This is a genomic window from Brevibacillus sp. FW301-21C12A, assembly GCF_058788915.1.
Genome location: NZ_JBYTBG010000035.1, coordinates 1 through 50,923, shown reverse-complemented (window position 1 = coordinate 50,923; position 50,923 = coordinate 1). Strand labels below are relative to the sequence as shown.

The following is a 50,923-nucleotide window of genomic DNA, read 5'->3' as shown; positions in this document are numbered from 1 at the left end:
GTTGATAGGTTCGGTGTGGAAGCGCGGCAACGCGTGGAGCTGACGAATACTAATCGGTCGAGGACTTATCCACACATCTCTTAGCAAACATGCGTATTCAGTTTTGAAGGAATGAGAAAAAAGCTGTATTCTCCATTACTCACAAAAGTAATCGGGAATACAGCTTTTTTGCATAGATCAGGCAACAAGACAACGACGCTCTGCTTTTGGCTCTCAAATCTCATTCAAAAGAACGAATGCTCTAATGAAAGTGTCTGTCTACTCGCAAGCATTGTGATTCCGGTCGTTTATGCTATGCTGGATGAAATAACGATTCATGCTGGAAAAGAAGAAGCATATGAACAACAACAGCTAGCTGTTATAGATGAAAGGGGATATACATGCTGATTCTTGCAGTCGAAGATGAACAAGCCCTGCTACAGACTATTGCTGGCGTTTTGAGCGATGAAGGCTATCAAGTGGATACGGCTGATCGGGGAGATGATGGCTTGCTGCTGGTGCAGCGAGGCATTTATGATTTGCTTGTACTCGACATCATGATGCCGGGCATGGATGGCCTGACTCTGGTTAAAACGCTTCGTGCCAAAGGAATGATGACCCCTGTTCTGTTCTTGACGGCAAAGGACAGCGTCAAGGCGAGAGTCGAGGGACTGGATGCGGGAGCCGATGATTATCTGGTCAAGCCTTTTGCCGCAGAAGAGTTGACGGCGAGAGTGCGAGCCTTGCTGCGGCGCAACGGAAAGACCGGCACAGAAGGCGAAATGGCATACGGCCCGATTTCGTTAAAGGTAAATGAATACGACGGCTTTGTGGATGACGAGCCGATGAAGCTGACCACGAAGGAATACGAGCTGCTCAAATATTTTCTGCAAAATCGGGAGCAAATCCTGACGCGCCAGCAAATTTTTGACCGCGTATGGGGCATCGACTCAGAGGCGAATTACGGAGTAGTCGATCTGTACGTCCATTATTTGCGCAAAAAGCTGGGAGCTTACGAAAGCTACATTCGCACGATCCGCAACGTGGGCTACATTTTGAAAAAGGAAGAACGGTAATGTTTCGAAAAACGCGGATTCGCCTGGTGACACTGAATGTCGTCGTGGTATTTCTGCTGCTCAATGCGTTGGGGAGTGCCGTTTACTATACGATGAAGTATCGGCTGTACTCGCAAGTAGACCGAGAGCTGGAGAAGGTGAGTCAGCGGCTTACGGTAGACCCTCTGCCTCGCTTGCAGCGGATTAACGATGATCCTTTTCCTTACAATCGCCTGGAGCGAAAAAAGTACATGGATCTCGATCGCAGGTACGCCCTGCTGGTCTGGGATAGCTTTGGCCGGGTGATCGGAACGGCTTTTGGCGAGCGTCTGGAGCCGGAGGAGTTGCCGAACTTTTTCCATATCGGCAAGCCGGACGGCATCGAAACCGTGACGATCAAAGGACAGGTATATCGGGTACAGACGGTCACCGTGCCGAAAAAAGTCGTCGTGGGCGATCACTTGCAAGTAGCCTACCAGTTTCAGTTGATTTACAATCTGGCGCCCGAGCAGAACATGCTGAGCAGCCTGTTGTACGTCGTGGTCATTGGCGATATAGTGAGCATTGTCATTGCGATCATCGTCGGCTGGTTTTTGGCGAGACGCGCCCTCATCCCGATCCAGGTATCGTGGGAAAAGCAGCAGCAGTTTATTGCAGATGCCTCGCACGAGTTGCGCACGCCGTTGACAGCGATCATGGTCAATCTGGAGCGGCTGTTCCGCCATCCCGATCATACCATCGAGCAGGAAAGCGAAAAAATCATGATCGGCATGCAGGAGGCGAAGCGGTTGAGCAAGCTGGTAGCCGACCTGTTGACGCTCGCCCGCAGCGACTCCAATGAACTGCAGATTATGAGCAGAAAATTTCGGCTGGATGAGATGGTGCAGAAATGCACGCAAGTATTTTCCCAGCTCGCCATCGTGAAGGAAATCAGCCTGGAGACAGCGATTGAGGAGCCGCTGGAGATCGTCGGGGACGAGGAGCGCCTGCACCAGCTCATGGTCATTTTGCTGGACAACGCTCTCAAGTACACGAACAAAGGCGGCACCATTTTTGTTTCGTGCAAAAAAGAAGGAAACCGCGTCGCCATTCTGGTGAAGGACAGCGGGATCGGCATTTCCAAGGAGAACATTCCATTCCTGTTTGATCGTTTTTTCCGGGTGGACAAAATGCGTTCGCGTGCGACGGAAGGAACTGGGCTCGGCCTGTCCATCGCCAAGTGGATCGTGGACGCCCATCACGGCAAAATTACGGTAAGCAGCGAAGAAGGCATAGGAACGAGTTTTTTGGTTACACTTCCATTGAAGTAACAGAAGAAGACCGCTTTTCCGAAAAGGAAAGCGGTCTTTCTTTTCCGTTCCGCCGCATGGGGCGAGTGCGAATAATATACTTTTTTGCTTTACATATTTAGAAAGTCAGGTAAACTACAAGGGAAGAGAGGAGTGACGAGCGATGAAACTGACAGTAACGGCCCCGGCGGTAGCGTGGTTCAAGGAAGAGTGGGGATGCAAGGAAGGCGACAGCGTCCGCTTTTTTGTCCGCTATGGAGGCGTGAGCACGGTGCAGGATTCGTTTTCCATGGGGATTGCCAAAGAGCAGCCGAACGAAGTCGGGCTTTCTGCGGTAGTAGACGGCATTACCTTTTACATGGAGCAGGATGAGCTGTGGTATATGAATGGAAATGGACTGATCGTCGACTACCGACCGGCGACGGATGAAGTGGATTTCAAACTGGATGAAGCGTGAGCAAGCAGCGAATCGCTCAATCTGATACAAACGATACCGAAATGACTCCCGAGGCAGGAGTCATTTTATTTTTATACTTAACAAACAAAAATATTTATTATATTATGAATCTATACCTGATTGGAAAAAGGAGGATGGAGCATGCGGTTACTCGATTCGTATTTGGAGCTTGGCGTAGTGGGAATGGCGCGGGCCGCGCAGGCAGGCTGGTTTGGAGGGCATTACGGTGCGGCTTTGTTGGCGGGCTACTACATGGATCGCGAGCATGAGCTGCCTGAGCATGTAAAAGCAGGAATTGAGCGAACCTGTGAGGCGTTTCGGCGCTTGCAGCCGGAATGGTTTGCGCCGCTGGGTCAAGAGGAACAGGCTGATCCGGCTTTGCTGCAGCAGGTCGTTGACGGACTGACGCAAAATGTGAAGCAACTGCGGACATCCGGGCATGGACTGGCATTGGGCGTGCTGGCATTGAAGGCGTTGCGGGATCGGCCCGATCTGGTTCGTCCGAGCGTGGTCGCCGGATTGGTCGAAATGCTGAAAAAGACGACAGAAGACAGACCGACGCGCTATTGGGGCATCGACAGCTATTTTGCCGTCACAACTGCGGATGTGGCGGAGGAAGTGGCTCCGTACGACACAACCGAGGAGATGGCGCGAAGGACGTTTGCCGAGCTGCATACCGTCGTGCCGGGGCGAGTGATCGACGGGCAGCGCTACCACTTTGCAGGCGAGGTCGTCCACAGCGTGACGCACGCGCAAGCTTTGACGGACCTGGAGCGCTTCGGATACGGGGAGTTGGTACAGGCAGGCATCGTGAACCACCGGATTCAGACTTACCTCAATCGGCAGATGCCGGAGTTTGTTTTGGCGGATGAGGTGAAGGAGCCTGCGTTTGCGTACATTTTTTCGCCTGCATACTGGGAAAAAACGTACAGCGACCCGCATGCGCTGAAGCTTCCTTATGCGGCGCTTGATCTGCTCGGAAGACTGCCTGCCGGGGAGCGGCCGGATGCCGAACGCAATCTGTGCAAGCTGTTGACGACGATGGAGTAGACAGACGAGCAGACGGGCGTTAAAAAAACAGGGAGGCTGCTGTAGCGCTCCCTGTTTTGCCTGTGGCTATGTGGCCTACCAGTTCGGAATGACGGTAGTGGTAGATTCTTGATTCGCAAAGTAGCTCTTGTGCTGAACGAGTGCGCGGAGAATGGCGGCTTCATTGATTGTATAACCAATGCCGGCTCCGGTTGGAACGGCCAGTACGCCCGGCGAAACGAAATCGATCATCGGCGTCACTACATCCTCTGTAAAATAGCGGTGCGAAGGGGACGTGTCGCCCGGGATGGTGAAATTGGCCAGCGAAGCGATGGCGATGTTGTGCGCGCGGCCGATGCCGACTTCCTGCATGCCGCCGCACCAGACGGGAACGCCTTTTGCCGCGCACAGGTCATGGAGTTTCCTGGCATCGGTCAGGCCGCCGACACGCCCGATCTTGATGTTGATGATGCGGCAGCTTCCCAGTTCAATCGCTTTGCGCGCATCCTCCACCGTATGGATCGACTCGTCGAGGCAGATTGGCGTTTTCAGTTCTCTTTGCAATGTCGCATGGTCGATGATGTCGTCGTGCCCCAACGGCTGCTCGATCATAATCAGCCCGAAGTCGTCCAGTTGCTTCAGCATGTCGATGTCTGCCAGCGTATAGGCGGAGTTGGCATCGGCCATCAGCGGAACGTCGGGACCAAAGGTGTGACGGATCGCCCGGATCGGCTCTACGTCAAAGCCCGGTTTGATCTTGACCTTGATTTTTTTGTAGCCGTCGCGGATAAAGCTGTCTACGCGTGCAAGCAGCTTCTCGATCGTCGGCTCGATGCCGATGCTGACCCCTACGTCAATCGTCGTCCGGGTTCCGCCAAGTGCCCGGGAGAGGGACATGCCGTTCATTTTCGCATACAGGTCCCAAACCGCGCCTTCCAACGCTGACTTTGCCATCTGGTTGCGGCGCATCCAGGAAAAGATTTGCGATACTTCATCAGGGTGCTCGATTTCACGGGAAAAAAGTTGTGGAATCAAATACTTTTCCAGCATATACCAGACTGTATCGACATCCTCCTCGTTGTAGACCGGAACGTCCATCGCGACGCTCTCGCCGAAGCCGACATGTGTTCCGCTGTAGGCGCGGACGAGAATACATTCCTTGTGCGTCTCCAAGCCCATGCTGGTGACAAAAGGGGCTGTCAACGGGATTTTGATTCTTTGCAGATCGACGCGTTCGATTTTCATGACCATCTCTCCTCAGACTTGGGATTCGTATGAGCGATGGCGGCGCACAGGCGGATTTACTTGCCAGCGTGCCGCTCAAACGTGGTGAGTACTGTACGGGCCAAAATCTCGATCCCATCCAGCAGCGCTTCTTTGTCAAATGTCATCTGCGGATGGTGCAGGCCGGGTGCGAGGCCGCAGCCCAGTCCCAGCATCGTCGCGCGCAGGTGAGGGCGCTCCTTGGTGTAATAGTGAAAATCTTCCGCGCCTGGCGTCTGAATCGGCGCTTCCAGACGGTCTGCGCCGAGCGTCTGCACAATCGCCTCGGCCATGATTTGCCGCGCCTCTTCGTGGACTTCGGCGGCGTACACCCGCTCGGTGATGTCATAGGACAAGTCTACCTCATAAAGCTGGGCGACGTGCTGCAAAATGTGCTCGACTCTGGAAAACAGCGCGTCGATGACAAGGTTCGTCTGGGCGCGCAAGTCCAGGTGGAACTGGGCCGAGCCGGGAATGATGTTGCTGCTCTTGCTGCCCGCAGAAAGCTGCGTCATTTTCACGGAATAAGGGACGAGCGGATCGAGGTGAATCCCTTTGAGTTGCTCGACGATCGCCGCTGCCACCTCGATGGCATTGACGCCAAGGTGCGGGCGCGCCCCGTGGGCATCGTCTCCCTTGATTTGCCCGAAAATGGTGCCTGCCGCGCCGTGCATGATGGCAGAGGCAGCCGTGCCGCGCGGAATCTCCTGAACCGGGCGCAGATGGACGCCGTACAAATAGTCGATGTCGTCGACCACTTGTTTTTTTACCATAGCCAAAGCGCCGTTTCCGCTTTCTTCCGCCGGCTGGAAAATCAGCTTGAGGCGGCCGGGGAGCTGGATGTTTTGCGCCTGCAACACCATGAGGACGCCCAGCACCATCGTCATATGGGCATCGTGCCCGCAAGAGTGGTTCGCCTGGAAGACGCCGTTTACCTCCTGCCAGAGCGCATCCATATCTGCCCGCACGCCGACCGTCAATCCTCCCGGGGTCAAGTCTCCCCATTCCGCCACCACTCCGGTTACGTCGTCAAACGTCGTGACCCGGCAATGACGCTCCTGCAAAAAACGGGCGATATAAGCGGTCGTTTCTACTTCCTGCCAGCTAACCTCCGGATGTCGATGCAAATGCTCGTACAGAGAAAAAATGGCGGGCTGCAATTGTTTGATTGTTGTGCGCATGGTTCCTCCACAGGTTTGCGGCTGGGGCTGCGCCACAGCGGGGCGCATGCGACGCAAGCCAGCTTGTTTTGAAAAAGGTGTGCGTCGTCTTTAGCTCTAGGAAACGCCGATGGTTACAGCGACGATCAGGGCGATGGCGGCGATGACGGCCCAGCCGAGAAGCAGCTTCCAAATGAACTTGACCCATTTTTCATACGGAATGCCAGCGACAGCCAGATAGCCCATCAAGGCAGAAGAAGTCGGAATGATCGAGTTCGTCACCGCATCCCCGTACTGGAAGGCAAGGACGGCGACCTGACGGGAAATGCCCAGCAGGTCGGCGATTGGCACCATGATCGGCATCGTTGTCGCCGCTTGGCCGCTGCCGGACGAAATGAACAGGTTCAACACCGCTTGAATCAGGAACATGGCCAGCACGTTGATGGCATCCGGCAAATGGCCGATGGCGGAAGTCAGCGCGTAAATCATCGTGTCGATAATTTTTCCTTCTTCCAGCACGACGGTGATCGCCCGGGCGAAGCCGACGATCAGGGCGCCGAAGGTAACGGCTTTGGCGCCAGCGACAAAGGAGTCAAACAGCTTGTTTACATTCAGCCCGCCGACAAGCCCGGCAACCAGTCCCATGATTAAAAAGGAAGCGGTAAGCTCGGTCAGGAACCATTCGTACTCGAACACGCCGTAGACGTTGAAGGAGAGTCCACAGACCATGACCAGAAAGACCAGCTTGTGGCGTCCGTTGAGATCGGGAATTTCGACGGCGACTTGTTCGTCGCTTTCCTTTTGCTCGATCGCGTAAATGACGCTCTTGGTCGGGTCTGCCTTCACCCGGTAGGCGTAGCGCATGACGTACCAGATGGCAAAGCCGAGGACAAAGACGTACACGATAGCGCGGAAGGTCAGACCGGAGAAGAGCGGCAACTGCGCCAAAGACTGGGCGACCCCTACCGTGAACGGATTGAGCATGCCGCCCATGAAGCCGGCCGCTGCCCCCATCGTAATCATGGCGGTACCTGTTACGGCGTCAAAGCCCATTGCGCGGGCGAGAGCGATGCCGATTGGCACGAAAATAATGCTTTCTTCCGCCATCCCCATCGTGAAGCCGCCGATGGAGAAGAGGAACATGGATGCGGGGATCAGGAGCTTTTCCCTGCCTTCCAGATAGCGGACGCCTTTGTTGATGCCCGCCTCAATGGCCCCCGTCTGGCGGATGATTCCGAAAACGCCGCTGACGATGAAGATGTAAAAGATGATTTGCGAGCCTTTTTGCATCCCTTCAGGAATTGCTTTGAACATGTCGAAAAAGCCGACAGGGCTGCTCTCGACAGCGTGATAGCTGCCGTTTACCACGATGGTTCTGCCCGAGGCGTCGTCCTTGATGCGTTCGAACTCGCCTGTCGGAAGCACGTAGGAAGCAAGCGCTGCCAAAATGATGATGATAAAGAGAATGGCATAAGTGTGCGGGACGGAAAAACGTTTTTTGGCTGGCGCTGCTGGAGAAGAATGTTTTGTAGCCATGAGGTCACCTCGCTTTTTTGCCTTTTCTATAAGCAAGTGGCGTGCCAACTGTCGAAATTTCGCGAAAAAAGGCGTTTTCATTGGACGGAGGGTGGCAGCGTCCAAACGAAAACGCACTCTTTAGGAATGTTTATTAGGATTTATTCGTCCTAATACAACCTAATATTCATTTGCCTTGCACTATATTTTTCCATATTTCCTCAACATTTCGATGCCGTCACGGGTGATCGAGGTTCCTTGACGGGTTGTGCCTGAGCGCACCAGTCCAAGCTGCTCAAGCTGTTTCAAGCGGTTGCGTAGCGCGCTTTCCGTCCAGCCGTTCGCCTGCAGGACGGGGGTGTGCGCCAGTTGGTAGCGCCCCACTGGTTTGTTGGCGAGGTAATATTGATACAGTCCGAGCAAAATATCCAGATTCCGCTCATCCTCGAGAGGCACGGCCGCCGCTGCGGATTGCTTTTGAAATATCCGCTCGGTCAAACGCTTGGGCAGGTCGGCAATGCCGATGACAGGATGCTCGCTTACCGTAATGGCGTAGTCCACGACGTTTTTCAGCTCGCGAATGTTGCCTCGCCAGTCGTGGGCGAGCAACAGCTCCATGACTTCCGGCGACCAGCTTTTGCGAATCCCTTGCTGCTTCAAGTGATCGTCAATCAGCAGCGGAATGTCGCTCGTTCGCTCGCGCAGCGCCGGGATTTCGATGGGCAGGACGGCCAGCCGGTAAAACAAGTCTTCGCGAAAAGCGCCATCCCGGACGGCATCCTCCAGATTGCGGTTGGTGGCAGCGATCACCCGGCAGTCTACGGACAAAATCCCTGTGCCGCCGACGCGGATCACTTGCTTTTCCTGCAGGACGCGCAGCAGCTTGACCTGGATCGCGGGGGAGATATCGCCAATCTCGTCGAGAAAAATCGTGCCGCCATCCGCCTGCTCGAACAGTCCGGGCTTGCCTCCTTTGCGCGCGCCTGTGAAGGCTCCGTCCTCGTAGCCGAACAGCTCGCTCTCCAGCAAGTTTTCCGGCAGGGAGGCGCAGTTGATCGCGACAAACGGGCCGTTTTTGCGCAGTGAATGCTGGTGGATCGCGTGGGCGAACAGCTCTTTGCCCGTCCCGTTTTCACCCGTGAGCAGGATCGTCTGGTTGTTTTTCGCCATCTTTTTGCTAAGCTCGATGGCGTGCAGGAGCGGCTGGCTGCTGCCTTTTATATCAGCAAACGAGTAGGTAGCGGTGTGGCCGCGCAGGGCGAGCTGGGTGCGCAGGCGCTGGATTTCCGTCACGTCTTTCAGCGTACAGACGAAGCCGAGATGCTCATGGCTGCGGCGAATGCTGTGGCTGCTGACGATGAATTGCCGCTGGTCGATGGCGATGAGCGCATCCTCCTGCCCCTCCTGTTCAAAAAAGGGGGCGAGCAGGCCGTGTTCCTTGAGGATCGTATAAGGCTTGCCGATAACGACCGATTCGTGCGGACAGAACAGCTCGACGGCGACATCGTTAATGAACGTGATTAGACCGTCCTCATTACAGGCGATGACCGGATCCTTCACCGCCTGAAAGGTGGATTGAAGCTGGCTGTTGAGCTTTTGCACTTCGGCGTAGGAAGTGCCGAGCATTTTGGCCAGCTCGGACATTTCCACGATGAAGGCGGAGAGGTATTGCCGCTCCCATTCAATCGGGACGCCCACCTTGCGCCCGGTATCAATCAGATCGTGAATGCTGATTTTGCGAAAGCCGAGGTCGATGACTTCCACGTGAGGGGGCAGCGGCACATCGGGAATGCTCATGATGATCGCATACCGAAAGCGCTCCTCGAACGTACTGCCTGGGTGAAAAGGGACGTAATTCAGGTGGTCAATCTTGACTTCCAGCAAGTTTTGGATGACCTCCTGGGCTGTGACCGGCGAGTTGTTCATGACAGGCACGGTCGTTCCGGGCGGGATTTGCATCAGCGCCTTTATTTTGCGCAGTTCAAAAAAACGGTTCAGCACGGTAATCGGGACCGTTTCGGGGACGGCCTGACGGGCGATCGTGTACAACTCAGGCGCCCTGGTCGTAATGAAGACGTGGGACACCCCGGAGAGGTCAGGGATTTGTTCGTGGCTGGCAAAGCCGATGACCTTGCAATAAGGCTCAAAATACGCCCGCAGCTCCTTGAGCAGAAAAGCGAGCGTGTCGGTTCCTTTTGCAATCAAGACAATGGTGTGGTCCATGGTGCACCGCCTTTTTTTGTACAGACTAAAGCTTTCGCCAATGGCTTGGCGCTGCCAAGTTTTCGCAAAAAACTGTTGATACCATGATAGCACAACGGCTGTCCCGCAACGGATGGATTCCCTTGTCTGAGCAGGAAAGACAAGGATTGATCTGCCGGGAGGGAAGTGTGGTTTAATAGAAGAAAGAGAAAAAAGAAAAAGAGTGAAGAGGAGCAGGAGGATTCAGCATGGAGAACAAGATTGTTCCAGAAATGCTGCAGATGATTGGCCAAGCTGTGCCGGAAGAAGTGTCGATTGCGATCTCGGACGGCACCCAATACTTGTATTATCAGCCAAGCTCAAACATTGATCTGAAAATCTCCCCGGGCGACCAGGTCCCGATTGGCTCTGCCACGCACAAGGCGCTGATGGAGAGAGGAAAAGTCGGACATCAGGTGGAGAGCCGCATTTTTGGCGTGCCGTACTACGGTTTGTCGCTGCCGCTGTTCCGCGGTGGAGAGGTCATGGGCTGTATTACCGCCATCTATCCTTTGCAAAGCGTTCCGTTGGCTAATCCGCAGCCAAGGCTGTCGTTTTTGATTGGAAAAGGGGAAGATGGCTGGCTGCCGATTCCGCTGCACGAGATTGTTTACATCAGCTCGCACGAGGGCAAGACGCTGCTGCATTCGGCAAGCGGGTCGTACCCGAACAAATACAGCATGTCCGAGCTGGAATACATGCTTCCGCCTGAGCGGTTCGCGCGTTGCCATCGCTCTTATTTTGTCAATCTGGAGTCCATCGGCTTTATCCATCCGCATTTCCATTCGACTTTCATGCTGGAGATGAAGGACAAGCAGAAGACGAGAGTTCCCGTGAGCCAGACGTATGCCAGCACGTTCCGGCAACTGCTCGGCTTCTAGCTTTTGCAGGCCCCTTGCCAGTGAGAATGGTTCGCTGTCTTTTTTGCTAACTCGCTGCTCAAATATTCTGCTTTGTTGAAAATCGAGTGCCCGCTCAGAATTCTTGTGCTAGTGTATGAACAAGAAAAGATGGCATAGGGGGTCACAATGATGTGGGAGCGCTTACGCGATAAAAGATTGGCAGATAAAATCGTGACGGCTGAGGAAGCAGCGAGTTGGATCGAGGATGGCATGACAATCGGGTTAAGTGGTTTCACTCGTGCAGGGGATGCCAAGGTTGTACCGCTCGCATTGGCAGAGCGAGTCAAACAAGACAACAAGCCTTTTGGCGTGAATGTATATACAGGAGCTTCGCTCGGATCAGACGTGGACGCTGTCATGGCGGAGGCGGGCATTGTCAACAAGCGGCTGCCTTTTCAAGCCGATCCGGTCATGCGCAAAAAAATTAACGACGGCAGCATGATGTTCGTGGACCAGCATTTGTCCCACACCGCCGAGCTGATTCGCCAAGGAGCGATGAGTGCGATTGATTACGCGATTGTGGAAGCGGTTGCAATCACAGAGGACGGCATGATTATTCCCGCCACTTCTGTCGGCAACTCGAACATTTTCGTCGATTACGCGAAGCATGTCATCATTGAATTGAATCTCGCCCAGTCCGCTGAGTTGGAGGGCATTCACGATATTTACACGCCAGCGAGCCAGGGAGCGCGCGAGCCGATTCCGCTCACGGCGGTAGACCAACGGATAGGAACAGCGGGCATTGTGGTCGATCCCGAAAAAATCAAAGGCATTGTGTTGACGAACCAGTTGGATTCGCCGTCGACAATCGTCGAGCCGGACGCGGAGACGGCTGAAATCGCCGCTCATCTGATCGCGTTTTTGCGCGAGGAAGTCAAGGCGGGACGGCTGCCGGAAAATCTCGCGCCGCTGCAATCGGGTATCGGGTCTGTCGCCAATGCCGTGTTCAACGGTTTTCTCGACTCCGAGTTCACCGATCTGACCGTTTACTCGGAAGTACTGCAGGACGCGGTCTTTGACCTGATCGACGCGGGGAAAATCTCGTTTGCTTCCGGTTGTTCGATCACGCTGACGGCTGACAAAATGCAGTACGTCACCGAACATTTTGCCAAATACCGCGACAAGCTGCTGCTGCGTCCGCAGGAGATCACCAACCATCCGGAAATCATTCGCCGCCTGGGGCTGATCGCCATCAATACGGCGATTGAGGTGGACATCTACGGCAACGTCAACTCGACGAACGTTTCGGGCAGCAAGATGATGAACGGGATCGGCGGATCTGGCGACTTTGCCCGCAATGCGCGTCTGGGCATTTTCGTAACCAAGTCGATCGCCAAAGGCGGAAAAATCTCCAGCATCGTGCCGTTTGCCTCCCATGTCGATCATACGGAGCACGACGTCGACATCATCGTCACCGAGCAAGGGCTGGCTGATTTGCGCGGGCTGGCACCACGCGAGCGCGCCTTGAAAATCATCGAAAACTGCGCGCATCCAATGTACCGTGAGCAGCTTAAAGCGTACTACGAAGAAGCGCTCACTCGCGGCGGGCACACTCCGCACGTACTGGAAAAAGCATTTTCCTGGCACGTGCGCTACGCCGAGGAAGGAACCATGCTGGAGCAAAAGCCGGCGCTGGTGTAAGTTGTATCGAACCGTATCATAGAAACAAACCCGCTCGGGCGCTGCTGCCTGGGCGGGTTTTGCTTTGAAAAAAGCGGGCGCGCCCGCCAGAACGCGAGCAGTTGCTGCTCTAGCGGGTGTTGTGAGTAACGCAAGTGATTTCTGTTTTTTCGCGTCTGCGGTTGCCAGACCTTGCTTACGCGCTTTTCGCCTTTCGCGCCTCTTTTGGCTGGGCAAACGAAGCCAGGGCAAAGCCGAAGCCCGCGAGCACGAACAGACCGCCGACCCAGCTTATGTGCCAGATTGCCGCATGGTTGACGATGACGCCGCCAAGTCCCGCGCCCAGCGCCAGCCCGAGCTGAAAAACGGATGTATTGATGCTGAGCGCCACTTGCGAAGAGTGCGGGGTCAACGAGATCAAGTAATACTGCTGGGCAGGGACGGTCGTTTGCACGGCAGCTACCCAGAGCATGACGGCGACGATTGAGCCTGCCAACAGCTTTGTCGACATCGGCAAAAAAAGCAGGACGACCGCATGGAGCAGCAGGCTATTCCTATACGCTGATCGTGCTGACGGCGCCGTTTGAGCAAAAAATGATGATGGAGGAAGAGAAGATTTTTTGAAGGCGGCAGAAAAGGCGAAAAGGACCGTCACGACAAGGTGAAGGTCCAAGGTTTATCCATGCATAAGGGCGGTTTTTCAGACAAGGTTACTTGCGGTAGAGCGGGTAGTCTACTTCCAGCGGAACTTGAATGAGCACGATCCGCAACGGCGCATCTGCTTGCGCCTGGTAAGTGACGCTTGCTGTTTCTGCTTCCGCAGAGATTACGACAAAATCTCCTTTGTGTGCGACGGTCGGCGGCTCGCCCGCTTCACTGTGCCCGCCAACGCTTCCGCTTCCTTCCACGACGACGACAGCGTGGGCGTAGCCGGCCGGAAGTTGCAGCGAGTAAGCTTTGCCTGCGGGAATCGCAATATCTTTCATGAGCGAATCGGTCACGAGCGAGATGGGGGCAGCGGGACCGATGATGTTTTTCACCCGTACGCCATCCGCCGTCTCGGTCGGAAACTGCTCGTGGTCGTACTGGTTGTACGTCGGCGGGTTTTTGGTCGTTTTGGCGAGGTGCGGCTCAAACCAGATCTGGAACATCTCGGTATCCTTGCCCAGCTCTTCGGCATGGTAAGCGCCTGAGCCTGTTTGCATGATCTGCGCACCGCCCGTAGTGACCTGCTGCAAATTGCCCAGCGTGTCCCGGTGGCCGACTGTACCTTGCAGGACGTAAGACAAAATTTCAAAGCCGGAATGCGGGTGCAGGGGAATCTCGAACGTTTTGAGAGATTTTGCCCACGCCCAGTAAAAAAGCGGTCCAACCCGTTTTACAACGGAGCCTTCATGAGGGAAGCCAATCGGTTTGTTTTCTACGATTTCACCGTCGCCAAAATGTCCTTTTGCTTGTTCGTTTTGTGTGTAGACGCGGATTTTCATCTGTTGTGTCCTCCCTTGGTGGAATGCTGGCTTACGGGTACGGATTTACGAGCGGTTGCTTAAAACAAAACGTATGCGCCTGGACCGATCAAAGCGACACCGATAGCGACCGCGATCAAGGTCAGATTGTACTCATAGCCGTTTTGCGTTACCCAATATCCATTTTGACCGTGAACCTTCACAATCGCAACAAGCATTGTGAAGACGATGAGCAGAGCGCCAACCCATGTGCCGACACCTGCCGCGAACAGCAAGCCGCCGACGAGTTCAGCCAATCCGGCAAGCAGCGCCATGGTCACACCAGGCTTCACCCCGATAGACTCCAGCCAGCCGCCTGTGCCTTTCAGACCGTAACCGCCAAACCAGCCAAACAGCTTTTGCGCACCGTGACCTGCGAACGACAACCCAACAACCAAACGAATAATCAGCAAACCAAGATCCATCATTTTTTCATCTCTCCTTAATTGTTTTAAATTATAGTATTTTAAATTTGAGATATTTGGACAAGAAAGGCTGGCGGGCCTTAGAAGGTTTCCGCCAGTTTTGCTGCTTTTTCTATGCCTGCTGCTACGATTTCTTCTGCTTTGTCAGGGAATTGGTTGTGACCTTCTACGATCACTTCGGTAATATTGCTGATTCCCCAGAAGCCAAGCACCGTGCGAACGTAGCGGTTAGCCAGCTCGATTTCTGCCATTGGGCCTTCGGAGTAAACGCCGCCGCGTGCGCTCAACAGCGCCACTTTTTTGTCGCCCATCAGTCCTACAGGGCCTTCCGCGGTGTATTTGAATGTTTTGCCTGCTTGAGACAGGTAGTCCACATAGGTGTGCAGCACAGCCGGAACGGTGAAGTTCCACATTGGGAACGCGATCATCACTTTGTCAGCGTCAGCGAATTGGTTCAAATATTTGTTGACCAGCTCTGCGCCTTTTTGCTCTTCGGCAGTCAGCTCCATGCCGCGGCCTGCCTTGAACATAGCCGTGAGCAGATCGTTTCCGTAGTAAGGAAGGTTTTCTGCGAACAGGTCCAGCTCGGCGATTTCGTCGTTTGGATGGTTTTCTTTATACGATTGGACGAAAGCCTCGTACAGCTTTACACTCACAGCCTGTTCAACAGGGCGATCATTTGCTTTAATGAAAAGTACTTTACTCATGAGAAATTTATTCTCCTTTCTTTTCGTAAGCATCTAACTTCAAATGCGTAAATCTTGATTTCAAGATTATTATGTGCTAAACGTTTTGTCAACACTTTTTTTGCACCTGTTGGGTGCTGCTCAGTCTAATACGTATCCTGAGCAGCACGTCCCAACTTTTTTAACAAACCGATGGCTTGCTGCTGTTCTTCGGGAGTGAGTCCTGCGACCGCTTTTTCAATCGCCTGCTGGTGGGGAGGGAAAATCTCTGCCAAAAAGGCGTGTCCTTTCTCGGTCAGCTCGGCGTAAATGACGCGGCGGTCGGCCGAACAGGGCTTGCGAATCAGCAGTTGCTTCTTTTCTAGCTTGTCCACAACGTACGTGATATTTCCGCTGGAGATCAGGATCTTTTCGCCAATTTGCTGCAAAGGCTGCGGGCCTTTATGGTAGAGTACTTCCAGGACGCCGAACTCTGTCGGGTTCAAACCGTGCTGGCGGATGTGACGATTGGAATGGGCGGTCACCCAGTTATACGATCGCGACAAGACGACAAACAGGTCGAGGGCATTGTTTCGCTCCATGAAAAAGCCCTCCTTTCCATCGAAATTTCAATATCTTGAATTTAAGACAATCCTACATGATCTCGTTTGCCTTTGTCAAATGGCGAAAATGATTCCTTTGCAAAACAAAAGTTTCTGTGATAGACTTTTGTTTGTGAACGAAGCTGTGAATGCTAATCAGAAGAAAGGAGGATGACCGTGGAAAAAGACATGTTGATCCTTCACCACATCCGGCAAAATCCGTTCATCTCCCAGCAGGAGCTGGCTGACTTGATCGGGATTTCGCGTTCGGCTGTTGCCGGGTACATTGCCCAGTTGACCAAGCGTGGCGAGATCAAAGGCAGAGCGTATATATTGCGCGACGAAGGCATGATTGCCTGCATCGGCGGAGCGAACCTCGACCGGAAAGCGCGCGGCAAGCAAGCGGTGCGGCTGCACTCTTCCAATCCGGTCACGATCATGGAGTCGTGCGGCGGGGTGGCGCGCAACATTGCGGAGAATCTCGGCAGGCTCGGATGCAATACGTCACTTTTCACCAGTGTCGGTGAGGACAAGGAAGGCGAGTGGATTTTGCAGGAGACGAAAAAGCACGGCGTAGACATCAGCCAGGTGTGGCGTCTGCCGATGCAGCGCACAGGGACGTACACCGCGCTGCTCGATATAGATGGAGAAATGGTCGTATCGTTGGCCAACATGGATATTTACGACGCGCTCACGCCGGAAATGTTCGCGGAGAAATGGTCCCACCTTGCCGCAGCCCACGCGATTTTTATTGATACGAACATACCGGGGAATTGCCTGGCCTACATTATCGGCCGGTGCCGGGAGGAGAACATTCGACTTTTCGTTGACCCGGTCTCTTCTGCAAAAGCGAAAAAGCTCCCACAGCAATTGGACGGAGTAGAAGCGATCCTGCCCAATCGGGAAGAAGCGGAGCTGCTGGCTGGCATGGCGATCCGCTCGATTGAGGATTGCGCAGAGGCGTGCCGCAAAATCAGGGAGCGAGGCGTCAAGCACGTCATCGTGACCATGGGCGAAGCGGGCATTTACTATCAGTCGGAGGACGTATCGGAGCACATGGCGCCGTATCCGACTGAAGTGGTAGATGTGACAGGGGCGGGAGATGCGTTTGCATCCGGCCTGCTGTATGGAATCGTAAACGGAGAGTCGTTCCAGACAGCTTGCCGTCTCGGACTGGCTGCCTCGGCCTTGACCCTGCAAACAGAGCAATCCGTTTCTCCCTTATTAAAACCGGAACAACTGCAACTGACCGTTGAACAATACGAAAAGGAGCGATAAATGATGAAACAATACTTGACCTTTACAGAGGAAGTACGCCACGCCCTGGAGAACAATTTGCCGGTCGTTGCCCTGGAGACGACGATTATCTCCCACGGCATGCCATATCCGCAAAACATCGAGATGGCAAAAGAAGTCGAGCAAATTATCCGCGACAACGGTGCGGTACCTGCGACCATCGGGATCATGAACGGCAAAATCAAGATCGGCTTGACCGAGAGCGAGCTGGAAGAGTTCGCGACCAACAAGTCGGTAGAAAAAGTGAGCCGCCGCGACTTCCCTTACATTTTGGCTAGCGGCAAAATCGGCGCGACGACTGTAGCGGCTACGATGATCGCAGCAGACCTGGCGGGCATCCGCATGTTCGCGACTGGCGGCATCGGCGGGGTACACCGTGAAGGCGAAATCACCTGGGACGTATCCGCAGACCTGACAGAGCTGGCGCAAACGAATGTCGCGGTTGTGTGCGCGGGGGCGAAGTCCATCCTCGACATCGGCCGCACACTGGAATACCTGGAGACACAAGGGGTTCCGGTAGTCGGCTACCGCACTTCCGAGTTCCCGTCCTTCTTCGCCCGCGAAAGCGGATTTGGCGTAGACTTCCGCCTGGATACGCCGGAAGAAGTAGGGACCCTGATGAACACCAAATGGAACCTCGGTCTGAACGGCGGCCTGATTATCGCCAACCCGGTGCCGGAAGCGGATGCGCTTGACCACAAGCAAATCGAGGGCGTGATCTTGCAAGCGCTCAACGAAGCGAAGGAAAACAACATTGCGGGCAAAAAAGTAACGCCATTCTTGCTCGACAAAGTGAAGCAGTTGACCGCAGGCAAAAGCTTGCAGACCAACATCGCGCTGGTGCGCCACAATGCGGAGGTAGCGGCGAAAGTGGCAGTAGCGTACCAGCAAGCAGTGAACGAAGGAAAATAAGCGAAGAACAGACAAGCCCCCGGTGGTATCCATCGGGGGTTTTTGCGTTGGTTTCGGGGCACAATCGAGGGGCGGGAAAAATTTGTACCAAACTACTTGATATACCCTATGGGGGTATTGTATAGTGAAGGTGTGATAAAAAATAAGCCTCAGGGAAACAATACGATAAATTATACCCCGTGTGGGTATGTGGAGGAATTGGTATGAGTGTCAAAACGGCAGAAGCTACAGTTCCGATTTCCGGGATGACGTGTGCGGCCTGCGCGCTTCGTATTGAAAAAGGCTTGCAGAAGCTGGATGGCGTCGAGACAGCCAATGTGAATCTGGCGTTGGAAAAATCGACGGTCGTCTTCGATCCGGCGAAAACGAGCCTCGACGATATTCGCTCGAAAATTGAAGCACTTGGCTACGGCGTGGCCGCAGACAAGGTAGAGCTGAACATCACAGGCATGACGTGTGCAGCCTGCTCGACCCGCATCGAGAAAGGCTTGAATAAAATGCCCGGCGTCCTGAAGGCGAACGTGAATCTCGCCATGGAAACGGCCACGATTGAATACGATTCGGCGCAGGTGGGCGTGGGCGATCTGGTTCGCCAGGTGGAAAAGCTCGGGTATCAGGCGGCCCGCAAGGAAGAAGGCAAAGAAGAGGAACAGGTCGATCGCCGGATGGCAGAGATCAGGCGGCAGACGCAAAAGTTCTGGATTTCACTGATCTTTTCGCTGCCGCTGCTCTGGTCGATGGTCAGTCACTTTTCCTTCACCTCGTTCATCTGGCTGCCGGACTTTTTGATGAATCCGTGGGTGCAGCTCGCTTTGGCGACGCCTGTGCAGTTCATCATCGGGGCGCAGTTTTACGTCGGGGCGTACAAAGCGCTGCGCAACAAAAGCGCCAACATGGATGTGCTTGTCGCGCTGGGCACTTCGGCTGCCTACTTTTACAGCCTGTACGTGGCGATTTCTTCCATCGGTTCCCACGCGCACATGCTGGAGCTGTATTTTGAAACAAGCGCGGTGCTGATTACGTTGATCCTGTTGGGCAAACTGTTTGAGGCGAAGGCAAAGGGACGTTCCTCGGAAGCGATCCGCAAGCTGATGGGCCTGCAAGCCAAAACGGCGGTAGTCATTCGCGATGGCGTAGAAATGACGATCTCCGTCGAGGATGTGCGGCCGGGTGACGTCGTGTATGTGAAGCCTGGCGACAAAGTGCCTGTCGACGGCATCGTGCTGGAAGGCCAGTCTGCGGTGGATGAATCCATGCTGACGGGAGAGAGCATCCCGGTAGACAAAGCGGCTGGCGATACGGTCATCGGGGCCACCTTGAACAAAAACGGCTTCCTGAAGGTCACCGCGACCAAAGTCGGCAAAGAAACGGCTCTTGCGCAAATCATCAAGGTCGTGGAAGAGGCGCAAGGAACAAAGGCGCCGATTCAGCGGCTGGCTGACAGCATTTCCGGGATTTTCGTTCCCATCGTCGTCGGGATTGCTGTTGTTACTTTTCTCATCTGGTATTTCGCCGTGATTCCCGGCAACTTCGCCGAGGCGCTGGAAAAGGCGATTGCCGTACTGGTGATCGCTTGCCCGTGCGCACTTGGTCTGGCTACCCCGACCTCGATCATGGCTGGCTCCGGACGCGCCGCCGAGCTAGGCATTCTGTTCAAAGGCGGAGAGCATTTGGAAACTGCGCACCATCTGGACACGATCGTCCTCGACAAGACGGGGACCGTCACCAAAGGAGAGCCTGAGCTGACAGATGTAATCCCCGTTGATTTTGCCGAACAGGAATTGCTGGCACTGGTGGGGGCGGCGGAGAAAAACTCCGAGCATCCGCTGGCCCAGGCGATCGTTCGCGGCATCGCGGAAAAAGGCGTGGCGCTCTCCGAAACCAGCTCGTTTGAAGCGATCCCCGGCTTTGGCATTCGGGCCACAGTTGAGGGCAAGGACGTGCTGGTCGGCACCCGCCGTCTGCTCGAGCAGCATCACGTGTCGTACCAGTCGGTGGCAGATGCCATGCTCTCGCTGGAGCAGGCGGGAAAAACGGCGATGCTGGCTGTCGTGGACGGCAAGCTGGCCGGGTTGATCGCCGTGGCCGATACGATCAAGCCGACCTCGAAGCAAGCGATCGCGCGGCTGAAAGCAATGGGCTTGACGGTCATCATGATGACCGGCGACAACCGCCAAACTGCGGAGGCGATCGCCCGCGAGGCAGGAATCGAGCGCGTCATCGCCGAAGTCCTGCCCGAAGGCAAGGCCGCCGAAGTGAAAAAGCTGCAAGCCCAAGGCAAAAAGGTCGCCATGGTCGGCGACGGAATCAACGACGCCCCGGCGCTTGCCACCGCTGACATCGGCATGGCAATCGGAACCGGGACGGACGTGGCGATGGAAGCGGCCGATATCACGCTCATGCGCGGCGAGCTGACCAGTGTCGCCGACGCCATCGAAATGAGCAAGCGCACCATTCGCAACATCAAGCAAAACTTGTTCTGGGCTTTCGCCTACAACACATTGGGCATTCCGTTTGCCGCCCTGGGCTTCCTCGCCCCGTGGCTCGCCGGAGCGGCAATGGCCTTCAGTTCCGTCTCCGTCGTGCTCAACGCCCTGCGACTGCAGCGAGTGAAGCTGTAAGCCAAAAAACAGCAACAAGCGGCATTGTCCGCATCCCTATACACATAAAACCAAAGGAGAGATTGAGAATGAAAAACGTCACATTGAACGTAGAAGGCATGTCTTGCAACCATTGCGTGAACGCTGTGGAAAAAACGTTGAAGGAGCTTGGCGCAGAGGGAAAAGTCAACCTCGCAGCCAAAACAGTCGAGGTTTCTTATAACGAAAGCACTCTGACGCTGGAAGCGATCAAGGAAGCTATCGAAGAGCAAGGATACGACGTCGTTTAATAGCTGTCAGCACGCTAAGCCTCTGCCTGGACTACGAGTTCGGGCGGGGGCTTTTTCTTTTTGTAAAGACTTCGTAAATCGTTAACACAACCTCAATATTCCGCCAACCGAACAACTGAAAACCCGCATAGACACGCGCCTCTCCTTTATCAAACCTTGTCGCCCGCTTTATACGACCTTCAAAAACGGCAGTTACAATGAAATCAAACGAAAGCAAACAAGTCGGACAAGAACAGGAGGAATGGTCAGATGATGGACTTGCACATGCACACCACCGCTTCTGACGGGAAGCTCGCTCCCGCAGACCTGCTCGTCTGGGCCAAGCAGCGGGGCGTGACTCATCTAGCCATTACAGACCATGATACCGTCGATGGATATCTGCTGGCTCGCGAAGACGCCGCACGGCTCGGCCTGGCGCTCCTGCCGGGAATCGAGTGGAATACGGACGGCCCGGAAGACGAGCTGCACATTTTGGGCTACGGCTTCGACATGGCCGACCCGCGGCTTTTGCACGTCATGGACAGGCGGCAGCGGGAGCGGATCGAGTGGATCGCCGAGATGATCGAGCGCTGTAACCGCTTGGGCGTGGCGATCACCATGGAAGAATGTGCAGCGCGGGCAAAAGGCGGCGTGATGGTGCGCACGCACGTGGCAGAAGCAATCGCCGAGCGCGGCTACAGTCCCACGCCGCAGGCTGCGTTCGAGACGTATTTGCGCAAAGGGTGCGCGGCGTACGTGCCCCGGCCTTCTTTTTCCGCACGCGAAGCGATCGAACTTACGCACGAGGTAGGCGGGATTGCGGTCTTGGCTCATCCGGGTATCTACTCCTTTGAAGTGAAGCTGGAGGCGCTGCTCGCCTATGGCCTCGACGGCATCGAGGTGTATTATCCGAAACATTCGGCGGCGCAGACGGCATTTTGGGAGCGGCAGGCCAAAGCGAATCACCTGATCTGCTCGGGAGGCAGCGACTTTCACGGGCACCAGTCGCGCAACCCGTATCCGGTCGGCAGCGTGCCCATCCCGGCTGAAGTAAAGGAGTGGTGGAAATGCTGTATGTTTCATCAACATTGATGTGGGCGTACCCGGTAGAGGCAGCGATCCTCATCGCCCGGCAATACGGCTTTGCCGGGATGGAAGTCTGGGCCGAGCACGTCTGGTTCCACCAAAGCCACCCGCGAGAAATCCAGCAGGCAGCCAGGCGTGTGGGCATGAAGCTGACCTTGCATGCGGCGAGCTGGGATTTGAACCTGTGCTCGCTGAACAGCGGCATTCGCAAGCAGTCTGTCGAGGAAATCAAGCGTTCTTTGGCGCTTGCGGGCGAGATCGGGGCGAAAAGCGTCACGATCCATCCGGGCCGTGTGACCTTGACGCACAAAAACCGGGAATGGCACGAGGCCGTTCTCGTCGAGGGCCTGAACGAGCTGGCGCAAGAGGCGATGAGACAGGGCCGCGTGCTCTCGATCGAGCATATCGAGCCGATGCCCAAGGAACTGATCGTGACGCCGCAAGACTTGAACAGGCTGCGCGCCGCGCTCGATTACCCGACGGCAGCCACCTTTGACATTGCGCACGTACCTCTGACCTGTTCCCTGCCGCAGTTTTTCCGGGAACTGGAGGGAGTCGATAAAATTCACGTGAGCGACGCGACGGCGACGAAGCTGCACGTGCCGCTCGGAACAGGGGAAATTGATCTGGAAACGATCTGGCCGTTGCTGCTTGCCGCAGACAAGCCTCTGGTCGTCGAAGGCTTCGACGATGCGCGGAATTTGTCCCAGCTCAAGCAAAACCTGCTGTATTTGCAGCAAGGAAACTGTGTCTCATTTGGATAGGAGGTCTGTATTGTTTTGAATATTCTTGTAACGAATGACGATGGCATTTTTGCAAGCGGCGTGCTGTGCCTGGCGCAAGCCTTGCAGCCGTTCGGCAACGTCTCCATCGTCTGCCCGGACCAGGAGCGCAGCGCGATCAGCCATGCGATCACGTTGAAATCCCCTGTAAAAGCGAACAAAGTGAACTTTTTCGATACGTCGCTCGAAGCCTGGGCGGTCAACGGCACTCCGGCTGACTGCGTGAAAATGGCAGTCGAGGTGATTCTCAAGGACAAGCCGGACGTGATCGTATCCGGAATCAACCGCGGCCCGAACCTGGGACGGGATGTGTTTTACTCCGGCACGATCTCGGCGGCGATTGAAGGAGCGATGTATCAGATTCCTTCCATTGCCGTGTCGCTCGCCACGCTCAAGCCAAGCCCGAACTTTTCCATCGTCGAGCCGCTTGCCTACGACGTGTTTGAGACGCTGCTGCGGCACAAGCTCAGCCCGGAAGCGGTGCTGAACATCAATTTGCCGTATTTGTCCAAGGAGATGGTAAAAGGCGTGGCCGTCACGCCGCTCGCGATGGACGTGCTGCGCTACCAGTACGTCGGGTTGAACGACCCGCAAGGCTACTTGTGCTACTGGCTGTCCGACCATTTGAGCGAGTTGCACTTCGAGGACGAGGAATCGGATTACTACAAGCTGCGTGACGGATTTATCACGATTACACCGCTGCAATTGAACATGACGAACACCGCCATGAAGGCCAAGATCGGAAAATGGTTTCAAACCGCGAAGCAAAGCTCTTAACGAAGCACGCCTACTTGAATCAGGAGGAATGAAAAATGAAACGTGTTCTGTTGCAAAAATGGACTCTTTCCTTGTTCGCAGCCGCATCGGTCTTCGGACTTGCCGCTTGCGGTTCCCAGCCTTCTTCGTCGACACCGTCGCAGCCAGCGCCGCAATCGGCTCCAACGGCCGCGCCAGCGGAGCCTGCTTCGGCCAAAGTAGCGGGGACGCTGAGCTTTTACACGTCCCAGCCGGATGCCGACGCGGCTGCTTTGATCGACGGTTTTTCCAAAAAGTATCCTGACGTAAAAGTAGAGCTGTTCCGCTCGGGGACAGAGGAGGTCATCAGCCGCTTGCAGGCGGAGGCACAGGCGGGACAAGTCAAGGCGGACGTGCTATTGGTCGCGGATGCGCCGACCTTTGCCAGCCTGAAAAAACAAGATTTGCTCCTGCCATACGCATCGCCTGAGGCGGCGGACATTCCGGCAGAGTGGAAGGACGCGGACGGCGCGTACACCGGAACAAAAGTGATGGCGACTGTGCTCGCGGTCAACAGCAGCAAAGTCAAGACGCTCCCGGATAGCTGGAAGGTGCTGACCAGCCCGGAGGCGGCAGGCAAAGCGATCATGCCAAGCCCGCTCTACTCGGGAGCGGCGGCGTACAACGTAGGCGTACTGACGCGGCAAAACGATTTTGGCTGGGACTACATTGCCGGGCTGAAGACAAACCAGATGACCGTCACAAAAGGGAACGGCGCCGTGCTCAAAAGCGTAGCGGGCGGCGAAAAAGACTACGGCATGGTCGTCGATTACCTTGTGGCTCGCGCGAAAAAAGAAGGCTCGCCAGTCGAACTGGTGTACCCGAACGAGGGCGTGCCTGTCATCACCGAGCCGATTGGCATCATGAAGGCGACGAAAAACGAGGCTGCGGCAAAAGCGTTCGTCGATTACGTCCTCTCGGAAGAAGGACAAAAGCTCGCCAGCAGCCTTGGCTACACGCCGATCCGCAAAGGCGTCGAGGCACCGGAAGGCTTGCGCGCGCAAGACCAGATCAAGGCGCTTTCTGCGAATATTGACGAGCTGGAAGCAGCGAGAGAAGCGGACAAAAAGAAATTTGGAGAGATGATGGGTGGCAACTAACTGGCAGACGGCGGTGAGCGAGAGGCAGATGGGGGAGCGGCGCAAATTCGCCGCCTCCCTGTCGTTGGACAAGGCGGCTACGTGGATCGTGCTGGTGCCGGTCGCCTTCTTTTTTGTCTATCCGTTGTGGAAGCTGATTGCGCTGAGTGTACAAACAGAAGCAGGGCTGGGGCTGCGGTATTTTGCAGAAGTGCTCGCCAATGCCCGGACGTGGGAGGCGGTCGGACATACGATTACGGCGGCTGGCCTCTCCACGCTCATCTCCATTGGGCTGGGCGTGTCGCTGGCCTGGCTGTGCGCCTATACGGACATACGCGGGAAGGCCGCTATTCACGCCCTCGCTCTGTTGCCGCTGCTCATTCCCTCCTACGTGATGACGTTGGCCTGGACGCAGTTGGCAGGGCCGCAGGGCGTGCTGAACCGGGCAGCGAGCTGGCTTGCGGGAGGGCCAGTCGAGTTGTGGAACGTCTACGGGCTTGACGGCATCGTCGTCGTGATGGGGCTGACTCACTATCCGCTGGTGTACATGCTGACGCTGTCCGTGCTGTACCGGATTCCAAAGGAGCTGGAATGGGCGGCGCATTCCTCTGGCGCGAGTGCGCGAACGGTATTTGCCCGGGTGACGCTGCCGCTCGCCTTGCCGGGCATCGCCGGGGGAGGGCTTTTGGCCTTTATCTCCGGGCTGGACAACTTCGGCATTCCGGCATTTTTGGGCATCCCGGAAAACATCGCGGTGCTCAGCACGCTCATTTACGAAGAAGTCATCGGATTTGGGCCGAGCGCTTTTGCGCGGGCGGCTGTCCTGTCTGTCCTGCTCGGCGTAATCGCGCTTGCGGGGACAGGGCTACAGTGGGGGTTGCTGCGAAAAAGCCGCGTCGACCAGACCAGTGCCGAGGACAAGTCGATCCGGCGTTCGCTGGGCAAACATCGGTTGGCAGTGGAGATTGCCGTCGGCGGCTTTTTGCTCGTGACGAGCGTGCTGCCGCTGTTGTCCATGGCGGCAAACGCCTTCGTCAAAGCGTACGGCTTGCCGTTTGTCCCGGAAAATTTGACCTGGAAGCATTTTGCCTTCGTGCTGTTCGACCACGCGGGCACGCGGGGGGCGATCGGCAACAGCCTGATGCTCGCCAGCATGGCAGGTGTCTTGTGCGTTGTGACCGGTACGCTGTTCGCCTATTGGCGCATCCATAAACCGTCTGCGGCGGGCAAAGCGATGGAAGGCGTCGTGGCGCTGCCGTATGCGTTGCCGGGCATGGTGCTGGGGCTGGCGATGATTTTGACCTGGATCGAGCCGATTCCCGGTTGGCAGCCAGGGGTGTACGGAACCGTCTGGCTCATACTGATCGCTTATGTGACGCGCTTTCTCATTCTGCAGGTGAAAAGCAGCACCGTCTCGATCATGCAGGTAGGCAAGGAAGTGGAGGAAGCGGCGCGCATCAACGGCGGGCGTTTCTGGACGAGGTGGCGGCGAATTTTGCTGCCGCTCTATGCGCCGGGGATGGCGACTGGTTTGTTTTTGGTCTTTCTCACCGCCTTTACGGAACTGACGATATCGTCGCTCTTGTGGACGTCCGGTTCGGAAACGATCGGCGTCGTCATTTTCAGCTTTGAGCAGGCGGGCTCCACTACCTACAGCACGGCCCTCTCTACCGTGATTGTAGTGGCTATTCTGCTGGCGCTGGCAGGGGGCAGCCTGTGGAAACGATACTGGCAACGGAGGATCGAACGATGAACAGTGCGCGTGTAGTAGGGGTATCGAAAAAATTCGGCGGTGTGACGGCGCTGCACCAGCTCGATTTACAGATCGGCCAAGGCGAATTTGTCGCCCTGCTCGGGCCGAGCGGCTGCGGCAAAACGACGCTCTTGCGGCTGTTGGCCGGGTTTGAATCGCCGACGAGCGGTGAAATCTGGATCAACAACGAGTGTGTAGCCGATGCCAGCAAGCGTAAGCCGCCAGAGGAGCGGCGGATCGGCATGGTGTTTCAGTCGTTCGCGCTCTGGCCGCATTTGACGGTGTACGAAAACGTGGCGTTTCCTTTGCAGCATCAACAGCAGGTGCCGGAGGCGTTCAGGCAAAACCCGAAGGCGCGCGTAGCGCAGATGCTGGAGATGGTCGGGCTGGGGGGAATGGGGGAGCGCTTTCCGAGCCAGCTTTCCGGCGGGCAAAAGCAGCGTGTCGCCCTGGCGCGGGCCATCGTGTTTAACCCGACGCTTTTGCTGATGGACGAGCCGCTGAGTAGCCTCGACGCAGAGCTGCGCATGCAGATGCGCAAAGAAATCCAGTTCATCCACCGCGAGCTGGGAACGTCGATTGTTTACGTGACGCACGATCAGTCAGAGGCGCTGGCAATGGCGGATCAGATCGTCGTGATGAAGAGCGGCAGAGTCGAACAGGCGGGCACGCCGCACGATATTTACTACGCGCCCGAGTCGCCGTTTGTCGCCAAGTTTGTCGGCAGGGCCAACTTTTTAAAAGGAAGCTGGGCCGCTCCGGGCACGTTTTTGCTGGAAAAGCACGGGGCGCCAGCGCTGCCGATCACCGTTTCCCGCGACTTCTCCGCTTTTTATGCCCAGCAAGTATTGCCTGTGCGCCCAGACCAGCTCAAGCTCTCCGCCTGGCAGCCAGGCGCGGACGGGATTGTCGGGAAGGTCGTTCACGTTCAGTTTCAGGGGCGCGAGCTGATTTATTCGATCCGCGTCGGGGAGGAAGAATGGGAGGTCGTCACCGATATCAGCGAGCGTTTTGCGTATGACGAGCCGGTGCAGGTTGAGGTGTGCTTGTAAAAAAGCGAGGCTTCGCACTGCACGCGCAGGCGAAGCCTTCTGCTTGTTTATCCGGTTACGAGCCAAGCTGTTTTTCCAAATCTTTATCCAGGACGTAAACCTCGATCCGCTCGCCCATCTTCGTGCTGATGTCGCTGTGGCTGGACAGCACTTTGCACCCGGTCAGCTTCTCGACGATTTGTTCCGATTCCTCGCTGTACATTTCGCGCAAAATCTCGCGCATTTCCTTGACGATCCGCCTGCCTTTTTCGTGGCTGGACAGATGCTTTTCCTCGACGGTGAGGACGCCTTTGAAGCGAGCGATCACCATGTCAGAGACGATATATGTCTTGGCCTCCTGCGGCCCCCGTCCGATCAGGTCGCGTTGAAATTTGATAAAGGCTTCGCTGATTTCGGCCTCCAGCTTCTTTTTGATCGAGATGGCCAAACGAGATTCCTCCCAAGATTGCTTCGTTGAGCTTAATCTTACTGAGACGGACGGAAGCCTGTCAACAAAGCAAAACTTTGGATCGACAAGGCGGAGAGCGAGCCGGATGATTTTTCGCGAAAATAGGAGAGAACGGATGAAATATAGCGCGCGGCTGAGGCTTGATGCAGCTAAAGCGCTTACATCGATAAAGAATGCGCAAAGCGTGCCAAAAAGCGAAAAACAAGACATTAACAACCGATTATGCCAGACGTATAATGAGACTCGTAACCAACAATTGCAAATCTGGCCTAATCCCGAGGCACTCGGGAACGGAGGACCCAATCTTCTGGGGTTAATTCCACGGTTTCGTGGAAGGGATGAGAGACTCTTTCGCCATCCTACCCGTCAGCTAACTTCGTCGGCTAAAGCGAGGGAGGTCAAAAGACCGCCTGTTTGAGGAGGCCTTTTTTGTTGTCCGTCGGGACGGCGAGAAGGACTTGCTCGAAACGTAATCCGCAGGTCTTTTCGTTTTGCCCAAAAAAAGCATACGCTGTTTTTTTGAAAAAGGAAACGGGAGACAAAACGCAAAGAAGGCAAATCAAGTCGGCTGGGCGTTAGGTAGACCAATGAGTACTTTTTCTCCGAAGTAGCGATCGTTTTTCATTTTCATGCCGCTGGATGCGGGCGGGGTTTGCCCGTCTGTCCATCTCTGCCGGCCTGTCGTGACGATCTGCGTGTCGGGGAATGGGTAAGCATTGGTCTATTTTTTTACCCGATTGGCAGGTTTTTTCAGGCGAGAAAGCTTGTTCCAAAAGGGGGAGCGAAAGAGGCGATCCGGTTCGATTTTGTTCGTGGGCAGGCGGAGGCAGGGGCCAGAAAAAGAGGATGGCGCGAAAGAAACGACAGGCAGCAGATGAAAAAAGGAGGGGCTTCGAATGGACTTGGTTTCGATATTGCTCTTGGGGCTTGCATTCAGTGCGTTTTTTGCACTCATCCAGTTTTGTGACGCCGTGGTGAGAGAGCAGGGAGGGAAGGGGAAATGATCGTGTTGCTGCTGATTGTGGCTGGACTCTCCCTCTATTTGGGTCACGCATTGCTCTACCCGGAAAAGTATTAGGCGAAAAGGTCGAACGATTCATTTCATAGAGGAAGTAGGAGGAATTGTCCGTGGACTTTATACAAATCTCGCTCGTTTTGGCGGTGCTGCTCGTACTGGCTGTTCCGACGGGGCGCTATCTGGCGCGAGCCTTTTCGCTGGAAGAGACTCGATTGGACCGTCTGTTTGGCGGGGTGGAAAAAGGGATTTACAGGCTGTCGGGGATTCGCGCCGCAGACATGACCTGGAAACAGTACGCGGGAGCGGTTTTGGTCAGCAATCTCGCGATGGGTGCCATTGCCTATGTGCTTTTGCGGCTGCAAGGGGTGCTGCCGGGCAATCCGGGCGGGGTAGCGGCTATGGACCCGTTGCTTTCGTTCAATACGGCTGTGAGCTTTTTGACCAATACCAATCTGCAGCACTACAGCGGGGAAAGCGGTCTGTCCTACCTGTCACAGATGACGGTGATTATGTACCTGATGTTTACGACTCCTGCCACGGGGATTGCCGTCGTCATGGCGTTCATGCGCGGGCTGACCGGGCAGCGCAGCATCGGCAACTTTTACGTGGACCTGGTGCGGGCGCATACGCGGCTGTTGCTTCCGCTGGCGGTGGTGGTGACGCTGCTCCTGGTGGCGCAAGGCGTGCCGCAGACGCTGGAACCGACGGCGACAGCGACGACACTGAGCGGCGCCGAGCAGCAAATTGCGCGCGGCCCGGTCGCTTCGTTGGTAGCGATCAAGCATCTGGGCACGAACGGCGGCGGGTTCTTCGGGGTCAACTCCGCGCATCCGTTTGAAAATCCGACGCCGTTGACAAACGTGATGGAAATTCTCGCGATGTTCCTGATTCCGGCGGCCTTGCCGTTTACGTTTGGCTTCCTGGCGAAAAACCGCAAGCAGGGCTGGATGATCTTCGGCGCAATGGGCCTGATGTTTCTGGCATTTTTGACGCTCGCCTACACAAGCGAGGCCAACGGCAACCCGGCGCTGGAGCGGGCTGGCTTGTCGCAGGCGATGGGCAGCATGGAAGGAAAAGAAGTGCGCTTCGGCATCGCGCAAAGCGCCCTGTATACAGCGGTGACGACGGCAGCTACGACAGGGGCGGTCAACAACATGCACGATACATTGACCCCGCTGGGCGGCCTCGTGCCGCTTGGGGAAATGATGCTGAACTGCGTGTTCGGCGGAGATGGCGTCGGGACGGTCAACATCTTGATGTACGCGATTTTGGCTGTGTTTATCGCAGGCTTGATGGTTGGCCGCACACCGGAATTTCTCGGGCGAAAAATCGAAGGCCAAGAGATGAAGCTGATCGCGATTGCGATTCTCGTTCATCCGTTGATTGTTTTGGCGCCGACGGCAGTTGCGCTCGCGACAGACATGGGCACAGCAGGCATCTCCAATCCCGGCTTCCACGGCGTGTCCCAGGTGCTTTACGAGTTTGCTTCTTCGGCAGCCAACAACGGCTCCGGCTTTGAGGGGCTTAGCGACAATACCCCGTTCTGGAATGTTTCTACGGGCCTGGTCATGCTGTTTGGCCGCTACGTCTCCATAATCGTGATGCTGGCGGTAACGGGTTCCTTGCTCGCGAAAACGCCTGTGCCGGAGACGATGGGCACTTTGCGCACGGACAACAGCGTATTTCTGGTGATGTTGCTGGCAACGGTTGTGATCGTGGGGGCGTTGACGTTTTTGCCCGTGCTCGCTCTCGGTCCGGTTGCCGAGTGGCTGACCATCCGCTAATACAGAGAAGACGAAGGAGATATTCCCATGAGCAAAACGCGCACGACTGCGCTTCCCAAAGATTTGTACCAGCGGGCCTTTGTCGAGTCCGTGAAAAAGCTGGACCCGCGGGTCATGCTGAAAAATCCGGTCATGTTTGTCGTCGAAGTCGGATTTTTCCTGACGCTGCTGTTGACGATTTTTCCCGACCTGTTCGGCGGGGCATCGGATCGGCTCTACAACGGCGTCGTCAGCCTGATTTTGTTCGTGACCATCCTGTTTGCCAACTTCGCGGAAGCATTGGCGGAAGGGCGCGGCAAAGCACAGGCCGAGAGTCTGAAAAAAACGAAGCAGGACACGAAAGCGAGAAGGCTCGCCAAAGACGGCACGATTCAGATTGTCAGCGCCACAGAGCTGCGGAAGGGAGATCTGGTGTTGGTGGAGGCAGGCGAGTTGATTCCTGCTGACGGCGAAATCGTGGCGGGCATCGCTTCCGTCGATGAATCAGCGATTACGGGTGAATCGGCTCCCGTGATGAAGGAGGCGGGCGGCGACTTCAACTCGGTTACAGGCGGGACGCGTGTTGTGAGTGATAGCATTCGCGTTCGGGTGACGGCTGATCCCGGCGAGTCGTTCCTCGATCGGATGATTTCGCTGGTCGAAGGGGCAAAACGGCAGAAGACACCCAACGAAATGGCGCTGCATACGTTGCTGGTCAGCCTGACGCTGATTTTCCTGATCGTCTGCACGACGTTGCAGCCGATTGCCAGCTACGTGAATGCGGCGCTTCCCGTCGCTACCCTGGTCGCTTTGCTGGTGTGCCTGATTCCGACCACAATAGGCGGCCTGCTGTCGGCCATCGGGATTGCCGGCATGGACCGGGTCACGCAGTTCAACGTCATTGCGATGTCCGGAAAAGCGGTCGAGGCGTCAGGCGACATCAATACGATCATCTTGGACAAAACCGGGACGATTACGTACGGAAACCGCATGGCAGCAGAGTTTGTCCCGGTAGGTGCAGGTACGGCCGCGGAGCTGAACCGGGCGGCAGCGCAAAGCTCGGTACACGATGAAACACCGGAAGGCCGCTCGATCGTGGAGCTGGCGAAAAAGCAGGGGCTGTCAGCAAGCGAGCTGGAGCTGCCGGGGTCTCTGGGGGTGGAATTCCGGGCGGAGACGCGCATGAGCGGCACCAATCTGGCAAACGGCGTGCTCATCCGCAAAGGCGCTGTCGATGCGATCAAAGCATACGTGAGGGAGCAGGGCGGGGAGATCCCTGCCGATCTGGACGAAAAGACAAGCCGGATCGCAACCGCAGGCGGAACGCCGCTGGCAGTGGCGGAGGGCAACGTGATTCTCGGGTTGATTTACTTGAAGGATACGGTGAAGCCGGGTATGCGCGAACGTTTTGAAGAGTTGAGACGGATGGGGATTCGCACCGTGATGTGCACGGGCGATAACCCGCTGACGGCAGCGACGATTGCCCGCGAAGCAGGCGTCGACGACTTTGTGGCGGAAGCGAAGCCGGAGGACAAGATCGCACTGATCCGCAAAGAACAGGCAGAAGGTAAACTGGTCGCCATGACAGGCGACGGAACGAATGACGCGCCTGCGCTCGCCCAGGCGGATGTCGGACTGGCGATGAACAGCGGAACCGCCGCGGCGAAGGAAGCGGCGAACATGGTCGATCTCGACTCCGACCCGACGAAAATTATCGAAGTCGTGGCGATCGGCAAGCAGCTTTTGATGACGCGCGGCGCCTTGACGACGTTCAGTATCGCAAACGACGTGGCGAAATACTTTGCGATCATTCCGGCGATGTTCATGCTGGCGATCCCGCAGATGAACGCCCTCAACATCATGGGGCTGGCTACGCCGCAAAGCGCCATTTTGTCCGCGCTGATTTTCAACGCGCTCATCATCCCGCTTCTGATTCCGCTGGCGATCAAAGGCGTGAAGTACACGCCGATGAGCGCGTCGAAGCTGCTCAGCCGCAATCTCGTCATCTATGGGGGAGGCGGCATCCTCGTCCCGTTTGGGGGCATCAAGCTGATCGACCTGCTGCTCGTCGGACTGAACCTTGTGTAAACCCATTGAAAAAAGAAAGCAAAGGTGAATCTGTATGGTCTGGAAAAATCTCCGCTTGTCTCTCGTGTTGCTGCTCATTTGCGGCCTGGCCTACCCGCTGGCGATGACGGCAATCGCGCAGGTCGTCATGCCAGCCAAGGCGAACGGCAGCCTGATTGCCGATGCGAACGGCACCGTGATCGGCTCCGAGCTGATCGGGCAAACCTTCACCGATCCGAAGTATTTCTGGGGCCGCATTTCTTCCATCGACAACAATGCGGCAGGCTCCGGCTCGAACAACTATGCGCCGTCCCATCCAGCCTTGATCGAGCGCGTGCAAAAAGACATCGCCGCTTTTCTGGCAGCCAACCCCGGCGTCAGGCAGGAAGACATTCCAGCCGACCTGCTGACTAACTCCGGTTCCGGTCTGGATCCGCATATCTCGCCGCAGGCGGCTGCCATTCAGGTGCAGCGCGTCGCGAAAGCGCGCCAACTCGACCCGGCGAAGGTGCAGGTGTTGGTTGCGGAGCATACGGAGGGAAGAAGCATGGGCGTGTTCGGAGAGCCGCGGGTGAACGTGCTGAAGCTGAATGTGGCTCTGGACCAATGGAAGTAGACAGGAGGGCTGCAAGATGGTCGAGCAGTTTCGCCGAAAGTCCCCGGAGGAAATTTTGCAGTCCATCTCCAACATGCACCGGGGCAGGCTCAAAATCATTTTGGGGGCCGTGAGCGGTTCGGGCAAGACGTACCATTTGCTGATGGAAGGGCAGAGCCTGCGGAAAAAAGGGATTGATGTCGTGATCGCCGCTACCGGAGGGGACGCCTCGCCAAAGCTCGCCCAGATGCGGGAAGGGCTGGAGCAAATTCCCCCTCTCGTCTGGTTTTCGCAGGGCGAGACGCGGCACGATCTCGATGTGCCGCGTATTTTGGAGCGCGATCCCGAGGTCGTGCTGGTCGACGGGCTGGCCCATCGCAATCGTCCCGATGCGCCGCGTCCGACGCGCCTCGATGACGTCCGCTATTTGCTCGACCATCAGATCAGCGTGATGGCGACCGTCAATATTTACGAGCTGGCGGGCATGAAGGAGCTGGCGGAGCGGTTGACCCGGACGCAGGTGCAGATCGACCAATGTGTACCGGAAGACACGCTGTCGCTCGCAGATGAGGTGAAGCTGTTGGATGTGACCCCGGAAGCGATTCTGAAACGGCTTCAGGAGGACGGAGCGGCCACCCGTAGCAACCATCCGCTGTTTCGCAGGGACAATCTGCACGTGCTGCGGGAGCTGGCTCTGCGCTTCGTCGCCACAGGCGTGAATGAAGATTTGGAGGACTACCGCGAGAAGCACGGCATGGTCGGCGCTTCTGGGGCGACGGAGCGAATCCTCGTCTCGGCCCAGTATCATTGGAACGGCTCGATTCTGGTCCGGCGCGGACAACAGGTTGCCAAACGACTCGGCGGAGAACTTTTGGTCGTCTGTTTTCGCCCGTTGCATAAAAAGCTGACCAAGGAGGAAGCGACTTTTCGCAGAGCGATCGTCAAGCTCGTCGATAAAGTGGGCGGGACGTTTGCGGAAGCGCCGTTGCAGCGGGAAACGGAAGTGGCGAGCGAGCTGGTCGCCTACGCGATGGCCCGCAATGTGACCCGCATCGTCATGGGGCAGTCCAAACGAACGCGCTGGGAAGAAATCTGGCGCGGCTCGATTGTCCATAAAATTCTCAGGCAGACCAAAAACATTGATATTTTGATCGTGGCCGACCGCTCGGAGCGCAACGGGGAGCGGGTTTTGCCAGCCAGGCGAAAAGCTGCGGAAGCCGCCAACCCGTACCGCCGTCTGTCGCAGGCAGAGCTGGAGCAACAGATCGGGAAAATCAGGCGCGGCACATTGAAGATGTACGTCGGAGCAGCTCCTGGCGTCGGCAAGACGTACACGATGCTGCGCGAAGGAAACGAGTTGGCCAAAAGCGGCATTGATGTGGTGATCGGGCTGTTGGAAACCCACGGGCGAAAAGAAACCAGCGAGCAGATCGGCGCCCTTCCCCTGATTCCGCGCAAACGCATCCCCTACAAAAACGTGACGCTGGAAGAGATGGACACGGACGAGATTATCCGGCGCAATCCGGAGGTCGTGCTGGTGGATGAGCTGGCTCATACCAACGCACCAGGCAGCGAGCGCGAAAAAAGGTACCAGGATGTGGAAACGCTTCTTGCGGCAGGCATCTCGGTGATTGCCACGATGAACATTCAACACCTGGAGAGCTTGAATGACAGCGTGGAGCAAATCACGGGCATCCGCGTGCGGGAGACAGTTCCCGATCATATTTTGCACCAGGTGGACGAAGTGGAGCTGATCGACATTTCTCCCAAGGCGCTGCGGCAGCGGATGCGTGAGGGCAACATTTACGCGCGGGAAAAGGTGGAGCAGGCGCTGGCGAATTTTTTTCGGACGGGAAACCTGATTGCCTTGCGGGAGCTGGCCTTGCGCGAGGTGGCGGACGATGTCGACGAACGGCTCGAAGCGTGGGAGCGGCGAACGCTGCGCGGTCCTTGGCGGCAGCGGGAGGTCATTTTTGTCTGCGTCAATCTGCGGGCGGACAGCGAGCGATTGATTCGCAGAGGCTTCCGTATCGCCTATCGGCTAAAAGCTGTCTGGCACGTGGCGTATGTTCAGGATCACGAGCCGCTGACGGAAGAGGAAGCGGGGCAACTGGCCAAGCTGCGCGGCCTGACCGAGCGGCTGGGGGGTCGCTTCGAGCAATACAAGGCAGCGGGGCGGCGCAAAGTTTTTACCCAGCTCATCTTCCACATGAACGAAAATGGCACGACACAGGTCATCATCGGGCAATCGGCGCGGACGAGGTGGAAGGAAATCTGCGAAGGCTCGGTCGTTCAGCGGTTGCTGCGGGAGGCGCGGCACATGGATGTGTTGGTCGTAGCCGATCAGGCATCTGACAAGAGCTAGAGGAGGGGTAGCATGGGCACAGAAAAAGCAGGACGCTGGGCGAAAAGGCTCCGGGACGCCTACAGCCGTTTGGAGTGCCTGACCGAAGCGTGCGCCCGGCAGGGGCAGGAGGACGAGCGCCAGAGGAGGGCAGAAGCCTTGCTGTTTTTGACGCTTGTGCGGATTTATGTGGAGGAAGAGGAAATTCGTGTTCGGCAAAAGCTCAAGCGCAAGTCGTCCCAACGCATCTCGCGGGTCATGCATGAGCGGGTCGGGGAGTTTTTGGCGGGGCGACTTGCCGGATTGTCTTTTCAGGTGATGGACGGTCTGCTGTTTCTTTGGAGCGAGGACCAGTTGGTCGCGGCGCTCAAGTGCATTCCCGATCTGGGCAGCTACGACACTCCTTCCTGGAACGCTACCCTGGCCCGTTTTGCCAAGCAGTATCAGAAGCGTTACAAGCTTTCGCCCGACAAGCTGCTGTTTGTGGTCTGCTCGCTCGCCAAAAGCCTGGATGCCGCGCACGCCAAGGAATTGACCGGAATCGAAGTCCGCTGCGGGACGGCGCTGACCGCTCCGCGCTATCAGGAGGCGCTGCAAACGTATGTCAGCAAATGCGTGGCAGCGATGGACGCGATTCCGGCTCCGTTTCAGCAAGTGTATTTTTTGAGTCCGGGCGTCCATCCGAATGCGTTTGCCTGCCACCTGCTGCGAGGCGAGCGCGCCCTCATGCCGGACGGCTGGCTTGCGCCTTCCGTCAGCGAGCTTGTGCAATATATTCAGTCCAGGCTGTGCTATACTGGTGATGATTCCTAGTTCACAAGCAATGGAGGGACTGTCTATTAACGTAAAAGTGGCTGGTATTCCGCATTTCACGGGAGCGTACGTCTCCGGCACGGAGCTTTCCCCGGATGCGCTACGCAAAGCAGGACTCATCGGGCAATTGCAGCAAGCAGGTCTTGGCGTCGAGGACATCGGGAATGTGCGGCTCCCTGATTACTTGCCCCGTCACAATATTCCGCCAGTTCGCAACTGGCCAGCTCCGCGCATGCTGTGGGACTTGCTGGGCAAAGAGGCGCAGAACTGGTTTGCGTCTGACGAGTTTGTGCTGATGCTGGGCGGAGACTGCGGCCTGATTGTGGGCACGGCTTTGGCTCACCAGGCGCGACATAAAGAAAAGGCGTTTTTGCTGGTCATCGACGGCCATCTCGACGCCGTAGTTCCCTCGGCTTCGCGGTGCATTGGCGCGGCAGGGATGGGCTTGTGGTTTTTGCTCCAGGATCAGGGACAGTGGATCGAGCGCAGCGGCTGGGAGGCAGAGCGAATCCGGCTCGTGGGCTGTCAGCAGCAGCCTGCCGAAGCATACGGGATCGACGTGACGACGTTGGAGCAACTGCAAAAGGACGGCGTGGTTGGTTCCATCGCCCGCATCTTGCAGGCGATTCCGTCCGATGCCCGGATTCTCGTTCATTTTGATGTGGATGTCATGCACAAGGAAGCGATGGCAGCCGCCTATGCGCCAAGCGAGACGGGGCTGTCTTTGCAGGAAGCGGAAGCCTTGCTCGCCGCAGCGCTCGGTGACGAGCGTGTCGTCGCCATGGAAGTGACGGAGTTTTCCGCGCTGCGGGATACGACCGGGGAGCAGGCCGCCAGACTGGTGCAATTGCTCGCTCGCGCATTAGCCACTCGCGTTAAAGGCTCTTTTTCTGCTACACTATAAATATAAGTAATTGCTTATATATGGAGGAGAAGCCGATGTTCAAAAAGCTGATGGCAAAATTCGGTGTAGGAGCGGCAACGGTTGATCTCAAGCTGGACGCCCCTGGCTACCGACTGGGAGAGACGATGACCGGTGTCGTGCGAATCGAGGGCGGCAACGTGGAGCAGCGCATTTCCGAGCTGAGCGCAGTCCTGCTGATGAGAGTGAATTTGCGCGGGCAGGAAGTGACCAAGCAGGTGCAGGTGTACCCGATCAGCCGCAACTTTACGGTACAGCCAAAGCCGTTCGTGCAGGAGATTCCGTTTTCGTTTGAGATGCCGCATGGACTGGCTGTGTCGACGCCAGCGATCCAGTACGCGCTGCAAACCAAGCTCGATGTGGAAATGGCCCTCGACCCGACCGATTTTGACCGCGTCGAGATTTTGCCGCCCGAGCCAGTGGAGCGCGTACTCTGTGCGTTTGACCGCCTGAACTTGCGCCAAAAGCCAGACTCCGGCAAGCTGACGCCGTACGGGCAAGAGTTCTCCTTTTTCCCGGCTGCCAACCTGGGCATTCCGCTCAATGAGCTGGAAGTGGTCTTTTTCACCGCGCCAGACGAGCTGCGCATGCTGGTAGAGCTGGACCTGGCTACAGGCTTTTTGCGCCGCGAGAAGGAGTACAAGGCCGAAATCGTGGTTCCGCAGCAATTGCTCGCAGACGGACAAGAGGAAGAGCTGTCCCGTTATCTGATCGAAAAAATTCGCGAATACGCGAACAATCCGCAAGCGATTCCGTACGTGTCGCTCGCTTCCTACCAACAGGGGCATTACGGACACGGCCACCACGGACATCGCGGCAGCGGCATGGGCGGCATGATCGGGGGCATGGCAGCCGGGTTCTTGGGCGGCATGCTGCTTAGCGAGCTGATGTCGCCGGATGAGGAAATGGCCTCAGAGGATGGCGGCGAGGGCGAAGAGATGGATTTTGACTTTGGCGGATTTGACGAGGAACTGTAAAAGGCATTTCGCATACACATACAGGAAAGAAAGCCATTGCTTGCTGGATGACGGCAGGCGATGGCTTTTGTTTGTGTAGGAATGCAGCGAAAACGGGCGTGATCTCATCGGCACGCCCACTCACGGACTTTTCGTGGAGCGCCGAGCGCTTCGGTGATGAGCCGATCCCTTGTTTGTTTGCACATGAAAAGCCCTTCTCGCGTATATCTAATAGGCAATGGGAAAGAGGTGACCACATATGAGCGGATGGCTCGCACTCCTGCTCGTTTCCCTGGCCATCAGCATGGACAGTGTCAGCGTAGGATTGACGTATGGTTTGCGCAACATGAAAATGCCGTTTTTGTCGCTGGTCGTCGTATCGGGATGTTCTTTTGCCGTTGTGTATGGTGTCATGCTCGTAGGTGCTTCGCTGACGGATTGGCTGACGCCTGAGATTGGCAAGCATATCGGCGCAGCCGTCTTGATTTTGATGGGCTTGTTTACTCTCTGGCGGCTTTTTTCTTCGCGTCAGGGCAGGGGAACGGAGCCGGATTTGCTGCCCGCACAGTCCGGGATGCCGGCGGGTCAAGCAGGCGCGCTGACTGCCGCGAATGGCGAGGCGGCAGTGTCAGCCAGAGAAACGCAGGTAGAGCTGGATCGCACAGTATTAACGCAATTTCGCATTTTCGGTGTCATGATTCAAATTTTGAAAGACCCCTCCAAAGCCGATGCGGACCGTTCGGGTCATATCATGGGCTGGGAGGCGGTTATGCTGGGGCTGGCGCTCTCTTTGGACGCTTTTGGCGCGGGAATCAGCCTCACATTTTTGGGCTACTCGCCACTCGTCGTCGCGTTGTGCATCGCGATAATGAGCGCGCTGCTGCTTGCGGTCGGGCTGGCGATCGGACGGCGTGCGGGAAAAACGAGGTGGCTTGCCCGCCTGACCTGGCTGCCGCCGATTCTGCTCATTTGCATCGGGTTGGCCAAAAGTTTGAAATAACTTCCATTCAAAAATTCGGACCCGTCCTGGAAAAAGGACGGGTTGTTTTATTCGTTCTCTAACGAAAACCCCCAGTGTGAGAAGTGGATGGAGGAGATGTAGGTGGATACACAGCCAATTCGAAAATGGTACACGCTGGCAGCGGCCGACGTGACCGAAGCCCTTCATAGCGATGCGGCTTTTGACCGCCAATCGGCTGGAGGTAGAAGAGTCGGCGCTGACGGGGGAGTCTGTTCCTCGGCAAAAACGTCAAAAAATTGGACACGGCCCAAGCCTCGACGGTTCCGTTGGGCGATCAGAAAAACCTCGCCTTCATGGGCACGATGGCATTTTTTGCGGGCAAATGCAAAGCGGTAGACAGGAGAGCGATCGTACTTGGGGAAATATAACAATACGGTATTATTCTGCTTAATGGGGTGGGGGTTTTTGTGAAAGCGAGTCAAAAGCTGAAGCAAAGGTCATTGCGAAAGGTGCAGCAAGCCGCAAAAGAAATCGAAGCGCTCTTGCAGGAAGGAACGGTCCAGGACGATAGCGCGAAAATCAGACAAAGGCTGGATGACATGCTGGAAGGAGACGAATATTTTGTTCTCGTCACGCGGGAGGGACTCGGGATCATTCACACTAACCGGTTGCGGGAAGGCACGTTGTTCAACGATGAAGTCGGTTTACGTGCCGCACGAACCAATGAACCGTTGGCACAAATGTACCCCCGCAACACCGGTGAGCTTTTGCTGGACACATCAGTACCTGTTCAGGTAAGAGGAGAAAACGCTTACAGTCTGCGCTTAGGCGTGGTCGTACCCGCTTTGTCCTACGGCTGGAAGCTGGTGGCGGCCTTCGTCATGCCCGTTTGTTTCGCAACAGTTGGTCTGTGGCTGGCTCAGTCGCCCTGGACAAAAGGAGCGGTTGCAGCGATAGCTCTCATGCTCGCCGCTTGTATCGGGCTGTTGACCCATCGCAATTTCCGTCACAACTGGCGCGATTGGATGAGGGTCACGAAAGCCATTTCTTCAGGAAAGCTGAAAGCGAGAGTGCAGACTGCACGGCGCGACGAATGGGGGCAAATGTCGTTTGAAATCAACAAAATGTTAATTGGCATTCATGGCATATTGACTGAGCTGCGGCAGACGTCGCATGCGACCAAAGAGATCAGTACAAAGCAGGAAGCGATGGTTCAGGAGCTGCTAAGCGCTTCCGAGCAGCTTTCTGCCGGTCTGCAGCAGGTGCACGGCGGAGCGGTGGAGCAGGCGAGTCTGGTTGAAGATACAGAGGCGGTATTAAAAAAGATTACGGCACTGATTCGCAAAGCCGGGAGCGAATTGAAAGAGACCAGTACGCTGACCCAGGAAGCGGAGCTGGCCGCCCGGGAGGGGATTGCGAAAACCAGCCACTTGCACATGCAAATGCAGCGCATCGAGCAGGCGAGCCATACGACAGAGACCTCCATGTATGAGCTTAAGCGCCAGGCTGCCGGGATTGAGCAAATGATTCGCGACATCCGGGAAATCGCCGAACAGACAAACATGCTGGCGCTGAATGCAGCGATCGAAGCTGCGCGAGCGGGTGCGGAAGGACGGGGATTTGCAGTCGTCGCGGATGAGGTGCGCAAGCTGGCGAACCGGGCAGACGAAGCTGCTTCCCACATTATGGACGTCGCCGGTGCGATTATTAAGAAGTCCCATCAGACCGTGCAAGTCGTCCAGGAAGAACGCCAGGAGGTGCAAAGCGGACTCGCGCTCGTGCAGGAGCTGCAAACAATCGTGCACGTCCTGTCCGAAAAATCAGCCCTCTCTGCGACTCATACGGCGCGCAATGCGGAAGTCATGGGCGAAGTGCTGCGCGATGTCGACGCGGCCGAACAAAATATCGACAAGGTCATGTACATCTCGCAAAGCTTTTCTGTATCAGCGAAGGAAGCGGCAGCAGCCGGCGAGGCCCAGCTAAACGCAACCGAGCAGGTATCCGACCAAGCCAGACGACTCCACGAGACATCTGTGAAGATTCACCAGATTGCCGAGCGGTTCGAGCTGTAAGCGGGCCGTACAACACAAGTATCATACGGGATTACAAAGGAAGCCGCGATCAACCATGGTGGAGCATGTTGGTCGTGGTTTTTTTGCTGACATATTTGAATCAAACGGCTGTTTGGCGGAGGCGTGAACACTTTCCGTCAGCATTACTGATTGATTATGACCATTTGTGATTGTTTTTGATTGAATGTGCATGTATAATCAAAATCAATCAGATGGCACTGCCAGAAGGGAGGGTACGATGCTAACTCCGGAACGTCATCAGTTGATTATTGCGCTCGTAAAAGAAAAAGACTTCGTGCGAATCCATGAACTTGTCGAGGCTACAGGAGCGTCCGAGTCGACGATTCGGCGGGATTTGAGCGAATTGGAAGAACAGCGCTTGCTCAAGCGCGTCCACGGTGGAGCATCTGTGTTGCAAAGCAAAATCGAGGAGCCGACGATCCTGGAAAAGTCGGTCAAACGCGAGCGGGAAAAGACGGCGATCGCCAAATACGCTGCCAGCCTGGTACAAGACCGCGATTCGATTTTTATCGATGCGGGCACCACGACTTATCAGATGCTCCCGTACTTGCCCGAGAACATCATGGTCGTGACGAATGGGGTGGATATAGCCCTCCATCTGATTAACCGCCACATCCGAACGATTCTTCTGGGAGGTGAATTGAAAGCGGCTACATTGTCGCTCGTCGGGCGAGACGCGATCAAGTCGCTCAGCCAATATCGCTTTGATAAATGTTTTCTCGGCATGAATGGGATCGACCAAAGCCACGGTCTGACTACACCGGATCCCGATGAAGCGTACGTCAAGCAGTTGGCGCTGCAGTTTTCGGATGAACGCTTTGTCTTGTGCGACTCCGACAAGTTTTCGCGCGTCACGTTTGCCAAGGTGAGCGACCTGCACGGAATTACGCTCATCACGGATAACGGTATTAGCCAAGAGGAACAACAAGTGTACAGCAGAATAACAACTCTTAAAGTGGTGAAAGCATGATTTACACAGTAACCCTGAACCCATCGATTGACTATCACATCTGGCTGTCTGCCCTGTCGCAAGGAGCGATTCACGAGGCGAAAAAAGAGTGGAAGGTTGCAGGCGGAAAAGGGATCAATGTCTCCAAAGTTCTCCGCGCCCTCGGTGAAGACAGTACGGCTCTGGGGTTTGTCGGAGGGTTTACGGGAGTATTTATACAGCAGCAGATCGAGCAAGCCGGCATTGCTCATCAGTTTATCCAGATTAATCACGATTCGCGGATCAACGTAAAAATAAAGGCTGAGAACGAGACGGATATTAGCGGGGTTTCTCCTCCTGTTCCGGAAGAAGCGCTTGAGCGCCTTTTTGCCCAGATCGACCGTTTGCAAAGCGGCGATTACCTCGTCCTCGCCGGAAGCGTCCCCAAGAGCTTGCCCTCCGATATGTACCAGATGATTATGCAGCGGCTGCGCGGCAAGGGAGTCCGCATTTTCCTTGACGCCAAAGGGCAGGCCTTGAAAAACGGTTTGCCGGAAGAACCGTTCCTCATCAAACCGAATCACCATGAACTGGGCGAATTGTACGGCGTGACGATTGCGACTCCTGCCGAAGCGATCGAGTGGGGACGAAAAGCGCTCCAGATGGGCGCGCAAAACGTCATCGTCTCGATGGCCGGACAAGGAGCGGTCTTTGTCAACCGGAATGAGGCCTATCTCGCCCAGATTCCACAGCGCAAACCGGTCAATTCGATCGGCGCCGGAGATTCGATGGTAGCAGGATTTCTCTACGGTCTGACACGCGGGATGGATACCGAAGCGGCGTTTCGTTTTGCCGTAGCGGCCGGGAGTACGACCGCCCTGTCGGAAGGTTTTTGCACGCGTGAAAAAATAGAAGCATTCATTCAGGACGTTACGATTACCTTCATTTCGTGATGGGGGGTTACCCATGAACAATAAGATTCGCATTGGTGATTTGCTGAATTCAGACACGATTGTCGTTCATTTGTCGGCGACCACAAAAGAAGCTGTGCTGGATGAGTTGATCGAGCAACTCGACAAAGCGGGACGACTGAACGACAAGGATGGCATGAAGCAGGCCATTCTCGCCCGCGAGGCTCAAGGCTCTACGGGAATTGGCGAGGGAATAGCCATCCCGCATGCCAAGACAGCCGCGGTCAAGACACCTGCCATCGCCTACGGTTTTTCCAAAGAGGGCGTGGAATTTGATTCCCTGGATCAACAAAAAGCGCATCTCTTCTTTATGATCGCCGCAACCGAAGACGCCAACCAGGCTCATCTGGCGACGCTTGCCCTGCTCTCCCAGATGCTCATGGACGAGTCGTTTCGCCAGGAGCTGATGAAAGCAGAGACGAAGGAACGGGTGCTTGAGATTATCACGAACAAGGAAAAGGAACTTCAGAGCGAAGATGAAAGCGTTACAGAAGACGTGGCAGCCGACCAGCAGCACGTGTCCGCCAAAGTGGTCGCAGTAACGGCTTGCCCGACCGGCATCGCCCACACCTACATGGCTGCCGATGCCCTGAAGAAAAAGGCGGCGGAGCTAGGGATCTCGCTCAAGGTGGAGACGAACGGTTCCGGAGGAGTGAAAAACAAACTAACGTCGAGCGATATTGAAGAAGCCGCTGCTGTCATCGTGGCCGCTGATCGTCAGGTGGAGATGGAGCGTTTCGTCGGAAAGGTTCTCATCGAAGTACCGGTAGCCGAAGGAATCCGCAATGCCGAAGACCTGCTGCAGCGCGCCGTCAATCAGAGGGGCAGCGTCTACCGCGGGAGCGCGACCAATTATCAGGAAAAGATTCAGGAAGGCAAGGACGCGAAAAAGTCCAAGCAGCCAGCCTTTTATCGTCACTTGATGAATGGCGTGTCCAATATGCTTCCGTTTGTCGTGGGCGGCGGGATTATCATCGCGATCAGCTTTTTGTTCGGGATCAACGCGTCTGACCCGAACGATCCGTCCTTCCATCCGCTGGCCAAAGTATTGATGGACATCGGCGGAAAAACGGCATTTCAACTGATGATTCCGGTACTGGCCGGGTTTATCGCTTCCAGCATCGCCGATCGGCCAGGCTTTGCGCCCGGTATGGTGGGCGGATTGCTGGCAACTACATCGGGCTCCGGCTTTCTCGGAGGAATCATTGCCGGCTTTTTGGCCGGGTATATTGTGCTTGGGCTCAAAAAGCTGTTTGTCGGACTGCCGCAATCGCTGGAAGGGATCAAGCCGATGCTATTGTACCCGCTGCTGGGTACTTTGATTACCGGCTTTATCATGGTCTACATCGTCTCCGATCCCGTCGCGGCAGCCAACACGGAGCTTGGCAACTTGCTGAAAAACATGGGTACGGGAAATGCTGTTATCCTTGGTGTCATTTTGGGCGCGATGATGGCCTTTGACATGGGGGGCCCCGTCAACAAAGCGGCTTTTACGTTCGGGATTGCGATGATTGCCGAGGGGAATTACGCCCCGCATGCAGCGATTATGGCTGCCGGCATGACTCCACCGCTCGGCATTGCCTTGGCCACTACCCTGTTCAAAAAGAAATTTACGGCCGAAGAGCGGCACGCGGGAAAAACCGCTTACGTTCTGGGGGCTTCCTTCATCACGGAAGGAGCGATTCCGTTTGCGGCGGCTGACCCTACGCGCATCATTCCTTCCATTATGGCCGGTTCTGCCGTTGCCGGCGGATTGTCCATGCTGTTCGGGTGCACATTGCCGGCTCCGCATGGCGGTTTGTTCGTACTGCCGGTTGTCGGTAACTGGCCGCTGTACCTCGTTTCGATTGTTGCGGGGGTCATTGTTACGGCCCTGATGATAAAAGTACTGAAAAAAGACATGGCAGAGTAAAAAGGAGTTGGGCATCATGTTGACCAAAACATTCACCATTCAAAATCCAAGCGGCATCCACGCCCGTCCGGCCAGATTGTTTGTGGAGAAAGCGACCTCCTTTCCGTGCGAAGTGAACGTCGTCAAAGGCAGCAAGAAAATCAACGGCAAGAGCATCATGGGCTTGATGACGCTGGGAGCAGCCAAGGGAGATCAAATCACGCTGGAAATCTCCGGAGAACAAGTAGAGGAAGCGATGGAGGAACTGGGCAAGCTGCTTGAGTCGGTTCACGAGTAACAGACAGGAAGCCGCCTTCGGGGAACGACAGGGAAAAGCTCGCGTTACCATTCAATAAAAACGGGGCGTCCAGCAGTCAGTTTACACTGACTTTCTGGACAGCCCCTGTTTTATTTTCTGGCTCGTCTGCATACACATGACAATGAGTGAGAAGTGGATGGAGGAGATGTAGGTGGATACACAGCCAATTCGAAAATGGTACACGCTGGCAGCGGCCGACGTGACCGAAGCCCTTCATAGCGATGCGGCGCAGGGATTGACCCAGCAGGAGGCGGAGCGGAGACTGGTTAAGCAAGGTGCCAACCAGTTGGCTGAGAACAAACGCAAGCCTCTCTACTCGGTCTTTCTTGACCAGTTCAAGGATTTTATGGTGCTCATCCTGTTTATCGCCACGCTGATTTCCTACTTCCTGGGAGAGTATCTGGATGCGATTACGATTATTGCGATCATCATCATTAACGGCATACTCGGGTTCATTCAGGAGGCCAAAGCTGAACAATCCCTGCAAGCGCTAAAAGAGCTGGCATCCCCGATGGCCCGGGTCATTCGCGAGGGGCACATCTCCATGATTCCCGCTTCGCGCCTGGTGCCGGGCGATCTGGTGGTGCTCGAAGCGGGGGACCGGGTTCCGGCAGACATGCGGCTTTTGACCGCCAATCGGCTGGAGGTAGAAGAGTCGGCGCTGACGGGGGAGTCTGTCCCTGTCGGAAAAAACGTCAAAAAACTGGACACGGCCCAGGCCTCGACGGTTCCGCTGGGAGATCAGAAAAACCTCGCCTTCATGGGCACGATGGTGACGGGCGGAACAGGTAGCGGCATCGTCGTGGCGACCGGGATGGAGACGGAAATCGGGAAGATCGCCCACCTGATGAATACAGCGGAAGAAGCGGAGACGCCGCTGCAAGTGCGCCTGGAGCAAATGGGCAAAATTCTCGTGGTCGTCGCTTTGCTGTTGACGATTGTCGTGATCGTCGCCGGGGTTTGGCACGGACATGAGCTGTTCACGATGTTTTTGGCAGGAGTCAGCCTCGCGGTAGCGGCGATCCCGGAAGGCTTGCCAGCGATTGTGACCGTCGCGCTGGCGTTAGGCGTACAGCGGATGATCCGGCGTAATGCGATCGTGCGCAAGCTGCCGTCGGTAGAGACGCTCGGCTGCGCATCGGTCATCTGCTCCGACAAGACAGGCACGCTCACCCAGAACAAAATGACGGTGACCCATGTCTGGCACAGCGATTCCACCTATGAAGTCACCGGAAGCGGCTACGCGCCGGAGGGAGCTTTTCACTACCAAGGAAAAATGGTGTCGCCTGCCCGCGACGGAGCGCTGACGCAAATCATTCGCATCGCGGACCGCTGCAACAATGCGCGCCTGATCTGCGAGGAACAAGGCACGCGCAACTTGCTTGGCATGGGCAAAACCACGCGGCATTGGCAGATCGTCGGCGATCCGACAGAGGGAGCGCTGAAGGTGTTGGCCGCAAAAGCAACGGGCAATGCCGGAGAGCGGGGCAACCCGAAACAGCAGTCGGTGCGCGTCGAAGAGCTGCCTTTTGATTCAGACCGCAAAATGATGTCCGTCGTCGAGAAAGGCGCAGACGACGTTCACTCCCTGTTGACCAAGGGCGCGGCAGAGGCGGTGCTGGCGCGATCCACGCACATTCTCTGGGGCGGCGAACTGCAGCCGTTGACCGCTTCATTGCGCCATCGGGTACTGGAGCAGACAGAGCTGATGGCGGGCAAAGCGCTGCGGGTTCTCGGCTTCGCCTACAAAACGCTGCAAGGCTATCGCCCTGGGCAGCCGATCGGCACGATGGAAAACAATCTCGTTTTCGTCGGGCTGGCCGGGATGATTGACCCGCCGCGCGAGGAAGTTCGTTCCGCGATCAACCTGTGCCATCAGGCGGGCATCAAGACCATCATGATTACAGGCGACCACAAGGTGACGGCCGAAGCGATCGCCCGCCAGATCGGGCTGATGCGCGGCTACGGCGAAGTGCTGGAGGGTCGGGACCTGGACGGGATGTCGGATGAGACTCTCGCCGACCACGCCGAGCGGGTAACCGTGTACGCCCGCGTATCCCCCGAGCATAAGCTGCGGATTGTACGCGCCCTGCAAAGCAAAGGGCACGTAGTCGCCATGACAGGCGACGGCGTCAATGACGCCCCGGCAATCAAAACGTCGGACATCGGCATCGCCATGGGGATCACCGGGACAGACGTGACGAAGGAAGCGGCCGATCTGGTTTTGCGCGACGACAACTTCGCCACGATTGTCGCCGCCGTCGAGGAAGGGCGCAACATATACGACAACATCCGCAAATTTATCCGCTATTTGCTCGCGTCCAACGTAGGCGAGATTCTCGTCATGTTTTTTGCGATGCTGCTCGGCTTGCCGTTGCCGCTCGTTCCCATTCAGATTTTGTGGGTCAACCTGGTGACAGACGGCTTGCCCGCCATGGCTCTCGGGGTCGATCAGGCTGAGGCCGACACGATGTACCAGCGCCCGCGCAACAAGGCGGAAAACATTTTCGGCAGGGGCTTGGGCTGGAAGATCATCAGCCGCGGCTTCTTGATCGGAGCCATGACGCTGCTCGCTTTCTGGCTGACGCTGCGCGAGAATCCGAACGATCTGGTCCACGCCCAGACCGTCGCCTTCGTGACGTTGGTCATGGCCCAGTTGATTCACGTGTTCGATTGCCGCAGCCAGTACAGCGTGTTTCACCGCAACGTGTTTGAAAACAAATACCTCGTCTGGGCCGTCATTTCGTCCCTGGTGCTGGTGCTCGGAGTCGTGTACATCGACGCTCTCCAGCCGATTTTCAAAACGACCGATTTGTCCATTCGCGACTGGGCGCTGATTCTCGTCACATCCGGTGTCCCGACGTTCGTGGCAGGGATCGGCGGCGTGCTCGCCAGCGGCCGACCACGAGCAGGCAAGCAAAAGCGTTCTTCCATGCGCACAGTACGTCCTGATTGAGAACTGAGTTGGTTTCGTACGGCGAAACGAGGGAGAGGAAGAAATTGTGCGTTTTCGAAAAGGAGGCTGGAAAAGGCGCGGCAGACGCATCTTCGCAACGTTTTTGTTTATTGTCGTATCCCTGGTGATCCTGTTCATCATCGTGGAAAGAAGGATCGAGCCGACCTTGCTGCTGATCGCCCAAGCCAAAGCCGATCAGGTGGCAAAGCTCGCCATTACGGATGCGGTCACGAAGCGTCTGACGCAGCAAGGCGTGGATTTCAACGAGATTGTGATGATGGAAAAAGACGAGGAAGGGAGCATCAAAGCGGTCAATTTCAACTTCCGCGAATACTCGCGGATCGTGGGGGAGACGACCGCCCGCATTCAAAATCGGCTGAAGGAGTTGGAGCAGGAGAACGTCCAGACGACGATCCCGCTCGGCCTGGCTACCAAAAACGTGTTTCTGGAGCACCTCGGCCCGGAAATTCCCGTCTCGTTCGTGCCGATCGGCGCCGTGAAGACCCGCCTGGAGACGGAGATGAAGCAGGCTGGCATCAACATGGTGCTCGTCACCGTCTACATTTACGTCGAGGTCGATTTGCGCGTAGTCATTCCGTTTGCGACCAAGCAGCAGACCGTCACGACGCAGATCCCGATCAGCGAGGCATTGATCGTGGGCAAGGTGCCGAGCTACCTGTACAACAACCCGTCCGGAAAGCCGGATGTACCGATGCCGAGGAATGAGCAGATGATTCACCAGCCGTAATGGAAGAGGGGGGGCAATTTGGCCGCCCTTTTCTATTGGTCAAATGCATAAGCAACAGTAAGCCCCAAGACAAGCTTTTGATAATATTTGCTGTAGCAGGTTTTTAACACGGTATTTGCATTTTTATAGCTTTCGTCGTTTCTTGGAAGAGGAAGAAATAACAACAAAAGGGGCGCATGTAAGTGCTAAATCATCGGAACGGAAGTTTCAAAAAATGAGGACTGTCCGAAAAGTGTTTTTTCAGCCCAATGACTTGAAAAGCAAAACCCAAGAATGCCATGAAATCAACATTCTTGGGTTTTAGGTTTTGGTCTTTTTAGTCAGGGATGGACTTTCTGCACAGCCCCTGTTTTCGGTAGAGGGTTTCCCAATGTTTACTCTAAAGGATGCACTTCACACATTAACCAGCGTTTTAATAAACCGCTGGTACATCCACTAATTATGAAGCATTATACAGTTTTAGCGGTACCATACATGTTTCCATCAACCGTAGAACCAACTAGTGTTTCGCAACTGCCTGAATTAAATGTGATTTGTGCCCATCTGATCCCGAATCCAGCTTCAAAATACAGACGAGAATAAACTTCTGCATATGTGTAACCTTCAACGCGTGTAGTTCTCTTCTCTCCTAGCTTACGGGGGGTAAGTTCCAGTGTAGATCCCCAGAAATGGCGACTATAATCACCATCAGCAGTATCTACCTCAACCGACTTCCCATTATACTTAAAAGACCCCTCTGCCCACAATGTAAACATCTTATTCCCCTGTGCATTGTAACCAATTCCAGTAGTACGCTTTGTATCAGTGTACTCCCACGTAAGAGCGCGAGGTTGGACAAGACTAGTTCTTTGATTCTCGGCATTGGATGAAACTGTTCTTACTTCAAGAACAAAAATTTCTCCTAATTGAGACACGTAAACGTTAATTTCACTCATATCATTTTTAATAGTAATAACTTTATCATCCGAGCGTTCTATGCTATTTTTCTTCTCGTCCATAAACGCATTAATATTATTAAGTGGTTTATTCTTTCCATATTTTTGATTAATTTTCTTTACTTCTGCTGGAAAGACATCCTCTAAAGATAACGTCGGGTCATTAAAAGCTTCAGGCGCTGGATGTTCAGAAAAAAATGTATCGATCGTTTTTTCAACCTTTCCAAGAGTAACATCATCTTTATGTTTCAAATCTTCAAGCTCTTGAATCAAAGCAGGGACACTAGTATTAATATAAGATCTAATTTCTGAAATTTTTTCCTGCCTACTTCCATCTTCAATTGTGCCATTTGCAAAAGTTGGAGAAACTGTTGTCAGCATTAATGTCCCTGCAATTAGAGTACTGAAAAATGCCTTCATACCCTAATATACCTCTTTTGGAAAAATATTACTTTTTATATCAAGATTATATTCCGATACTTTCAGATTTGTCTACCTTTTTTTACTCCCCAAATAGTAATATATTAAATAGCAGATTGATATAATTAGAAGAAATATGGCTAAGTAATAAATAAAAGGCAGTAGGAATGGAGCGTGTTGCATTATCAGGTACAATACAAACGCTACTAAAAAGAATAATGTGAAAAATATCACTAGCGTTGCATTAATCTTTTCATACCATTCAAAATCATCATAACTTTCAGCGTTCAAGTGTTCTCAGGCATAAAAAAATCCTTTACACTGGAAAGGTCAGGTAGTTCCTGTCCAAATCCAACGCAAAGGATAGACCATGGACAAGAATACCCTATTTTCTTCATTTGGTAAATACATTTCACCCATTAATATTGTGAAATTTCAACAACG

General features: G+C 55.4%; 43 protein-coding genes, 1 pseudogene and 1 riboswitch. Of the genes and pseudogenes, 33 read left to right on the top strand and 11 right to left on the bottom strand.

Features of this window, described 5'->3' with window-relative positions; genetic code table 11:
* Positions 1-380 precede the first annotated feature (380 nt).
* The 4 genes from AC3WQH_RS19130 to AC3WQH_RS19115 all read left to right on the top strand — a co-directional run bounded on the left by AC3WQH_RS19130 (position 381) and on the right by AC3WQH_RS19115 (position 3,830).
* Positions 381-1,055, top strand: coding sequence for a response regulator transcription factor (locus tag AC3WQH_RS19130; protein WP_429787724.1), 675 nt, complete (start codon positions 381-383; stop codon positions 1,053-1,055).
* The gene (locus AC3WQH_RS19125; RefSeq protein ID WP_310670286.1) at positions 1,055-2,344 is read left to right on the top strand and encodes a sensor histidine kinase; all 1,290 of its coding nucleotides are present in this window, start codon (positions 1,055-1,057) and stop codon (positions 2,342-2,344) included. Before AC3WQH_RS19130 ends, AC3WQH_RS19125 begins: the two co-directional genes overlap by 1 nt.
* A 142-nt stretch (positions 2,345-2,486) precedes the next feature.
* A complete protein-coding gene (locus AC3WQH_RS19120; RefSeq protein ID WP_005832187.1) occupies positions 2,487-2,780 on the top strand; it encodes a HesB/YadR/YfhF family protein in 294 nt (97 codons plus the stop codon).
* Between the two features lie 141 nt (positions 2,781-2,921).
* Positions 2,922-3,830 (top strand): hypothetical protein, encoded by a 909-nt coding sequence (locus AC3WQH_RS19115; protein WP_025845284.1) that lies wholly within the window; start codon positions 2,922-2,924, stop codon positions 3,828-3,830.
* A 75-nt stretch (positions 3,831-3,905) separates the two neighbouring features.
* Here AC3WQH_RS19115 and menC read toward each other — a convergent pair whose 3' ends face one another.
* The 4 genes from menC to AC3WQH_RS19095 form a co-directional block, all read right to left on the bottom strand.
* Positions 3,906-5,054: an o-succinylbenzoate synthase gene (menC, locus tag AC3WQH_RS19110; RefSeq protein ID WP_026558314.1), complete on the bottom strand. Its 1,149-nt coding sequence runs from the start codon at positions 5,052-5,054 to the stop codon at positions 3,906-3,908.
* A 56-nt stretch (positions 5,055-5,110) separates the two neighbouring features.
* Positions 5,111-6,253 (bottom strand): M20 peptidase aminoacylase family protein, encoded by a 1,143-nt coding sequence (locus AC3WQH_RS19105; RefSeq protein WP_005832192.1) that lies wholly within the window; start codon positions 6,251-6,253, stop codon positions 5,111-5,113.
* 96 nt (positions 6,254-6,349) lie between these two features.
* Positions 6,350-7,768 (bottom strand): YfcC family protein, encoded by a 1,419-nt coding sequence (locus tag AC3WQH_RS19100; RefSeq protein ID WP_005832193.1) that lies wholly within the window; start codon positions 7,766-7,768, stop codon positions 6,350-6,352.
* 180 nt (positions 7,769-7,948) lie between these two features.
* A complete protein-coding gene (locus tag AC3WQH_RS19095; protein ID WP_005832195.1) occupies positions 7,949-9,970 on the bottom strand; it encodes a sigma-54 interaction domain-containing protein in 2,022 nt (673 codons plus the stop codon).
* Positions 9,971-10,197: 227 nt separating this feature from the next.
* On the opposite strand from AC3WQH_RS19095, the gene AC3WQH_RS19090 reads away from it, so the two are divergent.
* Together AC3WQH_RS19090 and scpC are read left to right on the top strand one after the other, a co-directional pair.
* Positions 10,198-10,869, top strand: a complete 672-nt coding sequence (locus AC3WQH_RS19090) for a LytTR family DNA-binding domain-containing protein (protein ID WP_005832196.1) — start codon at positions 10,198-10,200, stop codon at positions 10,867-10,869.
* Between the two features lie 150 nt (positions 10,870-11,019).
* Positions 11,020-12,531 (top strand): succinyl-CoA:acetate CoA-transferase ScpC, encoded by a 1,512-nt coding sequence (gene scpC / locus AC3WQH_RS19085; RefSeq protein ID WP_005832198.1) that lies wholly within the window; start codon positions 11,020-11,022, stop codon positions 12,529-12,531.
* A gap of 175 nt (positions 12,532-12,706) precedes the next feature.
* On the opposite strand, the gene AC3WQH_RS19080 is transcribed toward scpC, so the two are convergent.
* From AC3WQH_RS19080 to AC3WQH_RS19060, 5 genes are all read right to left on the bottom strand, one after another.
* Complete coding sequence (locus AC3WQH_RS19080) at positions 12,707-13,021, bottom strand: MFS transporter (protein WP_286086041.1); 315 nt, start codon at positions 13,019-13,021, stop codon at positions 12,707-12,709.
* A 199-nt stretch (positions 13,022-13,220) separates the two neighbouring features.
* Positions 13,221-13,997, bottom strand: a complete 777-nt coding sequence (locus AC3WQH_RS19075; protein ID WP_005832200.1) for a pirin family protein — start codon at positions 13,995-13,997, stop codon at positions 13,221-13,223.
* A 59-nt stretch (positions 13,998-14,056) separates the two neighbouring features.
* Positions 14,057-14,443, bottom strand: coding sequence for a DoxX family protein (locus AC3WQH_RS19070; protein ID WP_005832202.1), 387 nt, complete (start codon positions 14,441-14,443; stop codon positions 14,057-14,059).
* Between the two features lie 77 nt (positions 14,444-14,520).
* Positions 14,521-15,147, bottom strand: a complete 627-nt coding sequence (locus tag AC3WQH_RS19065; protein WP_005832203.1) for an FMN-dependent NADH-azoreductase — start codon at positions 15,145-15,147, stop codon at positions 14,521-14,523.
* A gap of 125 nt (positions 15,148-15,272) precedes the next feature.
* Positions 15,273-15,707 (bottom strand): MarR family winged helix-turn-helix transcriptional regulator, encoded by a 435-nt coding sequence (locus AC3WQH_RS19060; RefSeq protein ID WP_005832205.1) that lies wholly within the window; start codon positions 15,705-15,707, stop codon positions 15,273-15,275.
* A 177-nt stretch (positions 15,708-15,884) separates the two neighbouring features.
* On the opposite strand from AC3WQH_RS19060, the gene AC3WQH_RS19055 reads away from it, so the two are divergent.
* From AC3WQH_RS19055 to AC3WQH_RS19010, 10 genes are all read left to right on the top strand, one after another.
* Positions 15,885-16,985 (top strand): carbohydrate kinase, encoded by a 1,101-nt coding sequence (locus AC3WQH_RS19055; protein WP_026558312.1) that lies wholly within the window; start codon positions 15,885-15,887, stop codon positions 16,983-16,985.
* 3 nt (positions 16,986-16,988) lie between these two features.
* Entirely contained in the window at positions 16,989-17,915 is a 927-nt protein-coding gene (locus AC3WQH_RS19050) for a pseudouridine-5'-phosphate glycosidase (RefSeq protein WP_005832208.1), read from the top strand.
* 203 nt (positions 17,916-18,118) lie between these two features.
* Positions 18,119-20,536, top strand: a complete 2,418-nt coding sequence (locus AC3WQH_RS19045) for a heavy metal translocating P-type ATPase (RefSeq protein ID WP_005832210.1) — start codon at positions 18,119-18,121, stop codon at positions 20,534-20,536.
* 68 nt (positions 20,537-20,604) lie between these two features.
* A complete protein-coding gene (locus AC3WQH_RS19040; protein WP_005832212.1) occupies positions 20,605-20,805 on the top strand; it encodes a copper ion binding protein in 201 nt (66 codons plus the stop codon).
* 249 nt (positions 20,806-21,054) lie between these two features.
* The gene (locus AC3WQH_RS19035) at positions 21,055-21,876 is read left to right on the top strand and encodes a PHP domain-containing protein (RefSeq protein ID WP_005832214.1); all 822 of its coding nucleotides are present in this window, start codon (positions 21,055-21,057) and stop codon (positions 21,874-21,876) included.
* On the top strand, positions 21,852-22,634 hold the full coding sequence (locus tag AC3WQH_RS19030) for a sugar phosphate isomerase/epimerase family protein (RefSeq protein ID WP_005832216.1): 783 nt from the start codon (positions 21,852-21,854) through the stop codon (positions 22,632-22,634). Before AC3WQH_RS19035 ends, AC3WQH_RS19030 begins: the two co-directional genes overlap by 25 nt.
* A 15-nt stretch (positions 22,635-22,649) precedes the next feature.
* A complete protein-coding gene (gene surE, locus AC3WQH_RS19025; RefSeq protein ID WP_005832217.1) occupies positions 22,650-23,429 on the top strand; it encodes a 5'/3'-nucleotidase SurE in 780 nt (259 codons plus the stop codon).
* Positions 23,430-23,464: 35 nt separating this feature from the next.
* The gene (locus AC3WQH_RS19020) at positions 23,465-24,547 is read left to right on the top strand and encodes an ABC transporter substrate-binding protein (RefSeq protein WP_327953442.1); all 1,083 of its coding nucleotides are present in this window, start codon (positions 23,465-23,467) and stop codon (positions 24,545-24,547) included.
* On the top strand, positions 24,537-26,279 hold the full coding sequence (locus tag AC3WQH_RS19015; protein WP_338136495.1) for an ABC transporter permease: 1,743 nt from the start codon (positions 24,537-24,539) through the stop codon (positions 26,277-26,279). The genes AC3WQH_RS19020 and AC3WQH_RS19015 overlap by 11 nt, the downstream gene beginning before the upstream one ends.
* Positions 26,276-27,331 (top strand): ABC transporter ATP-binding protein, encoded by a 1,056-nt coding sequence (locus AC3WQH_RS19010; protein ID WP_221843339.1) that lies wholly within the window; start codon positions 26,276-26,278, stop codon positions 27,329-27,331. Before AC3WQH_RS19015 ends, AC3WQH_RS19010 begins: the two co-directional genes overlap by 4 nt.
* Positions 27,332-27,386: 55 nt before the next feature.
* On the opposite strand, the gene AC3WQH_RS19005 is transcribed toward AC3WQH_RS19010, so the two are convergent.
* Positions 27,387-27,758 carry a Na-translocating system protein MpsC family protein gene (locus tag AC3WQH_RS19005; RefSeq protein WP_005832223.1) on the bottom strand — a complete coding sequence of 124 codons (372 nt, stop codon included), beginning with the start codon at positions 27,756-27,758 and terminating at the stop codon, positions 27,387-27,389.
* Between the two features lie 277 nt (positions 27,759-28,035).
* Positions 28,036-28,179: riboswitch (cyclic di-AMP (ydaO/yuaA leader) on the top strand.
* A gap of 621 nt (positions 28,180-28,800) precedes the next feature.
* Here AC3WQH_RS19005 and AC3WQH_RS19000 point away from each other — a divergent pair.
* From AC3WQH_RS19000 to yunB, 17 genes and pseudogenes are all read left to right on the top strand, one after another.
* Entirely contained in the window at positions 28,801-28,857 is a 57-nt protein-coding gene (locus AC3WQH_RS19000; protein ID WP_353505650.1) for a potassium-transporting ATPase subunit F, read from the top strand.
* 50 nt (positions 28,858-28,907) lie between these two features.
* On the top strand, positions 28,908-30,581 hold the full coding sequence (kdpA, locus tag AC3WQH_RS18995; protein WP_492332206.1) for a potassium-transporting ATPase subunit KdpA: 1,674 nt from the start codon (positions 28,908-28,910) through the stop codon (positions 30,579-30,581).
* A gap of 27 nt (positions 30,582-30,608) precedes the next feature.
* Positions 30,609-32,648, top strand: coding sequence for a potassium-transporting ATPase subunit KdpB (kdpB, locus tag AC3WQH_RS18990; protein WP_492332205.1), 2,040 nt, complete (start codon positions 30,609-30,611; stop codon positions 32,646-32,648).
* A 34-nt stretch (positions 32,649-32,682) separates the two neighbouring features.
* A complete protein-coding gene (gene kdpC, locus AC3WQH_RS18985; RefSeq protein WP_483072363.1) occupies positions 32,683-33,243 on the top strand; it encodes a potassium-transporting ATPase subunit KdpC in 561 nt (186 codons plus the stop codon).
* A 16-nt stretch (positions 33,244-33,259) separates the two neighbouring features.
* Positions 33,260-35,587 (top strand): histidine kinase, encoded by a 2,328-nt coding sequence (locus AC3WQH_RS18980; protein ID WP_492332204.1) that lies wholly within the window; start codon positions 33,260-33,262, stop codon positions 35,585-35,587.
* 12 nt (positions 35,588-35,599) lie between these two features.
* Positions 35,600-36,379 (top strand): hypothetical protein, encoded by a 780-nt coding sequence (locus AC3WQH_RS18975; protein ID WP_327990891.1) that lies wholly within the window; start codon positions 35,600-35,602, stop codon positions 36,377-36,379.
* Positions 36,369-37,283, top strand: a complete 915-nt coding sequence (locus AC3WQH_RS18970; protein WP_007782587.1) for an arginase family protein — start codon at positions 36,369-36,371, stop codon at positions 37,281-37,283. The genes AC3WQH_RS18975 and AC3WQH_RS18970 overlap by 11 nt, the downstream gene beginning before the upstream one ends.
* A 35-nt stretch (positions 37,284-37,318) precedes the next feature.
* Entirely contained in the window at positions 37,319-38,278 is a 960-nt protein-coding gene (locus tag AC3WQH_RS18965) for a sporulation protein (RefSeq protein WP_005832237.1), read from the top strand.
* A gap of 238 nt (positions 38,279-38,516) precedes the next feature.
* Positions 38,517-39,257, top strand: coding sequence for an MntP/YtaF family protein (locus AC3WQH_RS18960; protein ID WP_026558305.1), 741 nt, complete (start codon positions 38,517-38,519; stop codon positions 39,255-39,257).
* Between the two features lie 172 nt (positions 39,258-39,429).
* Positions 39,430-39,583 (top strand): annotated as a pseudogene (locus AC3WQH_RS18955) (P-type ATPase actuator domain-containing protein); the annotation flags it as partial.
* A 102-nt stretch (positions 39,584-39,685) separates the two neighbouring features.
* Positions 39,686-41,290 (top strand): methyl-accepting chemotaxis protein, encoded by a 1,605-nt coding sequence (locus AC3WQH_RS18950; protein ID WP_005835572.1) that lies wholly within the window; start codon positions 39,686-39,688, stop codon positions 41,288-41,290.
* Between the two features lie 238 nt (positions 41,291-41,528).
* A complete protein-coding gene (locus AC3WQH_RS18945; protein WP_310670279.1) occupies positions 41,529-42,281 on the top strand; it encodes a DeoR/GlpR family DNA-binding transcription regulator in 753 nt (250 codons plus the stop codon).
* On the top strand, positions 42,278-43,192 hold the full coding sequence (gene pfkB, locus AC3WQH_RS18940) for a 1-phosphofructokinase (RefSeq protein ID WP_310670278.1): 915 nt from the start codon (positions 42,278-42,280) through the stop codon (positions 43,190-43,192). Before AC3WQH_RS18945 ends, pfkB begins: the two co-directional genes overlap by 4 nt.
* 13 nt (positions 43,193-43,205) lie before the next feature.
* A complete protein-coding gene (locus AC3WQH_RS18935; protein WP_310670277.1) occupies positions 43,206-45,122 on the top strand; it encodes a PTS fructose transporter subunit IIABC in 1,917 nt (638 codons plus the stop codon).
* 16 nt (positions 45,123-45,138) lie between these two features.
* Positions 45,139-45,399 (top strand): HPr family phosphocarrier protein, encoded by a 261-nt coding sequence (locus AC3WQH_RS18930; protein ID WP_005835578.1) that lies wholly within the window; start codon positions 45,139-45,141, stop codon positions 45,397-45,399.
* A gap of 172 nt (positions 45,400-45,571) precedes the next feature.
* Positions 45,572-48,376 carry a calcium-translocating P-type ATPase, SERCA-type gene (locus AC3WQH_RS18925; RefSeq protein WP_310670276.1) on the top strand — a complete coding sequence of 935 codons (2,805 nt, stop codon included), beginning with the start codon at positions 45,572-45,574 and terminating at the stop codon, positions 48,374-48,376.
* A 46-nt stretch (positions 48,377-48,422) separates the two neighbouring features.
* Positions 48,423-49,124: a sporulation protein YunB gene (yunB, locus tag AC3WQH_RS18920; RefSeq protein WP_492332203.1), complete on the top strand. Its 702-nt coding sequence runs from the start codon at positions 48,423-48,425 to the stop codon at positions 49,122-49,124.
* 449 nt (positions 49,125-49,573) lie between these two features.
* Here the strand turns inward: yunB and AC3WQH_RS18915 are convergent, their stop codons facing one another.
* A complete protein-coding gene (locus AC3WQH_RS18915) occupies positions 49,574-50,479 on the bottom strand; it encodes a hypothetical protein (RefSeq protein WP_238503737.1) in 906 nt (301 codons plus the stop codon).
* Between the last annotated feature and the right edge of the window lie 444 nt (positions 50,480-50,923).

What these genes read in the sequence shown, in the direction of transcription:
- AC3WQH_RS18975 (WP_327990891.1), top strand. Translation starts at nt 35,600, where the DNA reads ATGGGCACAGAAAAAGCAGGACGCTGGGCGAAAAGGCTCCGGGACGCC.
- AC3WQH_RS19075 (WP_005832200.1), bottom strand. Translation starts at nt 13,997, where the DNA reads ATGAAAATCCGCGTCTACACACAAAACGAACAAGCAAAAGGACATTTT.
- scpC (WP_005832198.1), top strand. Translation starts at nt 11,020, where the DNA reads ATGTGGGAGCGCTTACGCGATAAAAGATTGGCAGATAAAATCGTGACG.
- AC3WQH_RS18930 (WP_005835578.1), top strand. Translation starts at nt 45,139, where the DNA reads ATGTTGACCAAAACATTCACCATTCAAAATCCAAGCGGCATCCACGCC.
- AC3WQH_RS19045 (WP_005832210.1), top strand. Translation starts at nt 18,119, where the DNA reads ATGAGTGTCAAAACGGCAGAAGCTACAGTTCCGATTTCCGGGATGACG.
- AC3WQH_RS19040 (WP_005832212.1), top strand. Translation starts at nt 20,605, where the DNA reads ATGAAAAACGTCACATTGAACGTAGAAGGCATGTCTTGCAACCATTGC.
- AC3WQH_RS19105 (WP_005832192.1), bottom strand. Translation starts at nt 6,253, where the DNA reads ATGCGCACAACAATCAAACAATTGCAGCCCGCCATTTTTTCTCTGTAC.
- AC3WQH_RS19010 (WP_221843339.1), top strand. Translation starts at nt 26,276, where the DNA reads ATGAACAGTGCGCGTGTAGTAGGGGTATCGAAAAAATTCGGCGGTGTG.
- pfkB (WP_310670278.1), top strand. Translation starts at nt 42,278, where the DNA reads ATGATTTACACAGTAACCCTGAACCCATCGATTGACTATCACATCTGG.
- AC3WQH_RS19125 (WP_310670286.1), top strand. Translation starts at nt 1,055, where the DNA reads ATGTTTCGAAAAACGCGGATTCGCCTGGTGACACTGAATGTCGTCGTG.
- AC3WQH_RS19070 (WP_005832202.1), bottom strand. Translation starts at nt 14,443, where the DNA reads ATGATGGATCTTGGTTTGCTGATTATTCGTTTGGTTGTTGGGTTGTCG.
- AC3WQH_RS19020 (WP_327953442.1), top strand. Translation starts at nt 23,465, where the DNA reads ATGAAACGTGTTCTGTTGCAAAAATGGACTCTTTCCTTGTTCGCAGCC.
- AC3WQH_RS18965 (WP_005832237.1), top strand. Translation starts at nt 37,319, where the DNA reads ATGTTCAAAAAGCTGATGGCAAAATTCGGTGTAGGAGCGGCAACGGTT.
- AC3WQH_RS19130 (WP_429787724.1), top strand. Translation starts at nt 381, where the DNA reads ATGCTGATTCTTGCAGTCGAAGATGAACAAGCCCTGCTACAGACTATT.
- AC3WQH_RS19095 (WP_005832195.1), bottom strand. Translation starts at nt 9,970, where the DNA reads ATGGACCACACCATTGTCTTGATTGCAAAAGGAACCGACACGCTCGCT.
- AC3WQH_RS19060 (WP_005832205.1), bottom strand. Translation starts at nt 15,707, where the DNA reads ATGGAGCGAAACAATGCCCTCGACCTGTTTGTCGTCTTGTCGCGATCG.
- AC3WQH_RS18980 (WP_492332204.1), top strand. Translation starts at nt 33,260, where the DNA reads ATGGTCGAGCAGTTTCGCCGAAAGTCCCCGGAGGAAATTTTGCAGTCC.
- menC (WP_026558314.1), bottom strand. Translation starts at nt 5,054, where the DNA reads ATGAAAATCGAACGCGTCGATCTGCAAAGAATCAAAATCCCGTTGACA.
- AC3WQH_RS18945 (WP_310670279.1), top strand. Translation starts at nt 41,529, where the DNA reads ATGCTAACTCCGGAACGTCATCAGTTGATTATTGCGCTCGTAAAAGAA.
- AC3WQH_RS18915 (WP_238503737.1), bottom strand. Translation starts at nt 50,479, where the DNA reads ATGAAGGCATTTTTCAGTACTCTAATTGCAGGGACATTAATGCTGACA.
- AC3WQH_RS18935 (WP_310670277.1), top strand. Translation starts at nt 43,206, where the DNA reads ATGAACAATAAGATTCGCATTGGTGATTTGCTGAATTCAGACACGATT.
- AC3WQH_RS19100 (WP_005832193.1), bottom strand. Translation starts at nt 7,768, where the DNA reads ATGGCTACAAAACATTCTTCTCCAGCAGCGCCAGCCAAAAAACGTTTT.
- kdpC (WP_483072363.1), top strand. Translation starts at nt 32,683, where the DNA reads ATGGTCTGGAAAAATCTCCGCTTGTCTCTCGTGTTGCTGCTCATTTGC.
- AC3WQH_RS19030 (WP_005832216.1), top strand. Translation starts at nt 21,852, where the DNA reads ATGCTGTATGTTTCATCAACATTGATGTGGGCGTACCCGGTAGAGGCA.
- AC3WQH_RS19080 (WP_286086041.1), bottom strand. Translation starts at nt 13,021, where the DNA reads ATGTCGACAAAGCTGTTGGCAGGCTCAATCGTCGCCGTCATGCTCTGG.
- AC3WQH_RS19035 (WP_005832214.1), top strand. Translation starts at nt 21,055, where the DNA reads ATGATGGACTTGCACATGCACACCACCGCTTCTGACGGGAAGCTCGCT.
- kdpB (WP_492332205.1), top strand. Translation starts at nt 30,609, where the DNA reads ATGAGCAAAACGCGCACGACTGCGCTTCCCAAAGATTTGTACCAGCGG.
- AC3WQH_RS18960 (WP_026558305.1), top strand. Translation starts at nt 38,517, where the DNA reads ATGAGCGGATGGCTCGCACTCCTGCTCGTTTCCCTGGCCATCAGCATG.
- AC3WQH_RS19090 (WP_005832196.1), top strand. Translation starts at nt 10,198, where the DNA reads ATGGAGAACAAGATTGTTCCAGAAATGCTGCAGATGATTGGCCAAGCT.
- AC3WQH_RS19115 (WP_025845284.1), top strand. Translation starts at nt 2,922, where the DNA reads ATGCGGTTACTCGATTCGTATTTGGAGCTTGGCGTAGTGGGAATGGCG.
- AC3WQH_RS19050 (WP_005832208.1), top strand. Translation starts at nt 16,989, where the DNA reads ATGAAACAATACTTGACCTTTACAGAGGAAGTACGCCACGCCCTGGAG.
- AC3WQH_RS19120 (WP_005832187.1), top strand. Translation starts at nt 2,487, where the DNA reads ATGAAACTGACAGTAACGGCCCCGGCGGTAGCGTGGTTCAAGGAAGAG.
- AC3WQH_RS19065 (WP_005832203.1), bottom strand. Translation starts at nt 15,147, where the DNA reads ATGAGTAAAGTACTTTTCATTAAAGCAAATGATCGCCCTGTTGAACAG.
- AC3WQH_RS18970 (WP_007782587.1), top strand. Translation starts at nt 36,369, where the DNA reads ATGATTCCTAGTTCACAAGCAATGGAGGGACTGTCTATTAACGTAAAA.